Origin of the sequence: Leclercia sp. J807 (assembly GCF_009734465.1) — a bacterium.
Lineage (GTDB): Bacteria > Pseudomonadota > Gammaproteobacteria > Enterobacterales > Enterobacteriaceae > Enterobacter.
The window spans coordinates 2,512,325-2,569,995 of the sequence record NZ_CP046446.1; the positions used below are offsets into that span (position 1 = coordinate 2,512,325).

Annotated in this window: 48 protein-coding genes and 3 pseudogenes (2 of these 51 running past the window's edge); 24 read left to right on the top strand and 27 right to left on the bottom strand. The window is 59.6% G+C overall.

Annotated elements, in window-relative coordinates; translation table 11 throughout:
* Positions 1 to 533, bottom strand: the 5' portion of a protein-coding gene (locus GNG26_RS12100; protein ID WP_156238955.1) for a dihydrodipicolinate synthase family protein. Its footprint begins 352 nt before the window's first position; only the first 533 of its 885 coding nucleotides appear in the window; its start codon is at positions 531 to 533; its stop codon lies off the left edge, out of view.
* A gap of 18 nt (positions 534 to 551) precedes the next feature.
* Positions 552 to 786, bottom strand: a pseudogene (locus tag GNG26_RS22700) (EamA/RhaT family transporter); the annotation flags it as partial.
* A 311-nt stretch (positions 787 to 1,097) separates the two neighbouring features.
* Between GNG26_RS22700 and GNG26_RS12105 the strand changes: the two are divergent.
* Positions 1,098 to 1,280 (top strand): general stress protein, encoded by a 183-nt coding sequence (locus tag GNG26_RS12105; protein WP_103179772.1) that lies wholly within the window; start codon positions 1,098 to 1,100, stop codon positions 1,278 to 1,280.
* A gap of 121 nt (positions 1,281 to 1,401) precedes the next feature.
* A complete protein-coding gene (locus GNG26_RS12110; protein ID WP_103822130.1) occupies positions 1,402 to 1,620 on the top strand; it encodes a hypothetical protein in 219 nt (72 codons plus the stop codon).
* A gap of 36 nt (positions 1,621 to 1,656) precedes the next feature.
* On the opposite strand, the gene GNG26_RS12115 is transcribed toward GNG26_RS12110, so the two are convergent.
* Positions 1,657 to 2,967 carry an MFS transporter gene (locus GNG26_RS12115; RefSeq protein WP_231604107.1) on the bottom strand — a complete coding sequence of 437 codons (1,311 nt, stop codon included), beginning with the start codon at positions 2,965 to 2,967 and terminating at the stop codon, positions 1,657 to 1,659.
* Positions 2,968 to 2,976: 9 nt separating this feature from the next.
* Positions 2,977 to 3,504, bottom strand: a complete 528-nt coding sequence (cybB, locus tag GNG26_RS12120) for a cytochrome b561 (protein WP_156238957.1) — start codon at positions 3,502 to 3,504, stop codon at positions 2,977 to 2,979.
* Between the two features lie 184 nt (positions 3,505 to 3,688).
* Between cybB and gap the strand changes: the two genes are divergently transcribed.
* Both gap and GNG26_RS12130 read left to right on the top strand, forming a co-directional pair.
* Positions 3,689 to 4,690 (top strand): type I glyceraldehyde-3-phosphate dehydrogenase, encoded by a 1,002-nt coding sequence (gene gap, locus GNG26_RS12125; RefSeq protein ID WP_156238959.1) that lies wholly within the window; start codon positions 3,689 to 3,691, stop codon positions 4,688 to 4,690.
* Between the two features lie 103 nt (positions 4,691 to 4,793).
* A complete protein-coding gene (locus GNG26_RS12130) occupies positions 4,794 to 5,720 on the top strand; it encodes an alpha/beta hydrolase (RefSeq protein WP_156238961.1) in 927 nt (308 codons plus the stop codon).
* Positions 5,721 to 5,822: 102 nt separating this feature from the next.
* On the opposite strand, the gene aldA is transcribed toward GNG26_RS12130, so the two are convergent.
* Together aldA and GNG26_RS12140 are read right to left on the bottom strand one after the other, a co-directional pair.
* Positions 5,823 to 7,262, bottom strand: a complete 1,440-nt coding sequence (gene aldA / locus GNG26_RS12135; protein WP_156238963.1) for an aldehyde dehydrogenase — start codon at positions 7,260 to 7,262, stop codon at positions 5,823 to 5,825.
* A gap of 197 nt (positions 7,263 to 7,459) precedes the next feature.
* The gene (locus tag GNG26_RS12140; protein ID WP_156238964.1) at positions 7,460 to 8,263 is read right to left on the bottom strand and encodes a YdcF family protein; all 804 of its coding nucleotides are present in this window, start codon (positions 8,261 to 8,263) and stop codon (positions 7,460 to 7,462) included.
* 188 nt (positions 8,264 to 8,451) lie between these two features.
* Here GNG26_RS12140 and GNG26_RS12145 point away from each other — a divergent pair, with 188 nt between their 5' ends.
* The 4 genes from GNG26_RS12145 (at position 8,452) to GNG26_RS12160 (ending at position 13,358) form a co-directional block, all read left to right on the top strand.
* Positions 8,452 to 10,104: an MFS transporter gene (locus GNG26_RS12145; RefSeq protein ID WP_370463854.1), complete on the top strand. Its 1,653-nt coding sequence runs from the start codon at positions 8,452 to 8,454 to the stop codon at positions 10,102 to 10,104.
* A 43-nt stretch (positions 10,105 to 10,147) separates the two neighbouring features.
* The gene (locus tag GNG26_RS12150; protein WP_156238966.1) at positions 10,148 to 11,227 is read left to right on the top strand and encodes an HlyD family secretion protein; all 1,080 of its coding nucleotides are present in this window, start codon (positions 10,148 to 10,150) and stop codon (positions 11,225 to 11,227) included.
* Positions 11,224 to 12,603, top strand: coding sequence for an efflux transporter outer membrane subunit (locus GNG26_RS12155; RefSeq protein ID WP_156238968.1), 1,380 nt, complete (start codon positions 11,224 to 11,226; stop codon positions 12,601 to 12,603). Before GNG26_RS12150 ends, GNG26_RS12155 begins: the two co-directional genes overlap by 4 nt.
* A 95-nt stretch (positions 12,604 to 12,698) precedes the next feature.
* Complete coding sequence (locus tag GNG26_RS12160) at positions 12,699 to 13,358, top strand: O-methyltransferase (RefSeq protein WP_156238970.1); 660 nt, start codon at positions 12,699 to 12,701, stop codon at positions 13,356 to 13,358.
* A gap of 476 nt (positions 13,359 to 13,834) precedes the next feature.
* On the opposite strand, the gene hrpA is transcribed toward GNG26_RS12160, so the two are convergent.
* Complete coding sequence (hrpA, locus tag GNG26_RS12165; RefSeq protein ID WP_156238971.1) at positions 13,835 to 17,737, bottom strand: ATP-dependent RNA helicase HrpA; 3,903 nt, start codon at positions 17,735 to 17,737, stop codon at positions 13,835 to 13,837.
* Positions 17,738 to 17,939: 202 nt separating this feature from the next.
* Between hrpA and azoR the strand changes: the two genes are divergently transcribed.
* Entirely contained in the window at positions 17,940 to 18,545 is a 606-nt protein-coding gene (azoR, locus tag GNG26_RS12170; RefSeq protein WP_103179784.1) for an FMN-dependent NADH-azoreductase, read from the top strand.
* A gap of 56 nt (positions 18,546 to 18,601) precedes the next feature.
* Here the strand turns inward: azoR and GNG26_RS12175 are convergent, their stop codons facing one another.
* The gene (locus GNG26_RS12175; protein WP_156238972.1) at positions 18,602 to 19,855 is read right to left on the bottom strand and encodes an MFS transporter; all 1,254 of its coding nucleotides are present in this window, start codon (positions 19,853 to 19,855) and stop codon (positions 18,602 to 18,604) included.
* A gap of 240 nt (positions 19,856 to 20,095) precedes the next feature.
* Between GNG26_RS12175 and GNG26_RS12180 the strand changes: the two genes are divergently transcribed.
* Positions 20,096 to 20,659, top strand: coding sequence for a helix-turn-helix transcriptional regulator (locus GNG26_RS12180; protein ID WP_114386782.1), 564 nt, complete (start codon positions 20,096 to 20,098; stop codon positions 20,657 to 20,659).
* Positions 20,656 to 21,210 carry a GNAT family N-acetyltransferase gene (locus GNG26_RS12185; RefSeq protein ID WP_156238973.1) on the top strand — a complete coding sequence of 185 codons (555 nt, stop codon included), beginning with the start codon at positions 20,656 to 20,658 and terminating at the stop codon, positions 21,208 to 21,210. The genes GNG26_RS12180 and GNG26_RS12185 overlap by 4 nt, the downstream gene beginning before the upstream one ends.
* Positions 21,211 to 21,256: 46 nt before the next feature.
* On the opposite strand, the gene GNG26_RS12190 is transcribed toward GNG26_RS12185, so the two are convergent.
* From GNG26_RS12190 to opgC, 5 genes and pseudogenes are all read right to left on the bottom strand, one after another.
* On the bottom strand, positions 21,257 to 21,676 hold the full coding sequence (locus GNG26_RS12190) for an ATP-binding protein (RefSeq protein WP_156238974.1): 420 nt from the start codon (positions 21,674 to 21,676) through the stop codon (positions 21,257 to 21,259).
* A 1-nt stretch (position 21,677) separates the two neighbouring features.
* On the bottom strand, positions 21,678 to 22,016 hold the full coding sequence (locus tag GNG26_RS12195; protein WP_156238975.1) for an STAS domain-containing protein: 339 nt from the start codon (positions 22,014 to 22,016) through the stop codon (positions 21,678 to 21,680).
* Positions 22,013 to 23,158, bottom strand: coding sequence for a PP2C family protein-serine/threonine phosphatase (locus GNG26_RS12200; RefSeq protein WP_231604331.1), 1,146 nt, complete (start codon positions 23,156 to 23,158; stop codon positions 22,013 to 22,015). Before GNG26_RS12200 ends, GNG26_RS12195 begins: the two co-directional genes overlap by 4 nt.
* A 69-nt stretch (positions 23,159 to 23,227) precedes the next feature.
* Positions 23,228 to 24,127: a hypothetical protein gene (locus tag GNG26_RS12205; RefSeq protein ID WP_114314812.1), complete on the bottom strand. Its 900-nt coding sequence runs from the start codon at positions 24,125 to 24,127 to the stop codon at positions 23,228 to 23,230.
* A gap of 10 nt (positions 24,128 to 24,137) precedes the next feature.
* Positions 24,138 to 25,355 (bottom strand): annotated as a pseudogene (gene opgC / locus GNG26_RS12210) (OpgC domain-containing protein).
* A gap of 284 nt (positions 25,356 to 25,639) precedes the next feature.
* Here opgC and GNG26_RS12215 point away from each other — a divergent pair.
* The 9 genes and pseudogenes from GNG26_RS12215 to nadS all read left to right on the top strand — a co-directional run bounded on the left by GNG26_RS12215 (position 25,640) and on the right by nadS (position 37,858).
* Positions 25,640 to 27,454, top strand: a complete 1,815-nt coding sequence (locus GNG26_RS12215; protein WP_103822148.1) for a glycosyltransferase — start codon at positions 25,640 to 25,642, stop codon at positions 27,452 to 27,454.
* The gene (locus GNG26_RS12220) at positions 27,451 to 28,782 is read left to right on the top strand and encodes a DUF3131 domain-containing protein (RefSeq protein WP_103822149.1); all 1,332 of its coding nucleotides are present in this window, start codon (positions 27,451 to 27,453) and stop codon (positions 28,780 to 28,782) included. The genes GNG26_RS12215 and GNG26_RS12220 overlap by 4 nt, the downstream gene beginning before the upstream one ends.
* Positions 28,779 to 30,326, top strand: a complete 1,548-nt coding sequence (locus tag GNG26_RS12225; protein ID WP_103822150.1) for a DUF3131 domain-containing protein — start codon at positions 28,779 to 28,781, stop codon at positions 30,324 to 30,326. The genes GNG26_RS12220 and GNG26_RS12225 overlap by 4 nt, the downstream gene beginning before the upstream one ends.
* The gene (locus GNG26_RS12230) at positions 30,311 to 31,705 is read left to right on the top strand and encodes a DUF3131 domain-containing protein (protein ID WP_156238976.1); all 1,395 of its coding nucleotides are present in this window, start codon (positions 30,311 to 30,313) and stop codon (positions 31,703 to 31,705) included. The genes GNG26_RS12225 and GNG26_RS12230 overlap by 16 nt, the downstream gene beginning before the upstream one ends.
* Positions 31,702 to 32,136, top strand: a complete 435-nt coding sequence (locus GNG26_RS12235) for a globin (RefSeq protein WP_103179796.1) — start codon at positions 31,702 to 31,704, stop codon at positions 32,134 to 32,136. Before GNG26_RS12230 ends, GNG26_RS12235 begins: the two co-directional genes overlap by 4 nt.
* A 2-nt stretch (positions 32,137 to 32,138) precedes the next feature.
* Positions 32,139 to 34,811, top strand: a pseudogene (locus GNG26_RS12240) (response regulator).
* Entirely contained in the window at positions 34,801 to 36,999 is a 2,199-nt protein-coding gene (locus GNG26_RS12245) for a sugar-binding domain-containing protein (protein ID WP_156238977.1), read from the top strand. Before GNG26_RS12240 ends, GNG26_RS12245 begins: the two are co-directional and overlap by 11 nt.
* Positions 37,000 to 37,239: 240 nt before the next feature.
* The gene (locus GNG26_RS12250; RefSeq protein ID WP_156240182.1) at positions 37,240 to 37,572 is read left to right on the top strand and encodes a type II toxin-antitoxin system RelE/ParE family toxin; all 333 of its coding nucleotides are present in this window, start codon (positions 37,240 to 37,242) and stop codon (positions 37,570 to 37,572) included.
* Between the two features lies 1 nt (position 37,573).
* Positions 37,574 to 37,858 (top strand): NadS family protein, encoded by a 285-nt coding sequence (gene nadS, locus GNG26_RS12255; protein WP_103822155.1) that lies wholly within the window; start codon positions 37,574 to 37,576, stop codon positions 37,856 to 37,858.
* Between the two features lie 145 nt (positions 37,859 to 38,003).
* Here the strand turns inward: nadS and paaY are convergent, their stop codons facing one another.
* The 13 genes from paaY to paaA form a co-directional block, all read right to left on the bottom strand.
* Positions 38,004 to 38,600 carry a phenylacetic acid degradation protein PaaY gene (gene paaY, locus GNG26_RS12260; RefSeq protein ID WP_103822156.1) on the bottom strand — a complete coding sequence of 199 codons (597 nt, stop codon included), beginning with the start codon at positions 38,598 to 38,600 and terminating at the stop codon, positions 38,004 to 38,006.
* Between the two features lie 10 nt (positions 38,601 to 38,610).
* Positions 38,611 to 39,546 (bottom strand): phenylacetic acid degradation operon negative regulatory protein PaaX, encoded by a 936-nt coding sequence (paaX, locus tag GNG26_RS12265; RefSeq protein ID WP_103179802.1) that lies wholly within the window; start codon positions 39,544 to 39,546, stop codon positions 38,611 to 38,613.
* Between the two features lie 85 nt (positions 39,547 to 39,631).
* Positions 39,632 to 40,984: a phenylacetate--CoA ligase PaaK gene (gene paaK, locus GNG26_RS12270; RefSeq protein WP_156238978.1), complete on the bottom strand. Its 1,353-nt coding sequence runs from the start codon at positions 40,982 to 40,984 to the stop codon at positions 39,632 to 39,634.
* Positions 40,985 to 41,023: 39 nt separating this feature from the next.
* Positions 41,024 to 42,229: a 3-oxoadipyl-CoA thiolase gene (pcaF, locus tag GNG26_RS12275; protein WP_156240183.1), complete on the bottom strand. Its 1,206-nt coding sequence runs from the start codon at positions 42,227 to 42,229 to the stop codon at positions 41,024 to 41,026.
* Positions 42,229 to 42,651 carry a hydroxyphenylacetyl-CoA thioesterase PaaI gene (gene paaI / locus GNG26_RS12280; RefSeq protein WP_114314799.1) on the bottom strand — a complete coding sequence of 141 codons (423 nt, stop codon included), beginning with the start codon at positions 42,649 to 42,651 and terminating at the stop codon, positions 42,229 to 42,231. Before paaI ends, pcaF begins: the two co-directional genes overlap by 1 nt.
* Entirely contained in the window at positions 42,641 to 44,065 is a 1,425-nt protein-coding gene (gene paaH, locus GNG26_RS12285) for a 3-hydroxyacyl-CoA dehydrogenase PaaH (RefSeq protein WP_156238979.1), read from the bottom strand. The genes paaI and paaH overlap by 11 nt, the downstream gene beginning before the upstream one ends.
* Position 44,066: 1 nt before the next feature.
* Entirely contained in the window at positions 44,067 to 44,852 is a 786-nt protein-coding gene (gene paaG / locus GNG26_RS12290) for a 2-(1,2-epoxy-1,2-dihydrophenyl)acetyl-CoA isomerase PaaG (RefSeq protein WP_156238980.1), read from the bottom strand.
* A 2-nt stretch (positions 44,853 to 44,854) separates the two neighbouring features.
* Positions 44,855 to 45,622, bottom strand: coding sequence for a 2,3-dehydroadipyl-CoA hydratase PaaF (paaF, locus tag GNG26_RS12295; protein ID WP_156238981.1), 768 nt, complete (start codon positions 45,620 to 45,622; stop codon positions 44,855 to 44,857).
* Positions 45,619 to 46,689, bottom strand: coding sequence for a 1,2-phenylacetyl-CoA epoxidase subunit PaaE (gene paaE, locus GNG26_RS12300; RefSeq protein WP_156238982.1), 1,071 nt, complete (start codon positions 46,687 to 46,689; stop codon positions 45,619 to 45,621). The genes paaF and paaE overlap by 4 nt, the downstream gene beginning before the upstream one ends.
* 7 nt (positions 46,690 to 46,696) lie before the next feature.
* On the bottom strand, positions 46,697 to 47,194 hold the full coding sequence (paaD, locus tag GNG26_RS12305) for a 1,2-phenylacetyl-CoA epoxidase subunit PaaD (RefSeq protein ID WP_156238983.1): 498 nt from the start codon (positions 47,192 to 47,194) through the stop codon (positions 46,697 to 46,699).
* 14 nt (positions 47,195 to 47,208) lie between these two features.
* Positions 47,209 to 47,955, bottom strand: a complete 747-nt coding sequence (gene paaC, locus GNG26_RS12310) for a 1,2-phenylacetyl-CoA epoxidase subunit PaaC (RefSeq protein WP_156238984.1) — start codon at positions 47,953 to 47,955, stop codon at positions 47,209 to 47,211.
* Positions 47,956 to 47,963: 8 nt separating this feature from the next.
* Positions 47,964 to 48,251, bottom strand: coding sequence for a 1,2-phenylacetyl-CoA epoxidase subunit PaaB (gene paaB, locus GNG26_RS12315; RefSeq protein ID WP_103179812.1), 288 nt, complete (start codon positions 48,249 to 48,251; stop codon positions 47,964 to 47,966).
* Positions 48,252 to 48,262: 11 nt separating this feature from the next.
* Positions 48,263 to 49,192, bottom strand: coding sequence for a 1,2-phenylacetyl-CoA epoxidase subunit PaaA (paaA, locus tag GNG26_RS12320; RefSeq protein ID WP_103822166.1), 930 nt, complete (start codon positions 49,190 to 49,192; stop codon positions 48,263 to 48,265).
* Between the two features lie 282 nt (positions 49,193 to 49,474).
* Here paaA and paaZ point away from each other — a divergent pair, with 282 nt between their 5' ends.
* The 4 genes from paaZ to GNG26_RS12340 all read left to right on the top strand — a co-directional run bounded on the left by paaZ (position 49,475) and on the right by GNG26_RS12340 (position 57,346).
* Entirely contained in the window at positions 49,475 to 51,520 is a 2,046-nt protein-coding gene (gene paaZ, locus GNG26_RS12325; protein ID WP_156238985.1) for a phenylacetic acid degradation bifunctional protein PaaZ, read from the top strand.
* Between the two features lie 176 nt (positions 51,521 to 51,696).
* Positions 51,697 to 53,964, top strand: coding sequence for a primary-amine oxidase (gene tynA / locus GNG26_RS12330; RefSeq protein WP_156238986.1), 2,268 nt, complete (start codon positions 51,697 to 51,699; stop codon positions 53,962 to 53,964).
* 315 nt (positions 53,965 to 54,279) lie between these two features.
* The gene (locus GNG26_RS12335) at positions 54,280 to 56,256 is read left to right on the top strand and encodes an alkyl/aryl-sulfatase (protein WP_114386736.1); all 1,977 of its coding nucleotides are present in this window, start codon (positions 54,280 to 54,282) and stop codon (positions 56,254 to 56,256) included.
* A 40-nt stretch (positions 56,257 to 56,296) separates the two neighbouring features.
* On the top strand, positions 56,297 to 57,346 hold the full coding sequence (locus tag GNG26_RS12340) for a GGDEF domain-containing protein (RefSeq protein ID WP_156240184.1): 1,050 nt from the start codon (positions 56,297 to 56,299) through the stop codon (positions 57,344 to 57,346).
* 267 nt (positions 57,347 to 57,613) lie between these two features.
* Here GNG26_RS12340 and GNG26_RS12345 read toward each other — a convergent pair whose 3' ends face one another.
* On the bottom strand, positions 57,614 to 57,671 hold the final stretch of the coding sequence (locus GNG26_RS12345; protein WP_156238987.1) for an aldehyde dehydrogenase family protein. It continues 1,442 nt past the right edge of the window; the window shows 58 of its 1,500 coding nt (coding positions 1,443-1,500); its start codon lies off the right edge, out of view; the stop codon is at positions 57,614 to 57,616.

Sequence of the window (57,671 nt, forward strand, 5' to 3'; positions counted from 1 at the left end):
TTCAGCTTCGCCACACGGGCTGCCGCGCCAGCCAGATCGGCTGGCAGATCGCCGAGCTTGATGGACCCCATGTTGGGTAAAAACGACAGCGCCACCAGCAGTTCATCATTAAATTCAAAGCCGCTGGTCGCCGGATTGTCGTAGATACAGAGTGGAACGGAAATTTCACCGCAGACGCGCTCGTACAGGCGGAACACTTCCTCCGCCGTCAGTTTTTGGTAACAGAGCGGGGCCAGCAGCAGGCCGCTCACTCCGGCCTTTTGCGCATCCTCTGCCAGTCTCACGATCTCTTCCGCGTTGACGCTGCCGATACTGGTCATCACCGGCACGCCCGCGGCAGCGCTCACCGCCAGCCTTGTGGCGGCAAAACGCTGCTCCCGGGTTAAGTAGGCGTAACACCCCGTGGAGCCCAGCGCGCCGATGGAATTTACCCCCGCTGCCGCCAGCGCCTCAATCAGCGCAACAAAGGCGTTTTCATCAATCTCACCCTTCACCAACGGCGTGAGAGGAAATGCGCTCAGACCTGTAAACATCCTGAATCCCTTATAAAATTAGCGGCAAAATTTTCGTGATCCCACGACACAAAGAATCACGCCAAAGGTGATAAACACCATCAACGGGCTCACCCTCTCATGCAGCAGCGTGGCGGGAGCCCCAGCCCGAAAAGCCTGTCCCATGCAATGATGCAGGCATTGTCAGCAGAGCGGCAACCACCATGAAAGGTAGTGCGATAATCAGCGCCCAGCTGATCACCTGCCAGCCACCCGATTTACGGGTCAGCGCGGCCATTGAGCTTGAACAAAGCCGTTAAGACTTATCTCAAATTTCCTCAGAGAGGGAATTATTTTATGAATCTGTAAACACCTTTTATCACCTGAAAATTATTCGTCAGATATATAAGGGAGGCTAACTTATTTATTAGCGAGGATATATTTCCTGGAGCCGGTAAAAATTAAAATTTGTTAGCCATGAACAAGCAAAAAACGCATCGGGAGGCTTATTGACGTTTGTTCCGTTCTGTCTACATTTATTTGTGCACGCATTTGAGGAAGTTAGTTTTCCTTAAAGTATTCTCAACGAAAAACTGGAGACAAGTTATGGCTAATCATCGAGGCGGTTCCGGCAATTTCGCAGAAGACCGGGAGCGTGCATCCCAGGCGGGCCGTAAAGGCGGACAGAGTAGCGGCGGTAACTTCAAGAACGACCCGCAGCGGGCATCCGAAGCGGGGAAAAAAGGCGGACAAAATAGTCGTGGTGGCGGACGCAAACCCGCAGCGTAATCCGCTGCGATATATTTTCCGCTAACCGCGATATGTCAGACAATATATTCATGGACGTACCGAGCGGCAATTTTGCCACACTATGCAAACGCAGCCCGATAAATTATACGGAGGTTAGAGTATGCATTTAAGACGCAGAGTTCGTAACGCACGCAATAATCATCGCACCCGTGATGATGTCGGCTGGATAATTCCGGAGGATGCGGAGTGTACCCGTTCACCGGATAGCGGCGGCCCGGCGCTCAATATCATCAGGGGCCGTGACGCTGACAGTGAAGTGAGGCTCAGTCAGCGTCAGTCTTACCTGGTCAACGCTATGGCGCACCGCGATCTGAAGTAATCAGCTGTTAAGTGATGCAACATTTGTTGTGCTTTGTTATTTGCCCGGCCTTCCCCGCCGGGTTTTTTTATGCCGTACGTAGCGACGCAGCGGCAGTCCGGCGGTCTCTTTCGCCCGTAATACTGTCAGGAAGGTGATCAAGGCGGCCGCCATGACAAACAGCGCGGGTGAGAGTGGATTGCCGCTCTTTATAACCAGCCAGGTCGAAAACCACGGCGTGATGCCGCCAAAGAACGCCACCGCCAGGTTATAGGCGATGGCGATACTGCCAAAGCGAATGCGGGTGGGAAACAGCTCCGCGATAGCCGCGCAGCTGGCCCCGTCAAAGGCGGCAATGCAGATCCCCAGCAGCAGCATCGCCAGTAGCGCGTAGACGATATCGCCCTGCGCCATCAATCCCATGGCAGGCCAGCTCAGGAGGATAAACCCCACGCAGCCCGCCAGCATCAGCGGCCTGCGGCCAAACCTGTCCGACAGATATCCCATAAAGGGCACCATCACCGCGACAGCCAGGAGCCCGAACGTGGTAATAATGTACGCCTGCGTCGTCAGAAAGTGCAGCTCCGTCGTCAGGTAGGCGGGAATAAAAGCCTGTAACATCCAGTGTCCCACCGCCTTGATCACCACAAAACCGATGCAGAAGCCCAGCGCGCGTCGCTCGGTGGTGACCGCCGTGTACAGCGGGGCGGCCTCCGTATGATTGCTTCTCTTTAAGGCCAGAAACGCGGGGGAGTCTTCAAGATGGGTGCGCAGGTAGAGGCCAATCCAGCCCAGCGGCCCGGCGAGCAAAAACGGAATGCGCCAGCCCCACTCATTCATCGCCGCCTCTCCCAGCACCGTGGTGAGCAGCAACACCAGGCCAGAGGCGGCAACAAAGGCCAGAAAGCCGAAGTTATCGATCCAGCAGGTAAAGTAGCCCCGGCGGTGGGCGGGGGCATATTCGGCCAGAAAGGTGGTGGCCCCTGCGCTTTCGCCCCCGGCGGCAAATCCCTGAATCAGCCGCACCAGCACCAGCAGCACCGTGGCGAGAAGCCCCACCTGCGAATAAGTGGGCAGCAGTCCGATCAGAAAGGTGGCGCCCGAGGTCAAAATGATCACGGTCGTCAGTACCTTGCGGCGCCCGATGCGATCCCCGAGGGAGCCAAACCACAGCCCGCCCAGCGGACGCATCACAAATCCGGCGCCAAACACCGCGAAGGACGACAGTAGCGCCAACGCCGGATCTTCAGCCTGGAAAAAGTGCAGGCCAATAAACGCGGCCAGCGTGCCGTAAAGCCCGAAATCAAACCATTCGACAAAATGGCCGATGCCGGTAGCAAACAGCACTTTGCGCAGCTTACGGGACACACGATCCCCTTAGCGTTTTTTCGGCATCATGCGCAGGAGAGTGTTGTCTTTCCAGTAGTAGTGGTGAAGCAGCGCGGCAAAGGCGTGGATCCCGATAACGAAATAGCCCAGCTTCGCCAGGGTGACGTGCCAGGCTTTCAGCGTGTCCACGAGGTCAAAATTGGACTCGGCGGCGTGCGGCATCCCCAGCCCGAACGCAAACCAGGTATTACCCCGGTTATACATCATCACCAGCCCAATCAGCGGCAGGGCAATAAACAGCAGATAGATGGCGAGGTGCCCCAGATGGGATAAGCCGGTATACATCGGTTTTGGCTTAGGCACGATTGGCGGCGCGGGATACTTAAGACGCACCAGCAGACGCGCGACCATCAGCACCAGAACAGAGATCCCGCAGGAGACGTGGATCATGTTGATTAGCGGGCGGTCGCTGCGCGGGAACCAGCCGCGAAACTCCATGGCACAGTAGGCCACGATCACCAGCAGAAAAACCAGCCAGTGGATCGTAATTTGCAGGCCGGTGTATTTATTGCGCATAGTCTTTCCTGAACAGAAGGCTAAAAAACGTAAAATAACCCAGCTTCAGCTAAAAATTCATTAATTATTGTCCCCTATTTTTCAAAAACTTCCGTGCAGATGAGCCATCTTCAATTGCCTCGCTGGGCTTCATGGTCTAATCCTGGATGAGTTCATCGTCCCGTACATCACACAGGAGAAGATCATGAGTAAGATTGGCATTAACGGTTTTGGTCGTATTGGCCGACTGGTTCTCCGTCGGTTGCTGGAAACGCAGGACAGTAATAGCGTGGTGGCGATTAATGATTTGACGTCGCCGAAAGTGCTGGCCTACCTGTTAAAACATGACTCTAACTATGGCCCCTTCCCCTGGAGCGTCGACTTCACAGAAGACTCGCTGATCGTCGACGGCAAGTCCATTTCGGTGTCTGCCGAAAAAGAGGCGAAAAATATCCCGTGGCGATCCGCAGGCGTGGATCTGGTGGTGGAGTGCACCGGGTTCTACACCTCGCAGGAGAAATCCCAGGCCCATCTGGACGCGGGTGCCAAAAAAGTGCTGATCTCCGCCCCGGCCGGTGAGATGAAAACCATCGTCTTTAACGTTAACGACGACACGATCGAGGCCAGCGACACCATTATCTCTGTCGCCTCCTGCACCACCAACTGCCTGGCCCCGCTGGCAAAAGTACTGCAGGATTCCTTTGGCATCAAGGCAGGCACCATGACCACCATCCATGCCTATACTGGCACCCAGGCGCTGGTGGATGGCCCGCGCGGCAAGGATCTGCGCGCCTCCCGTGCCGCAGCAGAAAACATCATCCCGCACACCACCGGCGCGGCCAAGGCGATTGGGCTGGTGATCCCCGCCCTGAGCGGCAAGCTGAAAGGCCATGCCCAGCGCGTGCCGGTCAAAACCGGCTCCGTCACCGAGCTGGTCTCGATTCTGGAGAAAAAAGTGAGCGTGGATGAGATCCATCAGGCGCTGAAAAAGGCCACCGAAGGCAATGAATCCTTCGGCTATACCGACGAGGAGATTGTCTCATCCGATGTGATTGGCTCGCACTTTGGGTCGATATTCGATGCCACCCAGACCGAGGTCACCGAGGCGGGCGATGTCCAGCTGGTGAAAACCGTCGCCTGGTACGACAATGAATACGGCTTTGTCACCCAGCTGGTGCGGACCTTGGATAAGTTCGCTGCGCTGTAATTCCCCTGCGGACAGCAAAGCTGTCCGCAACCTGTGAAACTGTTCAGGTTTTCATTCCGTTAACCCTGCTATAACAAACGCTTTCCAGAGAGGGAGCGTTACCATGGAAGCACTCAGCCGCGAAACACTCGAACAGAATATGGCCCACGCCGTCAGCCGTTCGGCCACCTTTACCCTCTGGCCCGATAATGAAGCCCCGGGGGCACAGACCAGCGATGCCGTCTTTACCCCGGAACCCCACCACACCGGTACCTCCCACTTTGATCGCGCCGTCACCGGTATCCGCGCCCCGGAGATAACCGTCTATGCCCCAAACAAACCTAACGGGGTGGGCATCCTGGTAACGCCGGGCGGCTCATACCGCCGCGTGGTGCTGGATAAAGAGGGCAGCGCGCTGGCCTCCTTCTTTAATGCCCGCGGCTATACCCTGTTTGTGATGACCTACCGCATGCCGGGGGATGGTCATGAGGAGGGTGCCGACGCGCCGCTGGCCGACGTTCAGCGCGCCATGCGGGTGATCCGCGCCAGTGCCGGGGAGTGGAAGCTGGATCCGGCCCGTATTGGGGTACTGGGCTTCTCGGCGGGCGGGCACGTGGCGGCGAGCCTCGGTACCCGCCATGACGAAACGGTATACGCCCCGCTGGACGCCGTCGACGAGTACCCCGCCCGTCCGGCCTTTATGGCGCTGGTGTATCCGGTGATCACCATGCGTGACGAGCACCATCATTCAGGTTCGCGCCATGAGCTGATCGGGGACAACCCTGGCGAGGATTTGATCCATCGCTACTCGCTGGAAGAGCGCGTCACCCTCGACGCCCCGCCGACCTTCCTGCTGCATGCCGCCGACGACCCGGCGGTGAAGGTTGAGAACAGCCTGGCGATGTTCAGCGCCCTGCGCCGTGTTGGGGTGCCGGTTGAGATGCATCTGTTCGAGCGCGGGAAGCATGGATTTGGCATCCGCGATGCCCAGGGGCTGCCGGTGTCCGTCTGGCCGGAACTGATGATGAACTGGATTGCGACGAAGGTGTAAGCCTGGGGTGCCGGGTGGCGGCTTCGCCTTATCCGGCCTACGTGTATGATGCCGTTTGCCGTTTTGTAGGCCGGGTAAGCGCAGCGCCACCCGGCGTGTTTATCACGACTGCAAATAGACCACCTGGGTCTGCAAATACTCGTGCAGGCCGTGTTTACCATCCGCGCCGCCGATCCCGGACTTACGCCAGCCCGCATGGAAGCCCTGCATCGCTTCAAAGTTCTCGCGGTTGATGTAGGTTTCGCCGAACTTCAGCCCTTTAATGGCCTTCATCGCCACGTTCAGATCCCGGGTATAAATCGAGGATGTCAGGCCATAGTCGCTGTCGTTGGCCATCTTCAGCGCCTCCTCCAGGGAGTCAAATACCACCACCGGCAGCACCGGCCCGAAGGTCTCTTCGTGCATGATGCTCATCTCCTGACGCACGTCCAGCAGCAGCGTCGGCGGATAGAAGTAGCCCTTACCTTCCACCGCTTTGCCGCCCAGCACCACTTTCGCCCCCTGCTCTACCGCCAGCGCCACCTTCTGCTCAACACGCTCCAGCGCCGCGGCGTTGATCAGCGGCCCCATGGCGATGTCGTTACGCTCGGCCGGGTTGCCAAACTGCACCGCTTTCATCGCCTCGCCCAGACGGTTTGCAAAGCGGTCGTAGATGCCCTTCTGCACATAGACGCGCTCGGCGCAGTTACAGACCTGCCCGGTGTTGATCACTCGCGAGTCGACAATCGCCTTCACCGCCAGCTCAAGATCCGCATCGTCCATCACGATAGCCGGGGCTTTACCGCCCAGCTCCAGGCACACTTTGGTGATGTTCTTCGCGGCGGCGGCCATGATCTTCTCACCTGCGGCCACGCTGCCGGTCATGCTGACCATCGCCACTTTCGGGTTGCCCGCCAGCTCCTGGCCCACGGTTTCCCCGCGACCCAGTACCAGGTTAAAGACCCCTTTCGGCAGGCCGATCTCGTCGACGATTTTGGCGAAGGCGATGGCGTTATTTGGGGTGAACTCGCTCGGCTTAATCACGATGGTGTTGCCGGTCACCAGCGCAGGTGCCAGCTTGCGGGCAATCAGGAAGAACGGGAAGTTCCACGGCAGGATACCAGTGGTGACGCCCAGGGCGCGTTTGAACAGCAGAATGTTTTCGCCCGGACGATCGCTCTGGATAATTTCACCCTCGTAGCGGCGGGCCCACTCCGCCATGTAGTCGAGATAGTCGGCGGTGAAGGAGACCTCAACCTCCGCGAGCTGCTGGATCTTACCGCCTTCGGCCACAATCAGGGCGCTGATCTCGCTGGCGCGCTCGCGAATGCCTGCCGCGATTTTACGTAACCAGCCTGCGCGCTGGATGGCAGGCAGTGCCTCCCAGGCCTCCTGGGCGCGTTCGGCGGCGTCAATCGCCTTGCGGGCATCTTCGGCGCTGCCGTCGGGAATACGGGAAATGACCTCTTCGGTGGCTGGGTTGATGACATCAATCCAGGCATCACCCTGCCAGGCTACAAACTGTCCATCGATATACATAGGATGTTGTACGGGTACTGTCATGACTCGCTCCTGTAATTACACTGTTTTTAACAAGTAAAATTATTGTTAAAAACTACAGTTCCCGATCCGCAATCCCAGCCTATCGCGCTGTTTTTGTGAGATATCTCATAAAAGAAACGGGTCAGCAGGCGTAAATCATTTCATCCCGACAACATCAGGTTGCCCGTTTGCGATGAGTTTCACGCAAACGGGCAAGGTTACAGCAGGGAGCGGCTCGCCAGCGCCTCGGTGAGAACGGCGTCATGACGCAGGATCTGCCAGGCCGCCTCCACCTCGGACGGAATATCAACATGCACGATAAAATCGCGGCCAAGCGGACCGTAGCCATTGATGTCATCCCGCAGGCGCGGCAGCTCGCCCAGCACCAGCGACAGATAGCGCTCGACAGGCCACAGCCCCTCGCCGCCGCCGCGGAACACCAGGCCCTCATCACTGTTTTGCAGCTGCGGCACAATGCCGGGATGGCTGGTCCATTCCGGGGCATCTGATTTATCGCGCCAGACGCGGGCAAAGGTCGCCATGGTCCGCCGCTGCATGGTCGGGTCCTGGACCACTATCCCGCGCGTCACCCTTAGCTGATGATGGAGGATCGTCGCGGCGCTGAAGCGGGCATTTTCACCGCAGTTGGTGGATTGATCTTCCACCAGCAGACGCGCCGACGGAATATGCCAGAACTCCCGGGCGATCTCCGCCAGAATGGTGGCCTCGGCTTTGCCGGTGGTGCGCACCCTGTTATAGCGCGGATGCTGCGCGATGGCGGCGTATAAGAAGGTGGTGGAATGGCCTATCCCGCCGCTGATCAACAGCGGCACGGCAAGCTCCGACGCCAGGCGGCAGGCCGCGTCGATGGCAGGGATTACCGCATTACCGGCCAGCACAACCAGATCGGCCTGCAGCGCGGGTGGATTGTAAGGCAAATTATCTTCGGCCAGCCAGGCGCCGACGGTATTGACCGCAGACAGGGTTTTATCCGGTAGGGATGGGAAGCGTGTGAGAGTCATCGTTACCTCCTTCCAGCAATGACGTTCAGAATAACGCGCGAGCCGTCGCTTAACAGAGGATCTCTCTGAAATATTTTAGTTCACATTTGCTTAACTCCTCTTGATCATATTCACTTGAAACAGACTTTGCGTCAGACGTAGAATCATTAGCCCACTAACTATCATCAATGCTACAGGTAATAAACGCTATGCGACTGCCCCAACGCGACCCCTATGCTCCTCGCGAGTGGCAGCCTCACGAAAAGCCGATGCTGTTAGGCTCCCCTTCCACCCCGATCCACAGCACGCCCAAACGGGTAGCCTACGGTGTGGTGGGACTGCTGGTATGCCTTACCGGCGCGCTGGGCAATGCCATGGTTTCGGCCAACCTGCAAAATCTGCAGGGCACCTTTGCCGCCTGGTCCACCGAGATCGCCTGGCTGCCCGCAGTGTACGTAATGACCAACGTGTCGATTAACCTGCTGCTGGTGAAGTTTCGCCAGCAGTTTGGCCTGCGCGCCTTCACCGAAGGGTTCCTGGTGCTCTATGTGCTGGTGACCTTCTTTCATCTCTTCGTCAACGATCTCAGCTCGGCCCTGATGGTGCGCGCCGTCCACGGCATGGTGGCCGCGGCGCTCAGCTCGCTCGGGATCTACTATCAGATCCAGGCCTGGCCGGCGAAACACCGCCTGAAGGCCCTGACTATCGGCATCACCGGTTCGTCGCTGGCGATCCCCATTGCGCGGCTCTTCTCCACTGAACTGCTGCAGCTGGACGAGTGGCGCGGGCTCTATCTCTTTGAGCTGGGTCTGGCGCTGATCTCGCTGGGCTGCGTCATCGCCCTCAAGCTGCCCCCTGGCGACCGGCGTAAGGTGTTCGAGAAGAAAGATTTCATCACCTTTATCCTGCTGGCTCCGGGGATGGCGCTGCTCTGCGCGGTGCTCTCCCTTGGGCGGCTGGAGTGGTGGTTTGAAACGCCGTGGATCGGCTGGGCGCTGGCAGGTTCGCTGGTGCTGATTGTCTCAGCTATTGTCTTTGAGCATAACCGCAGCAACCCGCTGCTGAATACCCGCTGGCTCTCCAGCGGCAGCATCCTGCGCCTGGGGCTGATCATGCTGCTGATCCGCATCGTGCTGGCGGAGCAGAATACCGGGGTGATTGGCTGGTTGCAGTATGTCGGGTTGCAGAACGAGCAGATGACCCATCTGGCCTGGGCAATTTTTGTCGGGATCCTCTGCGGCATCGCCGCCAGCTGCCTGACCATCAAACCGACAAAGCTCGCCTGGCCGATTGTCACCTCGCTGGTGCTGATGATTATCGCCTCGCTGCTCGACAGCCAGTCCAGCAGCCTCACCCGCCCGGATCAGCTAATGCTGAGCCAGTTCCTGCTCGGGTTCGGCAGCGCCTTCTTCCTTGCCCCGGCGATGCTGGCCGGGATTGGCGGCGTCATTGCCGATCCGCGAAACCTGGTCAGTTTTTCGGTGCTGTTCGGCATGAGCCAGAATATCGGTGGCCTGTTGGGTTCCGCCATTCTCGGCACCTTCCAGACCTGGCGTGAGAAGTACCACTCCAGCCTGCTGGCGGAACAGCTCACCAGCCTTAATCCGCTGGTGAACGAGCGCCTGCAGATCTACAGCCAGATGTACCGGAGCCTGATTGGCGACAGCGCCCTGCTGAGCACCCAGTCGGCGTTGCAACTACAGAACGCCAGCACGCTGCAGGCAAATATTCTCGCTTACAACGATACTTATCTTCTGACGGCTGGCATTGCCACCGCCACGCTGGTCTGGATCTTATGGCGCTTGTTGCGCCTGCGTATCACTGCCCGTCTGGCGCTGAGAAAGGCCACCGGCAGTAAATAATGGTTTATACAATAATGATGATTGTGCGTTCCCAGGAGTGGTTATGAGTCAGCAGGATGCCGCTAAAGAGCAGGCCAGTACCCGTAATAATCTGCGCGTGGTGTCAGTGTTCGCCGCTGCCGCCATTGGCATCGTTGGCGTGTTGGTGATCCTCTACGCCTGGCAGTTACCGCCGTTTACCCGCCATACCCAGTTTACCGATAACGCCTACGTGCGCGGCCAGACCACCTTTATCAGCCCGCAGGTGAACGGCTACATCACCGAGGTCAGGGTGCAGGATTTTGAGCAGGTAAAGAAAGGCGACCTGCTGCTGCAGATTGACGATCGTATCTACCGCCAGCGGGTACACCAGGCTGAAGCCCAGCTGGCGATGAAAATAGCCGCGCTGAACAACAACCTGCAACAGCGCAAAAGCGCCGAGGCGGTGATCCAGCGTAACGAGGCGGCACTGAAAAACGCCCGCGCGCAGAGCCAGAAAACCCAGGCTGACCTCAAGCGCGTAAAAGATCTTACCGCCGATGGCTCGCTGTCGATCCGTGAGCGGGATGCGGCGCTGGCGAGTGCCGCCCAGGGCAGCGCCGATATCGACCAGGCGAAGGCCACGCTGGAGATGTCGCGCCAGGATCTGCAAACCGCCATCGTTAACCGCGCCGCGCTGGAGGCTGACGTCGAAAACGCGAAGGCGGCCCTTGAGCTGGCGCAGATCGACCTGCAAAACACCCGCATCGTGGCGCCGCGCGACGGCCAGCTCGGGCAGATTGCCGTCCGCCTGGGCGCCTATGTGACCGCCGGTACTCACCTCACCACCCTGGTGCCGCCGCAGCACTGGGTGATCGCCAATATCAAAGAGACCCAACTGGCGAACCTGCGCGTCGGCCAGCCGGTGAAATTCACCGTCGACGCCCTGAACGACAAAGCCTATGAGGGCCGGGTGCAGAGCATCTCCCCCGCCACCGGGGTGGAGTTCAGCGCCATTACGCCGGATAACGCCACCGGCAATTTCGTCAAGATCGCCCAGCGTATTCCGGTACGCATTGAGGTGCTGGGTAAGGCAGAAGACGCCGCGCGGCTGCGTCCGGGGATGTCGGTACAGGTAACTATTGATACCGGGGAGGCAGAATGATCCGCCGCCCGCTAACCGCCCTGCTGATTGCCGCAGCCCTGAGCGCCTGCCAGTCGGTGGATGTTGAGCCAGCGAAGCCGACGCTACAGATCCCCGCCCAGTGGCGCGCCGCTACCGGCCCCGCCAGCCCGGCTGAGCAGATGTGGTGGCGCAATTTTCACGACAGCCAGCTCAACGCTTACGTTGACCAGGCCCTGCGCAACAACAGCGACGTGCTGATTGCCCGGGAGCGTATCAACGAGTACCAGGCCCGGGTCTACGCCAGTGAAGGCAGTCTGTTTCCGACCCTGGATGCCGATCTGAATGCGGGTCGCGCCCGTTCCCAGTCGGCGGCGACCGGTTTGCCCACCTACGGGGCGCTCTACAAAGGCAGCCTGACCGCCAGCTATGACGTGGACATCTGGGGGGCGAACCGCCGCACCACCGACGCCGCCCGGGCGAGCCTCGAGGCGCAAAAAGCCGCCGCCGCCGCGGCAGATCTGACGGTGGCCTCCTCGGTGGCCTCGGGTTACGTCACCCTGCTGGCGCTGGATGAGCAGCTTAAGGTCACGCAGTCGACCCTGAAAGCGCGGGAAGAGGCCTTTAATCTGGCACAGCGGCAGTATCAGACCGGCTACAGTTCGCGCCTGGAGCTGATGCAGTCCGACTCCGAGCTGCGTTCGACGCGCGCCCAGATCCCGCAGGTGCAGAACCAGATTGCCCGTCAGGAGAATGCGCTCAGCCTGCTGCTGGGCAGCAACCCGGGGAGCATCGCCCGCAGCGCGGATTTCGATGCCCTGACGCCGCTGCGTATCCCGTCGCAGCTCCCTTCGTCGCTGCTTAATCGCCGCCCGGATATTGTGCAGGCGGAACGCCAGCTGATCGCGGCCGATGCCTCGCTTGCGGCCTCGCGCGCCAGCCTGCTGCCGTCGATCAACCTGACCGCGAGCGGATCGATCCAAGATCGTACCCTGCCCGGCCTGCTGGACAACCCGCTGGAGCTGTGGAGCATCGGCGGCAGTATTCTGGCCCCGCTGCTGAACCGTCAGGCGCTGAATGCCCAAGTGGATATCGGCCAGTCGCAGCGCAACCAAGCGCTCTACAGCTATGAAAAAACCGTGCGTAACGCCTTTAAAGAGGTGAACGACAGCCTGGATGCCATCGCCCGCTATGGCGAGCAGCTGACCGAGCTGGTGGCGCAGCAGGCGGTGGCCCAGGAGACGCTGCGCATCGCCCAGAACCGCTATCGCAACGGCTATTCATCCTATCTGGACGTGCTCGACGCCCAGCGCACGCTGTTCTCGGTGCAGACCAGCGTGGTGCAGGCGAAAAATAACCTGCTGCTGGCGCAGATCGATCTGTATAAGGCGCTGGGCGGCGGCTGGTCGGCACCGTAAACGCCGGGCGGCTCTACGCTTGCCCGGCCTGCAGGTTTCGTAGGCCCGTGCAAGCGTAGCGCCGCCGGGCAATATACGCACTAAGGAGTCAATCTATGCAACAGCTGTGGTCTGACGTAGATAATTACATGATTTCCGAGCTTATTCCTCAGGATGAGGTGCTGCAAAAGGTCCTTGATAATAACCAGCGCGCTGGGTTACCGGCGCACGACGTCGCCGCCAATCAGGGGCAGTTACTGGCGCTGTTTGTGCGCATGACCCAGGCAAGGCGGATCCTGGAGATTGGCACCCTGGGAGCCTACAGCAGCATCTGGATGGCGCGCGCCCTGCCCGCGGATGGCAAGCTGATCACGCTGGAGGCCGACCCGGTTCACGCTCAGGTCGCCCGGCAGAACATTCATCTGGCGGGACTGGAGCAGCGTATTGAGCTTATCGAAGGCCCGGCCCTGCTCTCCCTTGAGCGCTTCGATGCGATCCCGCCCTTCGATCTGATCTTTATCGATGCCGATAAACCGAATAACCCGGGCTATCTGGAGTGGGCGCTGCACTACTCCCGGCCGGGAACGTTGATTATCGGCGACAACGTGGTGCGGGACGGAGAAGTGGTTAACGGCCAGAGCGATGACGCCCGGGTGCATGGCGTGCGGCGGTTTATCGAGATGATCGGCGATAACCCGCGCCTGACCGCCACCGCGTTACAGACGGTGGGCGTGAAAGGATGGGATGGATTTACGCTGGCGATGGTGAACGGGTAAACACCGCTTACCGGCCCTGCGGGAGGGGTGCTGTTACATGCGGCACCGGTGGTGGTTCCGTTCACCTCACGTTCCTTGCTTCTCTGATACATCCGAACCGGTGAACGTGCCAGGGCGGCTCAATCGCCACCGCCCTGGCGACCCGGGCTCCCGGCAAGAAAATCGCCGCTTCGCGGATTGTTCGCCCCGTCCCTGGGGCTCACCCCTTCGGGGCCAGCGCAAGCGCTGTCCAAAATTGCTCCCGGCAATTTTGTCCTCAGCTTATTCCTTCAGGCTTTCGGGTCGGGCACCAGCCTGCATCCATGCAGGCTATGCCCTCTCGGCGCGTCCCTGCGCCTCGCCCCGGCCTTCCGGAAACGCTTCGGCGATTTTCAGCCGGACCAGGGAGCCGCTGTTAGCCTTTTATTAACCGAAACGACTCCATTGCTTCAATGCAATATTGTAGGCCGGGCAAGCGCATGCGCCGCCCGGCGATTTTAAGCCGAGATCTGCTCCATCGCCTGCAAAATCCGCTTATCAGAGATGGGATACGGTGTCCCCAGTTGCTGGGCAAAGAAGCTGACACGCAGCTCTTCGATCATCCAGCGGATCTCCTGTACATCTTCATCATCGCGGCGGGCCGGTGGCAGCTTGTTCAGCCACTGCTGCCAACGCTGCTGCACCGCTTCCACCTTCAGCATCTGCGCCCGGTCGCGGTGCGGGTCGATCGCCATCTTCTCCAGACGTTTTTCAATCGCCTGCAAATAGCGCAGCGTATCCCCCAAACGCTTGTAGCCGTTGCCGGTCACAAACCCGCGATAGACCAGCCCGGCCATCTGGGCCTTCACGTCCGACAGCCCCAGCGCCATGGTCATATCTACCCGCCCTTTCAGGCGCTTGTTGATATTGAACACCGCAGTCAGAATCTGCTCGACCTGCTTCGCAATGTTGACCACCGTCTCGTTGAGTTCAGCGCGCACTTTTTCATGCAGTTGCGCAAAGCCCTCTTCGGTCCAGACCGGGCCGCCCGCAGCGTTGATCAGCTGGTCCACGCCGCAGGAGATGCAGTCGTCGATCAGATCCAGCACCTTGCCGTACGGGTTAAAGTAGAGCCCCAGCTTGGCCTTGTTCGGCAGCTTCTCGTGCAGATATTTGATCGGCGACGGGATGTTCAACAGCAACAGACGGCGCAGCCCGCGCCACATCGCCTGCTGCTGCTCCTGCGGATTATCGAACAGCTTGATCGCCACGCTGTCGCGCTCGTCCACAAGCGCCGGCCAGGCTTTCACCTTGTAGTTGCCGCGCTTCTGCTCGTAGCTTTCCGGCAGCTGACCAAAGCTCCAGATATGCAGCCCGCTCTGCTCGATACCGTCGTCGGCCACGGCAGAGAGAGTCTCCTGCACCTTGCCTTTTAAGGCCTCTTTCAGCTCGGTCAGGGAGCGGCCTTCCTGCAGCTTTTTATTCTTATCATCCACTACCCGGAAGCTGATTTTCAGGTGATCGGGCACCTGATCCCAGTGCCAGTCTTCCCGGTCGATGGTAACGCCCGTCATGCGACGCAGCTCGCGCTCCAGCGAATCCAGTAGCGGCAGCTCCAGCGGCGTGGCGCGGCCTAAAAACGCCTCGGCGTAGTTCGGCGCAGGCACAAAGTTGCGGCGCACCGGCTTCGGCAGGGATTTGATGAGCGCAATAACCAGCTCACGGCGCAGGCCGGGGATCTGCCACTCAAACCCGCTCTCCTCCACCTGGTTGAGCAGCGGCAGCGGGATATGCACGGTCACGCCGTCCGCATCGGTGCCCGGTTCAAACTGGTAGCTCAGGCGCAGCTTGAGGTTGCCCTGGTGCCAGAAGTTCGGGTAGTCGAGCTTGCTGACCTGCTCCGCCCCCTCTTTGATCAACATGCTCTTTTCAAAGTTGAGCAGGTCCGGGGTCTCGCGGCTGACCTTTTTCCACCAGCTGTCAAAGTGGCGGGCAGAAATCACGTCGTGGCTGATGCGTTGGTCGTAAAACTCAAACAGCGTCTCGTCATCCACCAGGATGTCGCGGCGACGGGTTTTGTGCTCCAGCTCTTCCACTTCGCTGCGCAGTTTAAGGTTTTCCCGGAAGAAGGCGTGGCGCGTCTGCCAGTCGCCCTCCACCAGCGCGTGGCGGATAAACAGTTCACGGCTGAGCGCCGGGTCGATCTGGCTGTAGTTGACCTTCCGCGCGGCCACCACCGGCAGGCCGTAGACGGTGACCTTCTCGGTCGCCATCACCGCCCCCTGCGCCCGCTCCCAGTGCGGTTCACTGTATGAGCGCTTCAGCAAGTGCTGCGCCACCGGTTCGACCCACTCCGGATCGATACGCGCGGCAATGCGGCCCCACAGGCGGCTGGTCTCCACCAGCTCGGCCACCATCGTCCACTTCGGCGGCTTCTTGAACAGGCCAGAACCGGGGAAGATAGCGAAGCGGGCGTTACGCGCCCCGGTAAACTCCTGCTTATCGGCATCCTTCATGCCGATATGCGACAGCAGACCGGTCAGCAGCGCGATATGAATTTCGCGGTACTCCGCCGGCTCGCTGTTGACCGGAATGCCCAGCTCTTTCACCACCTGGCGCAGCTGGGTGTAGATATCCTGCCACTCGCGCACCCGCAGGTAGTTAAGGAAATCGACCCGGCACTGACGGCGGAACTGGTTTGAGGACAGCGCTTTCTGCTGCTCGCCGATGTAATTCCACAGGTTTACAAAGGCAAGGAAGTCGGACTCTTTATCGTGGAAGCGGCGGTGCTTCTCGTCGGAGGCCTGCTGTTTGTCCATCGGACGCTCGCGCGGATCCTGGATGGAGAGCGCCGAAGTGATGATCATCGCCTCGCGCACGCAGCCATGTTTTTGCGCCTCCAGCACCATCCGCGCCAGGCGCGGGTCAACCGGCAGCTGGCTGAGCTGGCGCCCCATGGGGGTCAGCTTGTAGACCGTGGCCTGCTCGTCGGTGGTGATCGCCCCCAGCTCCTCCAGCAGGCGCACGCCGTCCTGGATGTTGCGCTTGTCCGGCGCTTCCACAAACGGGAAGGCGGCGATATCGCCCAGCCCGAGGGCAGTCATCTGCAGAATAACCGACGCCAGGTTGGTACGCAGAATTTCCGGGTCGGTAAACTCCGGGCGTGAGAGGAAATCGTCTTCCGAATAGAGTCGGATACAGATCCCTTCCGATACACGTCCGCAGCGGCCTTTACGCTGGTTGGCGGAGGCCTGAGAAATCGGCTCGATCGGCAGTCGCTGCACCTTGGTGCGGTAGCTGTAGCGGCTGATACGCGCCGTGCCGGGGTCGATCACATATTTAATGCCCGGCACGGTAAGGGAGGTTTCCGCCACGTTGGTCGCCAGCACGATCCGGCGACCACTGTGGGCCTGGAAGACGCGGTTCTGCTCGCTGTTGGAGAGACGTGCATACAGCGGCAGGATCTCGGTATGGCGCAGATCGCGCTTGCTCAGCGCGTCGGCGGTGTCGCGGATTTCGCGCTCGCCGCTCATAAAGATCAGGATATCGCCCGGGCTTTCATTTCCCAGCTCATCCACCGCATCGAAAATGGCCTGGAGCTGATCGCGCTCGGTGTCGTCGGCGTCTTCCACCATCGGACGATAGCGGACCTCAACCGGATAGGTGCGCCCCGAGACTTCGATAATCGGCGCATTGTTGAAATGACGCGAAAAACGTTCCGGGTCGATGGTGGCCGAGGTGATGATCACTTTCAGATCCGGGCGACGCGGCAGCAGCTCCCGCAGGTAGCCCAGCAGGAAGTCGATGTTCAGGCTGCGCTCGTGCGCTTCATCGATGATGATGGTGTCGTACTGCATCAACAGCCGGTCCTGCTGGATCTCCGCCAGCAGGATCCCGTCGGTCATCAGCTTGACCATGGTGTTGTCGCTGACGTGATCGCTGAAACGCACCTTATAGCCGATACAGCCGCCCGGCTCGGTTTGCAGCTCTTCGGCAATACGGTTCGCCACCGTCCGCGCCGCCAGACGACGCGGCTGGGTATGACCAATCAGGCCTTTAAGCCCGCGCCCCAGCTCCATACAAATTTTTGGCAGCTGGGTGGTTTTACCCGAACCGGTCTCCCCCGCCACAATCACCACTTGGTGATCGCGCACGGCTTCGAGAATTTCCTGTTTCTTCTGGCTGACGGGCAGGTTTTCCGGGTAGGTGATCGCCGGACGCGCGGCTTCGCGCAGCACAACCTTACCCGCCGCCTGTTCAATCTCTTTCGCCATCTCCTGGTAGATGGCCTGTTGTGCATCAGGATTTTTAACCTTCTTCACCCCATGCAGGCGGCGGGCAAAGCGCTGTTTGTCACGCAACATCAGCGGATCCAGCTGTTGCATAAGCATCGGGAAGGTTAATTTCTGTTGTTCTGTCATAGCGTTAACGGGCAGTGCACTGCCGGATAAAATCTCTTTGTAATGATTGCTATAGAGTACCACATCGCGGGTTTTTGCGCCTTATTCAAAAAATTCGAACATAGACTTCGATATATTGCGCTATCCCTGCGACAGGATTGTGAATAGAGTGTCAGCAAGCAACGGGGCAACCCCCTCATCAAATACAACAAAGGAATCACCCATGAGCAAAGTATTAGTTCTTAAATCCAGTATTCTGGCAGGGTACTCTCAGTCTGGTCAGCTGTCTGATTATTTCGTTGAACAGTGGCGTGAACAGCACAGCGGTGACGAAATTACCGTCCGCGATCTGGCCGCTCAGCCTGTTCCGGTACTGGATGGTGAGCTGGTGGGTGCCCTGCGTCCGAGCGATGCGCCGCTGACGCCACGTCAGCAGGAAGCGCTGGCGCTCTCCGATGAGCTGATTGCCGAGCTGAAAGCCCACGACGTGATCGTGATTAACGCGCCGATGTATAACTTCAACATCCCGACCCAGCTGAAGAACTACTTCGACCTGGTAGCGCGTGCGGGCGTCACCTTCCGCTACACCGAGAAAGGACCAGAAGGTCTGGTCACCGGTAAACGTGCGATTGTGCTTTCAAGCCGTGGCGGTATTCACAAAGATACCCCAACTGACCTGGTAGCGCCGTACCTGACCCTGTTCCTAGGCTTCATCGGCATCACCGACGTGAACTTCGTCTTTGCTGAAGGTATCGCTTACGGTCCGGAAGTGGCGGCCAAAGCGCAGAACGATGCGAAAGCGGCTATCGACAGCCTGGTCGCGGCGTAAGATTCAACGCTGAAAATCTCGCCGGGGAGTGGTGCACGCATCACTCCCCGGTGCTTTTATGTCTCCTGCAAACGTGCCAGCATCCGTGCCCTGCTGAGATAAATAATCGCGCACAGCAGCAGGCTGAGCAAGGCAGTGCAGATAAATACCCCCGCCCCGGTCATGGCGAGCATCACCCCGCCGATTAACGGCCCGACCGCGACCCCCAGCGTCGATAACGTTGAAGCCCCCAGATAGGCACCCCGGTGCTCCGCCGGCGCAAGCTGATCGAGCAAAATATTCAGGTTCGGCATCAGAATCGCCTCCCCCATACTGAAGACGGCGGTAAAGGTCAGCCAGATCCACACCTCCGTTGAACGGGTGGCAAAAAAGCAGAGCTGCGATAAGGCGAAAATGGCGCCGCCCAGAAGTATCCGTTTCGGCAGGTTAATCTGCGCCATAAACCGCACAATCAGGCTCTGAAACACCAGCACGGTGCAGGCATTGGTGACCAGGATCAGGGTGATGAGCTTCATCGCCCAGTTGCCATCAAGTAGCATCAGATACTGCGGCAGGACGGCTTCATAATGGATAAAAACGATACTGCACAAGATGCTACACAGCAGCGCCGCAACATAGATTCGGTCTTTGGCGATAATCCCCATCATCTGATGCAGCCTGATGGCCGGCGCGCTGCCGGACTGTGGCTCACCCACCAGTTTCCCCGCCGGGATAAACAGCAGTACATAGACGAAAAATGGCAGATAGGTTAAGCCCGTGATCAGGAAAGTCCCCTTCTGGGATGTCAGGCCAAAGACCAGCCCCACCAGCGGGCCAAACACCGCCGCGACGTTGATCAGGTAGTAGCGCATTTGCAGGGCCAGCGCCCGGCGACGGCGATCGCCCAGCAGATCGCTCATCAGCGCGCGCACCGGGGGATCGACCCAGGCGAAACAGACCCCGATGATCATCAGGCCGGTGATAAACAGCCCCATCCCGCTCGCCTGTGCCAGCGTGATATAGCCCACGGCGGAAAACCCGCACCCCAACAGAAGGATCACCCGCCGCCCCATGCGGTCCGAAATCTGCCCGCCGTACATGCCGAGCACCACCGAGATCAGGGCGCTGCTGGTCATCGCCACGCCAATGGCGATGGGAGACATATGGTAATTCTGGGTCATGATCACGGCGATAAAGGGCCATGCCATAAAATAGCTAAACCGTATGACGAAGGTAAAAAAGAGCAGCGCGTGTACGGTTGCAGGAAATGTTTTTAACGTCTGAAAAAGCCCCGGTGCCGCGCAGATTTCAGCGGCGGGTTTGGTTGTCATAGGTTGTCCTGTTGGTTATTTTTAATTGTTCTGTTGGCCACGAAATATACCTGGCTAACTAGTAATAAATTTAATTACCCGCAGGTGCAATAAAAAATTTAACAAAAATTTAATAGGTTTTTTATCTTGAAATTGTGAATTTTCCTTTTGCAGGATTTTTTTTCAGCGGTGCTTGACTCACGTTCAGTGTGCAGTATTATCTCTCATTAGAGAATTTTATCTCACATACGGGAAGCGGGTATGAACAATCAGGACTACAGGGAAAAGCTGGCGGCACGTCTGGCCGCGCTACGCCTGCAGCATAACCGTTCGCTGGAGGATCTCTCCGCGGCGTCGGGAATAAGCAGAGCCTCACTGTCACGCATTGAACGGGGTGAAGTCAGCCCCACCGCGGAAGTGCTCAACCAGCTCTGCAGCGTATACGGCATGACCATGTCCCGGCTGATCAGCGAAGTTGAGCAGGTCGCTGATAACCTGTTCCGGGCCGGGGAGCAGAGCCTGTGGCATGATGAGCACAGCGGGTTTGAGCGGCGTCTGTTAATACCACCGTCTAACGCTTTCCGCTGCGAAATGATTGACGGGAAATTACGTCCGGGTGCTTTTATTGAATATCTTCAGCCACCGGTTCAGGGGCTGGAGCAATATATCTGGCTACATGCAGGGGAGTTGATTATTACCATGAATGCGGAAACCTGGCATCTGAAAAAAGGTGACAGTTTACGTTTTCATTTATCGGGAACCTCATCATTCAGGGCACATGAAAATCTTGGCGCCCACTATATTCTGGTGGTATGTAAATCATGATTGAATATAAATGTCTTACTGCTGAAGAGGCACGTCAACGCTTCTCTGAATTAGGTGATGTTTTGCAGGCGTGCGTAAAAGATGGCGCGAGTGTCGGTTTTATTGATCCCACCGACCGTCCTGCCATCGATCGTTTCTGGCAGGAAAAAATAGATAGCCTTGCGCGCCGCGATTGCGATCTTTTCATCGCCCTGGATAACGGCACGGCAGCCGGTACCGTCATGGTTAACTATTGCGCCACGCCTAATGGCCGCCACCGGGCAGAAATTACCAAGCTGCTGGTTCACCCTCAATCACGTCGCCAGGGTATTGCAAGCGCGCTGATGATGCAGGCAGAACAGTTGGCCTGGGAAAAGGGACTCGTTTTGCTGGTGCTGGATACACGCAGTGGCGACGTGGCCAGCGACCTCTACCGCTCGCTTGGCTGGCAGTCCGCGGGGTCGATTCCGTTTTATGCGCAGTCGGTTGAAAACACCCTGGATTCGACCACATATATGTACAAAGTTAACAAAAACGCCAAAGCCGCTATCGCCAGCCCGTTGACCGCGTAAGTTTGCCCCTCTCACCGCCCGGTGGGAGGTTTTTGCTTTTCAGCCCTCACCACCCTTTTTCCAGCACCGCAATATTCTTTCCGTCCCGGCGTTCCAGGTCAAAACTGTCCACCGACAGCAGGATCAGCCTGAGCCCCCGGCCACTTTCTGCGAGCAGCGTGTCGTCATCAAACGCCTCATTACGCGCCTCGGCCAGGCGTTCAGCGGGAAAAGGCGTCCCTGCATCGGTAAAGCGCAGGGTCACGCCTGCGTCCGCGGCGATAAAGGTCACGTTAAAAAGCTGGCATTGATCCTCGTGCAGCGCATAGCGGATGATATTGGTCGCCGTCTCGCAGGCGGCGAGATCCAGCGCAAAGCGCCAGGTTTCGTCCACGGGCAGCGAGGCCATCTGCTGCGCCAGCCACTCCGCCAGCGGCGAGAGCGAGCTTAACGCGGCCGGAAGCGCAATCTCGTGAGCCACGGCCATATTATTGATTCAGCTGCGCCAGCGCCGCGGCGCGGTCCGGGCAGATGCGGAAAATGCGATCCATCCGGGTCAGGGTAAACATGTTGCGGATGCCGGGGTTCAGCGCGCAGAGCACCATATCGCCTTTACCGTTCATCATTTTCAGCAGGGAAACTAGGGTTCCCAGACCGCTACTGTCAATAAAATCGATTTTGCTGAAGTCGACGATCAGGGCTTTGCGATCTTCACCGATCTCGCGGGTAATCGCCTCCTTAAACGCCGCCGCCACCGAGGCATCCAGCCGGCGCACCGCCGGGGTCATAATGTTCACATCGGGCTGCCGCTCTGTATCAATATTCATTGCTCTTCTCCTTTACGCTCAATCACTAAGAGTGAAACATCATCGGCCATCGATGATTGCTCCTGGTTTTCCCCGCTACGCCAGTGAATAAGGTGCCGGGCAAACTGCGCCAGGAGATCGTTCAGTCCGAGGGCGGCCCCTTGCCGCAGCGCCTCCTGCAGCCGCTGCGGGCCAAACTGTTCCCCGGCGAGGTTTTCACATTCGGTAATGCCGTCGCTGAACAGGCAGAGCCGCTCGCCTGCCGCCAGCGTGAAGTCGACATCCGTCCAGCTGAGATCCGGCATCAATCCTACCGGCGCTCCGCCGCTGCCGATGGCTCTGACCTCTCCGTCCGGGCTGACGATAAAGGGGGTCGGGTGACCGGCCTGGCACAGTTTCCCCTCGCCGGTGTCAAGATCGATGACGCCGTAAATCATGGTGAAATAGCTGACTATCTCTACCTCATCGCTGCAAAAACGGCCATTGAGGATGCGCACCACCTCGGCGGGCGACGCCACCTCGTCGTCGTCGGTAAAGAGAAAGCGCTCCACCGCCCTTCCGTGCAAAAACTGGCGGGCCACCGCAAGGGACATCATTGCCGCCCCCACGCCGTGGCCGGAGACGTCCACGCAGTAAAAGCCCAGATGGTTATCCAGCGGGAAGACGTTAAAGATATCCCCGGAAACCCAGGCCGAGGGCAGAAAGAGCCAGTCGGAAAAATAGTCCCGGTAGCATTGCTGGTGCGCGGGCAGCACCGACTGCTGGATACGCGCCGCCACCTCGAGATCTTGTTCAATCTGGCGCAGGGCCTCACTAAGGCGAGCGTTGCGGGCGGCGAGGGTCGCCTCCAGGGAGAGAATACGCGCCCCCGCATGCAGCCGCGCCCGAAGTTCGCTCTGCTCGACGGGCTTGCTGAGAAAGTCATCCGCGCCAGCGTCAAACCCCAGCGTCAGATCGTCTGGATTTTCACGGCCAGTAAGGAGAATGACATAGATATAGTGACCAATCTGGCGGCTGCGGATCTCCCGGCACAGCGTCAGGCCATCCATCTCCGGCATTTCCCAGTCGCTGATGACCAGACTGACCGGCTGGCTTTCAAGGATCTGCAGCGCGGCGAGGCCGTTTTCCGCCTCGCTGACCTTATAGCCCCACTGCGCCAGCATCCGGCTCAGCAGCCGACGATAGACCAGCGAATCTTCCACAATCAGTACATGCTGCGCCACTCTCGCCCCCTAAAGCGGTAAGAACCAGATAAGGCTAACCGTTCCTTCACGAAACTTACCGTTGCCGCTCTGGTGGCCGGGATAACGGGTGCCGGAATAGTTGGCATACTGAACGGAGAATGAGCCTGGCGTATAGCCTGCATAGCCGAAGCTGTAGCTGTAATCGCCGTTCCAGGGCTGTTGCTGGCTGCTGTCCGGGAACCAGAACGCCGTGGCGCGCACAAAGAAATGTTGTTTGAAGGTGTAACCGCATCCGCCCAGCATCACGTTTTTGTTTTTGCGGATGTCGTTGCTCTCCAGATCGTAGTAGCGCGGTACCCAGCTGTAGCCCACCTGGCAGATAATGGAGTCGCCTTTGTTGATCAACAGCGTATTCTCCACCGGTTTCGGCAGCGAGAATTTGTAGGCCAGGGTTACTGCCCCCTGCTCGAAGTAAGTGTGACGACCGCTGCCCGAGGTCCAGAAGCGGTTATCCCCGTAATTGCTGTACACCAGGCTAAGGGTATTGGCGTGCCAGTCGTCGTAGCCGAAGCTGTAGCGAAAGTCAGCGGTATAGCGGCTGGTGTCGGTGACCGGTAGACGCGACGTGACGTTGGCAAACCAGTAGCTGTAAGGGGAATATTGCAGGCTCAGGTTCAGCGTCTGGTTATATTTTCGCTTCTGCTCCGCGCTGTCTGAGCTGTTGGGGATAGTCATCCACTGCTCTTTCAGGCCCGAGCTAAAGCTCAGCGCGCCGGAAAAAACATCCTCATTGCCTGAGAAAAGCCGTCCCCAGCGGCTGGTAAATACTCCCGCCTGCACCGGCTCGCCGTTCTTGTCGCGCAGTGTCCCGGCATCCTCCTTCGGCGCCGCCTCTGCGCCGGTGGCAATGCACAAGAGTGCGCAGGCCAGCAAATATCTCTCCCGCATCTCCCCTTCCTTAGTTAGGTATCCAGCGTGCGGCGACGTTATATTTCGCCAGTAGCCACAGCACACCAAGCGCCGCTGCATGTACAACGGTGTTTACTATCCAGTCCTGACGCCACAGATCGAAGGTCACAAACTGGCTTACCGCGAGCACGACGTAGACGTGCAAAATAAAGGTATAAAGCGAGCGCTGGCCGAGCGGGATAAGAAACCAGCCTGCCAGCCGGTAAAGGGGTTGCCAGCACCAGGTCAGGAGGAGATAGACCGTCACCATCAGGCAGATATCGTTCAGCACCCTCACCGGGCCCAGCCCGTTTTTTGCCGCCCAGGTATGGTAAAACGCGTTGAAGTCCGCCGCAGGGATGGTATGCATCAGGAGCGCGGGCGGCATAAAGGGGTTGGTATGATTCTGGGCGACAAAGCCGAGGGCCAGTGCAATCACCACCAGCGCCGCGACCACCACTTTGCCAGCGGGAGTGCGAGCGAAAGAGAGCAGCTCCTCTTTATACCAGCCGCAAATCATTCCCAGCACAAAAATAAACTGCCACGCCAGCAGCGGAAAGGCGAACTCAAACTGCGACGGGGTTATCCGTACCGGCCAGCGCTGCCAGCAGCAGTAAACCAGCAGCGAAAGGCCCAGCAGCCAGTACACTTTATCCCTTTGCAACATGCCTAAAAACAAAGGGCTTAACAGCAGGAGAAAGATATAGAGCCCTAAAATTTGCGTCTGGTGAGGACCAATTTGCAGATAGAGAACAATGTTAAACCAGGTCTCTTTTATCTGGGGCGTCACCGGATAAAGGGACTAGGTGGTTCCCGAAAAACGGTCGGTAAAATGGGTCACTTCAAAAACGTTTATAAAAGGCAAATACCCCAGCAACAGAAAGGATAAAATGATAATAATATTTACCCGGTATATTTTCCACGCCCTGAGGTAAAGCCCCCAGGAAATAGTGAGTAAGACAACTTTTTGCAATCTGGCACGATTTAACATCCCCAACATAAACCCGGAAAGAATGACAAATCCTTCCGCACCGGTCGTCAGGCCAAAACGTTCCCAGGTAAATATATTAAATATCGACATCACTTCTGTATGCGCCACCACCATCATTACCAGCGCAATTCCGCGCATAAAATCAATACGCAGATCGCGATTCCCGGCAAGAGAATAGCGCCATGCCCTTGATTTTATGTTTTCTTCTTGCGGTATTGCAGGCGCAATCTGGCTCATAGGGAGTCCTGTTAATGATCCTGAAAAAGCCTCGTGCTAATAATTTAGATAGCGTAAATGCCTTCATCTGGCAATTATTGCGGTACGCAGGAAAAAACCTTATTAATAATTAACTTTTATTTAAGCGCCCCTAAACTGTTGCAATTTAACCTGCTGGATTATTTTTATCCGCGTTCTACACTTACCTTAAATTATGTTTTTGTGAGCGTTATTTCCATGGCGTTCTCCCTGTCGGTAACAGGCTATTAATTTATTGTCATCGTGGAATCAGGATATCCTTCGCTATGGATTTTTATTTTTCCCGTTTTGAACATCGTCGTCCGCCTGAACCGCTTAAAACGCCGCGCTGGGTCATGATGACCTGGCAGGTATTAGCGGTGGCCGCGCTTATTCTTGGTGCCAACTATATTTACTGGCGCTGGACGGCCTCTTTAAATACCGACGCGCTCTGGTACGCCATTCCGCTGGTGCTGGCGGAAACCCTGGCCTGGATCGGCACGGTGCTGTTCACCATTAACTTGTGGAAGGAAGAGGATCCGCCGCAAACGCCCCCGCCGTCTGAGATCAACGACTGCCTGCGGCCGGAAGATGCCGAGGAGTCCAGGCCGATAAAGGTCGATCTCTTTATCGCCACCTATTCCGAAGATGTGGAGCTGGTGCGGCTCTCCATCCGCGACGCCATGAAAATGGCCTACCCTGTCCCGCTGGATTACAAGGTCCATGTGCTGGATGATGGCCGACGTCCGGAGATGAAAGCCGTATGCGAAGAGGAAGGTGCCAACTACATTACCCGCCAGACCAATATCGGCTTTAAGGCGGGCAACCTGCGCAACGGACTTGAGCAGACCGACGGCGATTTCCTGATCATCTGCGACGCCGATACCCGCGTTTTCCCCACGCTGCTCAGCCATACGCTGGGCTATTTCCGCGATCCGGACGTCGCCTGGGTGCAAACACCCCAGTGGTTCTTCGACCTGCCGGAAGGGGAAAATCTGGCGCACTGGCTCGGGCGCAGGGCGGGTAAAGCGGGATACGGTCTCGGCTGGCTCGCCCAGAAATTTATCGGCCCGGTGACCCTTGGCCGGGATCCCTTTTTCAACGATCCGCGCATGTTCTACGACGTGATTTTACGCCGCCGCAACTGGGCTAATGCCGCCTTCTGCTGCGGCGCGGCCTCGGTGCATCGACGCGAGGCGGTGATGCAGGCGGCGCTGCGCAGCTACGTCTGGACCGTCGAAGAGGAGATCGACCGCCATACCCGGGACATACGCGATCCGGCGATGCGCGAAACCCTGCAGGAGGCAATGCGTCCCCACGTGGCCTTCGATACGGAGCTGACCCCATATAAATTCCACGTTTCCGAGGATATTTACACCTCTATCCTGCTGCACGGCGATGCCGCGCGCCGCTGGCGCTCGGTCATGCACCCGCGCATTGAATCCAAGATGCTCTCCCCGCAGGATATGCTGACCTGGATGATCCAGCGTTTTAAATATGCCGCCGGCTCGCTGGATATTCTGTTTCACGACAATATCTTCAGCCGCCGCCGCTTTAAGCTCTCTCTGCCGCAAACGCTGATGTATGCCACCACCTTCTGGTCCTACATGGCCTGCGTATGGAATACCATTTTCCTGGTCTCGCCGATTATCTATCTCTTTACCGGTATTCCCCCTGTGTCGGCCTGGTCTGAGCCCTTTTATCTCCACTTTTTGCCCTTTTTCATCGTCTCCGAACTGGCGTTTATGTTCGGCACCTGGGGAATATCAGCTTGGGATGGCAGGGCATCGTATCTCTCGTTTTTCTCCATGAATCTGCGGGCGCTCGATACGGTGCTGCGCGGCGAGCAGATAAAATTTCACGTCACCCCCAAAGAGCGGCAGACAGGGCGTTTTCTCTACCTGGTGAAGCCGCAGATCGCTATCGTCGTGCTCACCCTGGCGGGCCTCATCTGGGGCGGAATACAGGTAGCCCGCGGCCAGGTTGACGACCCTTCCGGCTACGTCATCAATATTTTCTGGGGTGCGGTGAATATTGCCGCCATGCTGCCGCTGATTCTGGCCGCCGTCTGGACCCCGGCCGAAGAGGAGGCAAGCCAATGAGAAAACGCGATGCGCTGCTGTCGGCCCGCAGCTACCTCACTATTCTGATCGGTTTCCTGCTGGGCTTCGCCATCGTCGTCTGGGTGGAGAAACAGATGCCTTCGCGCGTGGAGAGCAGCGCGGGCATGACCCTGAGTAAAGATTTCCCACCCCTGCCCGCCACGCGTGAACTCACCTTCGATGAGGCGATCTGGGCCCGGGTAGCCTGGCAATATTATGTCAACAATACCCAGCCGAACGGCCTGGCCAACGCCCACGATGGCGAGCCCTGGCTCAGCCTGTGGAGCACCGGCAGCTATCTCTTTGCGCTGGTGGCCGCCAAACAGCTCAATATCCTGACGACAGACGAATTTGATGAGCGCATCACCGCGGCGCTGTTTACGCTGGGGCAGCTCCCGCTAAATCCCGAAGGGCTACCCGCCGCTTATTATCATGCGGACACGCTGCAAATGCTGGGCAAGCCAGACTCCTCCGCTATTGGCATGGGCCGCCTGCTCAATGCCCTTCAAACCCTGCTGTGGCGCTATCCCCAGCATGCCGCCGCCGTGCGCGACCTCTTTAACCAGTGGAAGGTTGGGGCCCTGATCGCCAGTAATCCCGCGACCCAGGCCGCAGCGCCGCTCCACCACTGGGCACTGGCGGCGGACGAGCCCAGAAACAGCTTCGGTTATCGTCTGTATGCCAGCCATACGCTTCGGCTGATCGACAGCGCGGCGGGGCTGGCGGTGACCAACCCGCCGGAGGGGCAGCAGATGATCGATATCGACGGCATTATGGTGCCCGACGAGGGGCTACGTACCCCCTGGGGCCGACAGCCATCGCTTATCAGTCTCCCCTACCTGTTAACCGGCCTGGAGCTGGGCTTCGACGCCCAGAGCGCGGAGATCGCCTGGCGCATTATGCAGATCCAGCAGCGCCGTCACGGGCTGCGGGTGAGCAAGCCGCCCATCAGCACCGACTATGCCGAGCCCGCGCCGGATTACGTAAACGATCTGCCCGATCGCCAGCCGCTACAAACCAGCGCCCTGCGCGATGCCACCCCGGAACAGACTGCGATTACCTCCACCCGCTCCGCCTTCGCCTGGTACGCCCTGTTCCGCAACGGCTGGAGCGAAGCGCTGCGCCAGCAGGTTCAGACGCTGCAGGTGCCCGGCAAGGGGTGGCAGCGCGGACTTAACCTGAACAGCAGCGTGAATGATGTGATTGACGCTGATACCAATGCCATCGTGCTCGAAAGCCTGGCCTATATTGCCCACGGCCAGATGCTCTGTCTGGCCTGTCTGAGCCTGACGACTTCCCCTACTTCTTCAGCAGGAGCTACGCCATGAAGCTGAAATTTCTCCTCTTTTTTCCTCTTCTGGCCGGGCTTATGGCGTGCTGGCTCACGCTTTCCGCTGCACAGGCCGCCACCGGGCTGCCGGCCTCGGAGTACGAACCGCGCAACGGCGAGCTTACCCCCAGGGAGATGGCTATCGCCAAAAACGCCTGGCAATATTTTGTCGCCAACTTCCAACCCACCACCGGGCTGGTCAATGCGGTAAACAAATACCCCTCCACCACTATGTGGGACAGCGCCTCCTATATGGCCGCCATGACGGCGGCGCGGGAGCTGGGGATCATTGATAAAGCCGAGTTTGACCGCCGGATGCTGAAATTGCTCGCCACCCTGAACAAGCTGGATCTGTTCCGCAACGAGCTGCCTAACAAGGCCTACAACACCATTACCGGCCAGAAGGTGAACTACCAGAACAAACCGGGGGAGATTGGCTTCTCGGCGCTGGATATCGGCAGGATGCTGATCTGGTTAAAAGTGATCAAAGAGCGCTACCCGGAGTATGCCAACAGCATCGATAACGTGGTGCTGGGGTGGGACTTCAGCCACGTTATCGATCCCTGCGGCATGATGTACGGCGCCTACCTGGAGAACGGCCAGCCGAAATATGTGCAGGAAGGACGGCTGGGCTATGAAGAGTATGGCGCGGCAGGTTTCCAGCTCTGGGGATTTAGCACCTGTCAGGCCAGCCGCCCGCAGCCTTACGAGCTGGCAGAGATCTACTGCGTGCTGGTGCCTTACGACTCGCGCGATCCGCGTCAAACTAGCCAGCATAACTATGTAGTGACCGAATCCTACGTGCTGTACGGCATGGAGTTCGGGTATGACAATCCGCTTGACCGGAATAACAGCCCGCGCGACTACTCCCACCCGTGGATGAAAAACTTTGCCGACCGGGTCTATCAGGCTCAGGAGAACCGCTACGCCATTACCGGGATACTGTCCGCCCGCTCCGAGCACCAGCTGGATAAGTCGCCCTACTTTGTATATGACACCGTCTTTAGCGACGGCTTTAACTGGAACACCATCACCGACAAAGGCCAGTATGTCCCTAACACCGCCGCCGTATCCCTGAAGGCGGCACTGGGGATGTGGGTACTCTGGAACTCGCCTTACACCGACCGCCTGCTGGACACCATTGAAAACGCCAACGAAGAGGGCAAAGGCTACTACGAGGGGCTTTACGAAAACGGCGACGGCCCGATTAAAGAGTTCACCGCCAATAACAACGGCATCATGCTGGAGGCGTTGCTGTTCAAGAAAGAGGGCAAGCTGCTGCGGTTTAATACCGACAACCCGAAAAACCGCGATTTCGCCCCTTCGCTCTGGGACAAAAAGCTGGTGGATCTTTTCGAGCCCAATAACACCCCGCGCAACCGCCCCTTCCTGAGTAGCACCCCGGCGGTTAAGAGCTGGTGTGAACAGACCGGGACCACCCAGCGCACGAAACCCGCCTGCCAGGCATGCCAGTGCGCCGCCTGTAGTGCAGACGAGCCTGTTAAACTGCCGCCGGTGACCGCGCAATGCTTAAAACCGTAGCCCGCTGGCTGGCGGTCGCCCTCCTCCTGCTGCTTATTGCCCTCGCCCTCTTCAGCCGGGAGGGCGCAGGGTGGCGCTGGCTGACGAAGGGCGGCTGGCACACCACCGCGCGCATCGACAGCCTGACGCCGCAGGAGCAGGCGTGGGCCCGCATCGCCTGGCGCTATTTCGAAAATAACACCCAGCCGCAGACCGGGCTGGTGAACGGCAGCGACAAACAGCCGCGGGTAACCCTCTGGCAAATGGGCGACACCCTCATCGCCCTGCTCGCCGCCCGGGATCTGGGGCTGGTGCAGGAGCCTGAGTTTGACGCCCGCCTGACGCGCCTGCTCGGCACGCTTAACCGGCTGACCCTGACCGAAACCCGCACGCCGGGCAGGCTTTACTCCAGCCGGACGGCGACCCCCATCGACTTTACCGGTAAACCGGCAAAGAGCGGCTGGTCGGCAAAGGATATGGCCCGACTGATGCTGGCCCTGCGGCTTACTGCCGAACGCGCCCCCCAGTATCGCGAGTATCTGGATAAGATCATTCTGCGCTGGAACTTCTGCCGGGTGATAGATAACGAGGGGGAACTGTGGTCCGCCTCCGTTCAGAACGGCCAGCCGATGCTGCGCGAGGAGCTGCGTCTGGGTGAGAGTGAGTACGCCGCCAGCGCGTTTCGCCTGTGGGGATTCCCGGCAGGAAAGGCGTTCACTCCCCCTTCGCGTAATGTGATCCTCTATCAGCGCAGCCTCGCCGTAGATGCCCGGGATCCGCGCACCACCTGGCAACCCTCGCTACTGACCACCCTCCCCGCGATGCTGCCGGGAGTGGAGTTCGGCTGGCAGCCGCCCGGCGTACCGTCCGATGTGCAAAAAGCGCTGCGCGCCCGGGCAGAAGGGATATGGCTCACTCAGAAATCGCGCTGGGAGCAGGACAAAGTGCTCACCGCGCGGGCCGATTTTTATCTCTCCCAGGCGCCCTGGCACGTTGAGGACACCGTCTGGGGAAACGGCTATGCCTGGAACACCCTGGGGGACGACGGCAAATACTACCCCCGGCTGGCGCAGGTTTCTACCAAAGCGGTCTTCCTGCTCTGGGCGCTGTGGGAAACCGACTATACCGATGCTCTGATGGCGGTCACCCGCCATCTTAACAACCCGCAGCAGGGCTGGTTTGAGGGACGCGTTGAGGCGACCGGCGATATCAACCCGACCCTGACCCTCTCCACCAACGCCATGGTGCTGGAAGCCCTCTATTACAAACACAACGCCGGGCCGCTGTTTGAAAACGGCCTTGCGGATGAGAACAGCTATTTCTCCCGCCGCACGACGGATGAATTTAACCCGCCCGGCCTCTGTCTGCCCGGCGAACGGGCCACGAGGGGTGCACCATGAAGTTTTATCGCGATCTCTTTGAGGCAAGCCTGAACCGCGTCTTGCCGGAGAACGACAAAAAGCGCTTTTTTGAGGCCTTCCGGGAGACATTTATCCATATGTCTCCTGAAACGGAGCAGCACTTCGCCCGGCATCCGGAGGCGGAGGGCCAGCAGATGCTCTTTAAGAGCTTTTTCGCCATGCTGGCCGTCGATGGTGCGCTCTTCGTGCCGGACTTTCTGGAGCGGCTGGCGCGGGAGCAGAGCCATGAAGGGCTGCGCCTGCCGCCGCGGTTTTTCGCCCTCTGGCGGGAAGCGATGCTCAGAACCGTTCGCGCCTGCGATCCCCTCTGCGACGAGGAGATCCTCACCGCCTGGGCAATGGCGATCGCGCCCGGGCTGGAGTACCTGCGCCGCCAGGCGGAGCTGCACTATCAGGCGGGAGGCGAATAACCATGCAAGAGCGATCCTGTTTCGATCTTAACGCGCTGCCCATGGGGGTAATGATCTACGATCCGGCGGAGCGCCTGCTGGCCTGGAACGACCAGGTGACGCGCTTTTACCCGGTCATCACCCCCTGGCTGGCCGTCGGCGCCACCCTGGAGAGCCTGGCGGAAAAATTTATCGATGCGGGCTATAACATCGATCCTGGCCGCCGCCAGACCCTGCGCGAAGCGATTATCCGCAACTGCCGTCAGCCGAGCCATCGCGAAGTGCGGCAGTCGGGTCAGCGGCGGCTCTACGTCCAGCATCAGCGGCTGGCGGACGGCGGCATTATCAGCCTGCATACGGACATCACCGAGCTGGACGAGGCCCAGCGCTCGCGCCACCAGCTGCACGACGATTTTTTACTCACCGCGGAGTCGATCCAGATCGGCATCTGGGACTGGCAGGTCTCCCACGACAGCCTGCAGGTGAACGATACTCTGCTGGCGATGGTGGGCGAGTCGCGCACGCAGTTGCTCTATCCGCTGCGCTTTTTGCTTAACCTGGTGCACGAGGAGGATCGCGCCACCCTGCGCTAGGCGATGATCGCCTCGCGCCAGGCGCATATGCCGGTATTCGAATGCGAAATTCGCGTCCAGCACGCCGCCCGGGGCTGGCGCTGGATGTTGATTTCGGGCCAGGTGGTGACTCTCAACATGCAGCAGCAGGCCGAACGGGTGATCGGCACCCTACAGGATATTACCCGTCGCAAAGAGGCGGAACTTCTGGCCATAGAGGCGGCGAAGGTGGCCCGGGAGGCCAACGAGGCGAAGAGCGCCTTCCTCGCCAACATGAGCCACGAAATTCGCACCCCGATGAACGGCATTCTGGGCATGACCCAGCTCTGTCTGGACACCCCTCTTAACCCGGAGCAGCGGGAGTATCTTTCGCTGGTCATGAGTTCGGCCCAGTCGCTACTGCATATTATCAATGACATTCTCGACTTCTCCCGCATCGAGTCGGGCAAGATGTCGGTGGATGTGGAGCCGCTGGAGATCCGCCCCTTTATTCAGTCGCTGATCCGCCCCCACATGCCCGCCGCCAGCGAAAAAGGCATTGAGCTGCTGGTGGATATTGCCCCCGAGCTGCCGGAGGTGCTGGTAGCGGACGGTCCCCGGCTGCGCCAGATCCTTACTAACCTGCTGGGTAACGCCCTGAAGTTTACCCACCAGGGCGAAGTGCTGCTGGCGATAGCGCCCGCTGACGATGAAGGTCGGTGGCGTTTTCGCATCCGCGACAGCGGCATCGGCATTCCGGCGGATAAGCAAAAAGCGATCTTCGAGGCCTTCAGCCAGGCCGACAGCTCCACCACCCGCCGTTACGGCGGCACCGGACTGGGGCTGACCATCTCGGCCCGGCTGGTGAGCCTGATGGGTGGCGAGCTGACGGTTGAGAGCCACCCCGGCGTGGGGAGCGAATTTGCTTTCACCCTGCCGCTGGAGAGCCAGCAGGCCGCCGCGCCTGTGGGGCGCTTCAATGGCGAACAGGTGCTGGTGGTGGATGACAACAGCACCAACCTGCGCCTGCTTGATACCATGCTTCACCAGATGGGGCTGGCGCCAACCTGCGTTAACAACGCCGCCGAGGCGCTGCGACGCGCCGCCGAAGAGAGGCGCTGGGCGCTGATCCTGCTGGACGCGCAAATGCCGGATATGGACGGCGTTTCGCTGGCGCTCGAACTCTCCGTGCTGCCCCAGACCGAACAAAGCCATATCATTATGCTCAGCTCCATGAGCCGCCATTTTGACGCCAACATGCTTAAGCGCATCGGCATCGCCCACTATCTGCATAAACCCATTGCCCAGCGCGAGCTGCATCAGGTGATTGCCAGCGTGCTTGAACCCACCCCAGTCCTGACCCCGGCCCCCGCGACGGCGCCCGCCGTGCCGCAATCCGGGCTACGCATTCTGCTGGCCGAGGATAATCTGGTGAACCAGAAAGTCGCCCGCCGCCTGCTGGAGCGGCTCGGCCACCGGTGCGAAGTGGTCAATAACGGGCGCGAGGCGCTGGAGCGCTGGCGGGAACACGCCTGGGACATTCTGCTGATCGACCTGCAAATGCCGGAGATGGACGGCGAAACCGCTATCCGCCAGCTGCGGGAAGAGACGCAGGCCAAGGGGGGCACCCACCAGCCCGCCATCGCCATGACCGCCCACGCCATGCAGGGAGATAAAGAACGCTGCCTGGCGATGGGGTTCGACGGCTATATTGCCAAGCCGGTGAGCCAGGAGGCGTTGCAACAAGAGATTGCGCGCGTCGGCCCGGAGAGTCATAACCCGCAGAGTGATAAAGGGCTGCCGGACGAAGCCCGGCTATTAAAACAGTGCGCGGACGATCCCGCTCTGGTACAGGAGCTGCTGGATCTGTTCGGCGAGGGGCTCGACGAGGCGGTAGCAACAATCGCCCGGGCGATCGACCGCGACGACCGCGAGGCTCTGGGCCGGGCGGCGCACCGGCTTCGCGGCGAAGCCGCCACCCTCGGCTTTACCGGACTGGCAGAGCGGCTCCAGCAGTTAGAGAGCCAGGCGGCAACGCTGGACCCGGCCGGGCTTAAGGCGCTGCGCGGCGAGCTCTTCAACGAGGCCGGACGTGGTGCTGCCTGGCTGCACCACCGGGCGCAGGAGATGAATCATGATCCCTAAACTTATTCTGCCGCTGGTCGTCTGGCTTCCGCTGGCGCAAGCGGCGCCTGTGCCGGTCACCTGGTCGCTGGCCGGGCAGTGGCGCGTACATGATGCCAACGATAACACTTTTAACGGGGCCAGCGCCCCTGACAGCGGCTGGCGCACGCTCCGGGTGCCCGCCAACTGGTACAGCGCCGGATACGATCATCAGGGCGCGCTCTGGTACCGTCACGAATTTACCCTACCGGAGCGCGCGCCGGATACCATGGCCACCCTGGTGTTTGACGGCGTGGATTATTTCGCCGACGTGACGCTCAACGGCAAGGCGCTTGCCCGCCACGAGGGCTATTTCCAGCGCTTCCCGGTGGACGTAAGCGACGCCCTGCGCCGCCATAACCGGCTCGCCGTTCGGGTGGAGAGCCCGTACGAAGATCCGAAAACCATCTGGCCGCTGCACAAAACCCTGGTCAAAGGGGTGCTTAACCAGCACGACACCCGCCCCGGTGGCGCCTGGTCCGAGCATGGCCAGGATGCCAACTCCGGTGGCATCTGGGCGCCGGTGAAGCTGCACATGAGCCGCGGCGTGACGATTGACGAGGTGATCCTGCGCCCGGACTGGCGCGAGGGGCTGGAAAACCCCATCTTGCGCGCCGAGATTCGCTACCGGGCGCTGGCGGATGGGCCCGCCACCCTGCGCCTCTCCGCCGCGCCGGACAACTTCAGCGGCCCGGACTTTCAGCAGGACTTCCCGGTCACGCTCAAGAGCACCGCCGGCACCCTGAACGTCTCGCTGCCAATGCGCTCCGCCAGGCTCTGGTGGCCGGTGGGCGTCGGCAAGCCGAACCTTTACCGGGTGCGGGCCTCGCTGCGGGATGAGCAGGGGCTGATGGACACCACCCTCACCCGAACCGGGTTACGCAAGCTGGAGGAGCAGCCGGACAATAAAGGCTGGCTCATCAACGACCGTCGGCTGTTCATCAAGGGCAGTAACTATATTGGCTCCCCCTGGCTCGGTACCATGACGCGGGCAAAATACCGCCGGGATTTCGAACTGGTGGAGGCGATGAACGCCAACGCCATTCGCGTCCACGGGCATGTGGCAGGCCGCGCGCTCTATGATGTAGCGGACGAGATGGGGCTGATGATCTGGCAGGATGTGCCCCTGCAGTGGGGCTATGATGACAGCGTCGCCTTTGCCGATAACGCGGTTCGCCAGACCCGCCAGATGGTTGAGCAGTTCGGTAACTCGCCGGCCATCATCGTCTGGGGCGGGCACAACGAGCCGCCCTGGAACTCACCGTGGATGGAAAAACGCTTCCCGGACTGGAACAAAAGCTTAAACCAGTCCCTGACGAAACGGGTGGGCGACACGCTCGCGGAAGATAGCTCCCGCATCGTGCACCGTTTTTCCGCCGTGGAGGAACACTATTGGGCGGGGTGGTACTTCGGCACGATACGCGATCTGCTGGCGCCCGCCAAAACCGGGATTATCACCGAGTTTGGCGCCCAGGCGCTGCCGCGGCTCTCCACCCTGAAAACCTTCATCCCTGAGAGCCTGATGTGGCCGAAGAGCACGGCGGCGGACGATCCCGGCTGGACGCACTGGAAGTACCATAACTTCCAGCCCTTCCAGACCTTTAAGTTCGCCAACATTCCCCGGGGCAATACTATCCAGGAGATGATTGCCAATACCCAGGCGTATCAGGCGCAGCTGGTGGCGACGGCGGCGGAGAGCTATCGCCGACAGCGCTATCAGCCGGTGACGGCCCTCTTCCACTTTATGTTTGTCGAAACCTGGCCCTCGATTAACTGGGGGGTGGTGGATTACCTGCGCAAACCGAAGGCGGGTTACTACGCCCTGAAGCGCGCCTACCAGCCGATCCTCCCCTCCATCGAACCCGTTACCGATATCTGGCGTCAGGGAAGCGAGGCGACGGTGCGCCTGTGGGCGATTAACGACACCTGGTCAGCCTGCGAAGATTGCCGCCTGACGTGGCAGGTGAAGCAGAGCGGAAAACGGCTGGCTGAAGGCGAGACGATCAAGACCCTGCCGCCCGACTCGGGTACCAGGGTAAAGGAGATTACCGTCACGCCGACCAGCGTTGAACGAGTGACCATTGAGTATCGCATTGAGAATAAGGCGCGAGAAACGGTGGGCAAAAACCGGCGTGAAGAGTCTGTCGAGGCGTCGTCCGCCGGGAAGTAAAGCATAAATTTCCTGATAACCCTCTCCTCTGAGAGGGTTTACCTTCTGATATACCCTGCAATTTTACGAGACGCCTCGTAGCGTCAGCACGTGTTTCAGCACACTCTCGCCATGCTCCTTACAATGCCGACCAGTGCCAGCGCGCGTTTCAGTTCACGCGTTCTCTGGCAGCAAAATAATTCTGGATCTGTACCATGTACACCTGAAGGTGTACATGGTACCTTACATGGAGAGAGAATCGTGTGCCATGCGATAGAATTTATCGAGACGTCACTGTTTACGCGGCAAATCAAACAGATCGCGACTGATGATGAACTCCTGACGTTACAAAGAGAGCTCATTGCCTTTCCGGACAAAGGTGATGTTATTCAGAATACCGGCGGGCTGCGAAAAGTCCGGATGGCAACGGGGACTCAGGGTAAAAGCGGTAGCGCCAGGGTGATTTACCTTCTGGCAACACGGGAGATTATCTGGCTGGTGCTCGCTTATCCGAAAAGTGCCAAAGAGAATCTCACTGATGCGGAAAAGGCTGAACTAAAAAAACTGACAACCTTACTGAAGAACGAGGTGTGAAATGCATTTTTTTGACGAACTCAAAACGTCCCTGGAAGAGGCGGTCGACATCAAAAACGGGACCAAAGCCCCTTCCCGCGTTACCCGCTATGAGATTGCCGATGTCAAAGCGATCAGAGAGCAGCTCAACGTCTCCCAGGCAGAAATGGCAAAAGCGCTGGGCACCAGCGTGGATACCATCAAAAGCTGGGAATCCAGAAGACGTAACCCTACCGGCCTGGCAGCCAAAGTGCTGGCCACGATCCAGGCGAATCCGGCATTCTTTTACGAACTGGCTGCGCATTAACGGGTTGTATTAGGGATGCCAACAGCAACAGGTAAAATAGCCCCAGCGACAGCGTGCCGGGGCTTTTAGGGTGCCACTAAATTAATCCTTAACATCCTTCAATCTACACAAAGATGGCCTCACGCAGGATTAAGGGGTTTGCCGCTCAGCGGGCCGACTTCGGCCGCAGATTCTCGTCAAACACCAGCCGCTTACGATCCGGTTCCACCTCGTGCAATGGCTCCACCTGATGCATCGTCTGTTTGCAGCGCTCCACCAGCGTTTGGTACTCGCGGGTGCCCTGCTTTTTCCACGCCATCTCCTGCTCGCTCAACACGCGGATCGCTTTGGCCGGGCTGCCGATAATCAGATGGTCGGCTGGCATTTCCGCTTTCGCTTTCACAAATGCCGCCGCGCCGACGATGCTGTTCTCGCCAATCACAGCGCCATCCATGATCACCGCATTCATCCCCACCAGCGCATTGCGGCGGATCACGCAGCCGTGCAGAATGGCGCCGTGCCCGATATGTCCCTCTTCTTCCACCACCGTGTCTTGCTCGGGGAAGCCGTGCATGATGCAGTTATCCTGAATATTGGCCCCGTCTTTCACCACGATACGGCCAAAATCTCCGCGCAGGCTGGCGTTGGGGCCCACGTAGACGCCCTTACCGAGGATCACGTCGCCAATCAGGACCGCTGTCGGGTGGACATAACTCTCCTGTGGAACAACCGGTGTCAGACCATCAATTTGATATACAGGCACATAACCTCCGTTACGCGGGCGTCAGGCCGCCGAAGCGCTGCCAGTAGGAGGAGCCGGGCGACGGCAGTTCGCCGACCGAGGTCTCCCCTTTCTCACTGACAAACGCCAGCGCACCCGGCGCGACGCGCTGATAAATGTTAATGCACAGCTGGCGGGCCGTCTGGCCTGCCCAGTGCGACGGGAGTAACTCTTCCGGCAGGAGCGGATCCTTAAGCACCACCCGGCGATAAAAATGGATCAGCAAGAGTTGGATATGGAAACAGCGCGCCGGCGTCAGCTCCTCCGGCGTGGCCTCCCGCAACAGGGGCAGCAATGGCCGGAACGAGTCGATAAAGGTTTCATACATCAGGTTCTGCTCGCTGAGCTGCCAGCACTCCTCCACCCGGGCGCGCAGCGCGGCGCGGGAGAGCGCCAGCGGCGAATGCGCCTCAAAGCAGATGACGTTTTCCGCCACGCCCGCTTCATGCAACAGGGTCTGTACGTCTGCCAGCTGTTGCGACGGCGAGGCCATCAGGCTCGGCGCCAGGGTGCCGAAGCCTTGCCAGATCAGCTGCTTTTTCACATCCGCCAGCGTGGTTTTGTCCATCCCTTCAGAGAGCAGCAGCAGCCATTTGCCGTCCCAGGCCGGTAGCTCTGCGCGATAAATCTTGGTTTCGGCCCGGCGGGTTAAACGCAATCCTTTGTCGCTCAGGCGGTAGAAGCTGCGCCTGCCGATGCGAACCACATCCAGCCAGCCCTCTTTATTAAGACGGAACAGCGCGGTGCGCACGAAGCGCTCGCCAAATCCCATCCCCTCCAGCAGGGCCGCCAGGCTTCCCAGCCAGACTTCACCACCGCGATGGGACAGGGCATCACCGTACAGGGAGGAGATCAGCGAGGTACCGCTGACGGGAACGGAGCTGACAGCGTGCTGGATAAAGGCGTCGAGTTTACTCATGTGATTCATTCTGTTGTGATTATTTTCGCGGATGAATCATAGCATAGCGCTAAAAGCGCGACCCTCCCTAATACGCAGAGGGTCGCGGACGGCCTTAGCTGTTGGCTGCGGCCTTACGCAGATCGAAGACGCGACAGGCTTTGCCTTCGGAACGCGGAATGCTGCCGCAGTTGACGATCGTCACGTCGGTAGAGATCCCCACCATCGACTTAATGCGGTGGCGCAGCTGGTGGCAGACGTTGCAGCGCTGCTCGTGGGTCAGCGACAGGCTGCTCTCTTTCAGCTCCACCTTCACCGAAAGTGAATCAAGATGACCACGGCGGTTCACCTCCAGCTGATAGTGCGGCGACAGGTGCTCAAACTTGACGATCTCCTCTTCCAGCTGGGACGGGAAGACGTTGACGCCGCGGATAATCAGCATATCGTCGCTGCGGCCGCTGATCCTGTCCATGCGGCGCATGGTACGGGCGGTGCCCGGCAGCAGGCGGGTCAGGTCGCGGGTGCGGTAGCGGATCACCGGCAGCGCCTCTTTGGTCAGGGTGGTGAAGAGCAGTTCCCCCTGCTCGCCGTCGGCCAGCGGCGTGCCGTCGTTCGGGTTGACGATCTCCGGGTAGAAGTGATCTTCCCAGATGGTCGGGCCGTCGGCAGTTTCGATACACTCCATCGCCACCCCCGGCCCCATCACTTCGGAGAGCCCATAGATATCCAGAGCGGTAATACCGAGGCGTTTTTCAATTTCCCGGCGCATCGCCAGGGTCCACGGCTCGGCGCCAAAAACGCCCACGCGCAGGGAGCACTGGCTGGCATCGCCGCCCATCTGGCGCTCAAGCTCTTCGATCAGGTTGAGGCAGTAAGAGGGGGTCACCATGATCATATCTGGCTGGAAATCGCGGATCAGCTGGGCCTGTTTTTCGGTCTGGCCGCCGGACATCGGGATCACCGTGGCGCCTAAACGCTCGGCACCGTAGTGGGCGCCCAGCCCGCCGGTAAACAGGCCATAGCCGTAGGCGACATGAATTTTGTCCCTGGCACTGCCCCCCGCGGCGCGCAGGGAGCGGGCCACAATGTTGGCCCAGTTATCAATGTCGTTTTGCGTGTAGCCGACCACGGTGGGTTTACCGGTGGTACCAGAGGAGGCATGAATACGCACCACCTGCTCCATCGGCACCGCAAAGGTATCAAACGGATAGTTATCGCGCAGATCCTGCTTGGTGGTGCAGGGGAACTTGCGAATATCCGCTAACTCTTTGAAATCGTCAGGATGCACGCCCGCCGCATCAAACTTGCGTTTGTACATCGGCACATTTTCATAGGCGTGTTTTAAGGTCCACTTCATGCGCTCGGTTTGCAGGGCCTGCAGCTCATCAAGGGAGGCGGTTTCGATGGGGTCAAGATGCGTTGCCGTCGAGGTTGCAGTTGACGTTGCGGTTGTCGCTGTATTTGTCATTGTCGTTGTCATCGTAGGGTACTCGCTTTTTATAATTGTTCAGACACGCTCAAGGATCATGGCAATGCCCTGACCGACACCAATGCACATCGTACAAAGCGCATAGCGCCCTTTACGACGATGCAGCTCATTGCTGGCGGCCAGCGCCAGGCGGGCCCCGCTCATACCCAGCGGATGGCCTAAGGCAATTGCCCCGCCGTTGGGGTTAACGTGCGGCGCATCGTCCGGCAACCCCAGCTCTCGCAGCACGCCCAGCGCCTGCGAAGCAAAGGCTTCATTCAGTTCGATCACGTCCATGTCGTTGATGCTCAGCCCGGCGCGCTCCAGCACACAACGGGTGGCAGGCACCGGGCCCAGCCCCATCAGACGCGGCTCAACGCCGGCGGTGGCCATCGCCACGATGCGGGTACGCGGGGTCAGGCCCTGGGCCGCCGCCATCTTCTCGCTGGCGACAATCAGCGCCGCAGCGCCATCGTTGACGCCGGAAGCGTTGCCTGCGGTGACCACGCCGCCCGCCCGGAAGGGGGCTTTCAGCCCGGCCAGCATTTCGAGGGTGGTGTCCGGGCGCAGATGCTCGTCATGCACCACTTCGGTGACCGCCCCTTTTTTGCCTTTAATGACGACCGGCACGATCTCCTGGGCCAGAATGCCGCTGGCCTGGGCCTGAGCGGTGCGCTGCTGGCTGCGCAGGGCGAAGGCATCCTGATCCTCACGGGAAATCTTTAACAATTCCGCTACATTCTCTGCCGTTTCCGGCATGCTGTCAGAACCAAATTGCTGCGCCATGAGCGGGTTCACAAAACGCCAGCCGATGGTGGTATCGAAAATTTCATTCTGGCGCTGGAAGGCGCTGGTCGCTTTGCCCATCACGAAAGGCGCACGGGACATCGACTCCACACCACCGGCGATCATCAGGTCGCCATCACCAGCGCGGATGGCGCGGGCGGCAAAGCCCAGCGCATCCAGACCGGAACCACAAAGGCGGTTCAGGGTGGTGCCGGAGACGGTCTGCGGCAGCCCGGCCAGCAGCAGGGACATGCGCGCCACGTTACGGTTGTCTTCCCCCGCCTGGTTCGCGCAGCCAAAGATCACATCGTCGATGCGCTCCGCATCCAGACCCGGGTTACGCGCCAGCAGTTCACGCAAGGGGATGGCGCCCAGGTCGTCCGCGCGCACACCGGACAGCGCACCGGCATAGCGACCGATTGGGGTTCTGATCCCGTCACAGATAAAGGCGTCACGCATCATGCTTCTCCTGTCACAGTGCCGCCGATGCGGTGGGATTTCCCACGGAACAGGGCAACCGTTTTCTGTTGTTGATTAACGATTTCAATGTCATATACGCCGGTCTGTTTCCCCTGATGACGCACCTGCGCCGTGGCGGTGAGCTTATCGTGGGCAAAGGCCGGACGGACAAAATCGATGGTGCAGCCCGAGGCCACCGCCGCCAGCCCCTGGCTGTTGCAGGCGTAGGCGAAAGCGGTGTCGGCGAGGGTGAATAGCTGTCCGCCATGGCAGCTCTTGTGGCCGTTGAGCATCTGCGGCGTGACGGTCATGGTCAACACGGCGACGCCGTCATCCATCTCAATAATGTCGATGCCATAGGCCTGGGCGCAGGCATCGTTTTCATACATGGCGCGGGCGTTGCGCCAGGCGTTATGACTCATAGCTACTCTCCAGAAGCGCGCGCTGGCGCAGCAGGGATGAAGGACGGTAACGCTCTTCGCCGTAATGGCGTTGCAGGTTTTCCAGCAGGCACAGCAGACGCTGCCAGCCAAGCTGTTCTCCCCAGGCCAGCGGGCCGCGCGGGTAGTTCACCCCGAGGCGCATGGCGGTATCGATATCCTGTTCGCTGGCGACCCCTTTTTGCAGGGCGTCGAGGGCTTCGTTGATAATCATCGCCACCGTGCGCCAGATCAGCAGGCCGGGATAATCCACCACCTGCAACACGCGCTTGCCCTGCTGCTGGAAGTGGCGCACCGCTTTCAGTGTCGCGGCTGTCGGGTTGCTGGCCGCGGCGGCAATCACCGCCACGTCGCTCTCCTGTCTGTCGAACACCACCACTGGCTGGCCGTAACGGTTCGCCAGCGCCTGGGCGGTCTCGCCCTGGGTTTCAATCAGCAGTACGCCGTCGATTTCAGTGACACCGTCACTTTTTTTCTGCTGATGCATGACACTGTAACTATCTTCCACCTCTGCAAGCCAGTTAACGGCAGGCTTTTCGTTACGCCAGTTGTAGACCCCCTGCCCGCTCTTCTTGCCGAGACGCCCACCTAGCACCAGCTCCTGCTGCACCAGCGACGGCAGGAAACGGCGCTCCTGCCAGAAGGCGTTGAATACCGAGCAGGTCACGGCAAAGTTGACGTCCTGGCCGATCATATCGGTCAGCTCCAGCGGCCCCATCGGGAACCCGGCCCCCTCACGCAGCGCCGCGTCGATGACCTCCGGGGCGGCAACCTGCTCTTCAAGCGCCCGCCAGGCTTCGGCATAGTACGGACGCGCCACGCGGTTAACGATAAAGCCCGGCGTGGACTGGCAGCGCACCGGCTGTTTGCCCCAGCGCGTCGCCAGCTCGCTCAGTTGTTCGACCACTTCCCCGGAAGTCGCCAGGCCGCTTACCACTTCCACCAGCTTCATCACCGGGGCGGGGTTAAAGAAGTGCAGCCCCGCCACGCGCTCAGGATGGTGCAGGTCGGCGGCAATCGCCGTAATGGAAATGGACGAGGTGTTGCTGGTCAACAGCGTGTTAGCCGGGCAGATCTCCGCCAGCTCGGCAAAGAGCGCCTTTTTAACGGCCATTTGCTCAGAGGCGGCTTCAATCACCAGGTCGGCCTTCGCCAGCGCGTGGATGTCGGTAACGGGCACCAAGCGCTGGAGCGTCTGTTCGGCGTCATGGACGGCGAGCTTGCCGCGCGCCACGCGGGATTCGAGACGGCTGCGAATGGCGTCAATGGCGCGGGAGATGGCCTCAGCATTGATGTCATACACCAGCACCGGGTGGCCGTGGCTCGCCGCCACTTCGGCGATCCCGGCTCCCATGATGCCGCTGCCAATCACCGCCACGGTATGAATTGTCGTCATCTTATTTCCCCGTAAACTGCGGCGCGCGTTTGTTGAGGAAGGCGCTGACCCCTTCCCGGTAGTCGGCGCTGCGCCCGGCCAGGCGCTGATAGTCGCGCTCCAGATCCAGCTGCGCGTCCAGGGTGTTGGTTTCGGCGGCATTGATCGCCTGCTTGATCAGCCCCAGGCCAAAGGTCGGCTGGGAGGCCAGATGCACCGCCAGCTGGCGGGCGGTGTCGGTCAGTTCGGCATCATCCACGACCTGCCAGATCATGCCCCAGGCGTGTGCCTGTTCAGCGCTGATCTTCTCCCCCAGCAGGGCCAGGCCCATCGCCCGGGCGCGGCCGGTCAGACGCGGCAGCAGCCAGGTGCCGCCGGAATCCGGCACCAGACCGAGCTTGCTGAAGGCCATCACAAAGTTCACCGAACGGGCGGCGATAACGATGTCGCAGCCCAGCGCCAGGGTCGCCCCCGCTCCGGCGGCCACGCCGTTCACCGCGCAGATCACCGGCTTGGGCAGTTTTGCCAGACGGCGTACCAGCGGGTTGTAAAATTTCTCCACCGACATGCCGAGATCCGGCGCCGGGCTGTTCGGGTCAACGTTACGGTCGTTGAGATCCTGCCCGGCACAAAAACCGCGTCCGGCCCCGGTGACCAGCAGACAACGCACGCTGTCGTCGCGCTCGGCCTGGGTCAGACATGCTGCCAGCTGCTGATGCATCTCCTCATTGAAGCTGTTGAGCCGCTCCGGGCGGTTCAGGGTAAGGGTCATGACCCCCTGCTCAACGTGACTCAGAATAAAATCCATGGTTAGCGTCCTTTAAATTCAGGGGTGCGTTTTTGCAGAAAGGCGTCGATCCCTTCCCGGCGATCCTCGGTGGCCGCCAGCAGGGTAAAGAGCTGACGCTCCTGGGCCAGCCCGGCGGTGAGGGCCACCTCCTGAGACTGGCGTAACGCCTGCTTCGCCGCCTGCAACGCCAGCGGGGAGTGACGCGCCATCAGTGCCGCCTTTTTGAGAGCATATTCCAGGGTCAGGGCTTCGGGATGTACATCGCTCACCAGCCCGGCTGCCAGCGCCTGACGGGCGGTAATGCTTTCCCCGGTCAGCACCATTTTGCTGGCAAGGGATTTGCCGACGCTGCGGATCAGCCGTTGTGTGCCACCCGCGCCCGGCATAATGCCTAAGGTGATTTCCGGCAGGCCGAAGCGGGCATTTTCCCCGGCGATCGCCACATCGCACAGCAGTGCCAGCTCGCAGCCCGCGCCCAGGGCGTAGCCATTGACGGCGGCGATAAGCGGCTTATTAAAAGCGTTGATGCGCGCCCACAGCTGCGGGCGTATGTCGTTAAGGGTGGCGGCCAGATCTTTTTCCGCCATCTCGTTCAGATCGGCTCCGGCGGCAAAGAAACGTTCGTTGCCGGTAATCACGCACACCGAAATCTCGCTGTCTACGGCGGCAGCTTCCAGGGTGGACGCCAGTTCGCTCAGCAGGCCATTGTTCAGGGCGTTGCGGGCCGCGGGGCGATTGAGGGTCAGGAGCAATACCCGACCGTGACGGGTGACAATCAGGTCGCTCATGCCATCCCCTTCGCATCAAAGTCCACCACCACGTCGCTGGTCAGCGGCAGGGCCTGGCAGCTCAGCACGTAGCCTGCTGCCAGTTCATCCGGCTCCAGGCTGTAGTTGGTCACCATATCCACCTTGCCGCGCACCACCTTGCATTTGCAGGTGGCACAGACCCCGCCTTTGCAGGCGTACGGCAGGTCCGCCCCCTGGCGCAGAGCGGCATCCAGAATGCTTTCGTCTTCGGCGGTGAGGGTGATCTCGCGGTCGCGCCCGTCCTGGCGCACCGTCACTTTTTGCCCCCCGGTCTGTACCGTATGGGTGCGTTTGACGATTGTGCCCGGGGTGTTGAAGCGCTCAAGATGCAGCGATTTCTCCGGCATCCCCAGCGCCTTAAGCGTCTGTTCCGCTTCGTCCATCATCGCCGCCGGGCCGCAGATAAAGGCTTCATCAAACTGGCTGAAGTCGATGAGGTGCTTCGCCAGCGCCTGCAGTTTTTCGCCGTCAATGCGCCCGTGCAGCAGCTCGCTGTCCAGCGTCTCCTGGCTGAAGATGTTGACCACCTGCAGGCGGGTCGGATAGCTGTCCTTCAGGTCGGCCAGCGCCTGGCGGAACATCATGCTCTGGCTGCTGCGGTTACCATAAATCAGGGTGAACTGGCTGTTCGGTTCGGTCTTCAGGGTGCTGGAGATGATCGCCAGCATCGGGGTGATGCCGGATCCGGCGGCAATCGCCAGGTAGCAGCCTTCACGCTCTGCCAGCGGCTGATAGCCAAAATGACCCTGCGGCACCATCACCTCCAGCGCCATCCCCTGCTTGATTTCATCCCGGGCATAGCGCGAGAAGCGCCCGCCGTCGATGGCTTTTACCGCCACGCTGATTTCGCCCGGCTGAACGCTGCGGCAGATGGAGTAGCAGCGGCGCAGTTCTTCGCCCGCGAGGTGGGCTTTCAGGGTCAGATGCTGGCCCGGACGGAAGCGATAGGCCTCCTGCAAAGGCTGGGGAACCGCGAAGGTGATGGTCACCGCATCGCGGGTTTCGGGTTCCACCTTTGCCACCGTTAAGGAATGAAACGTTGTCATGGCGACCTCAGATACATTTGAAATAATCGAAGGGTTCACGGCAGCTGTCGCAGCGCCAGAGCGCTTTGCAGGCCGTGGAACCAAATTCACTGATCAGCGTGGTGCGGGTGCTGGCGCAGCGCGGACAGGTCACTTCAGCCGGCAGATGCGCATGGCAGCTGTGCCCGGCCGGTGGGCTAATGCCGTACTGGCGCAGACGCTCCCGGGCGTCCGGGGTCATCCAGTCGGTGGTCCATGCCGGGTCGAGCTGGATGGTGATCTGCACCGGCCCATAGCCGTGGGCGGTCAGGGTGTCGCGGATCGCCCCCATCAGATGGTCGGTAGCCGGACAGCCGGAATAGGTCGGCGTAAAACCGATGGCCCAGCCCTCATCCTGCGGCGTCACGCTGCGCACCATCCCTAAGTCGGTGATGGTCAGCACCGGGATCTCCGGGTCCGGGATCTGGCTTAACAGAGACCAGATCTGCGGGACGGCGGCGGGGGTGAGTTGGACGGCATGTTGCATGGCGCTCTCCTGGATTACCACTGCTGGCCGGGATAGACGCGCTGCAGATATTGCATCTCTGCCAGCATCGGCCCCAGATGTTCGGTGTGCAGCCCTTTACGGCCACCGGTGCGGTAGGCTGCTTCCTGCGGAATGCTCAGCGTCGCCTCGTTCAGCCCGGCGAAGACTTCCGCTTCCCATTCATTGCGCAGGCTGCGCGGATCGACGGCGATACCTTCGGCGGCCAACGTCAGGTCAATCTCGTCCGCCTCGAACAGCTCGGCGGTGAAACGCCACAGGTCATTGACCGCCTGCTGCATTTTTTGCCCGGAGATCTCCGTGCCGTTGCCCAGGCGTTCCAGCCAGCCGCGGCTGAAGCGCAGGTGGTAGCGGGCTTCTTTGATGGATTTGGCGGCGATGGCGGCAAGCTGCCCGTCGCGGCTCTGGGTCAGACGGGTATAGAGCGCCACGTGCCAGGCGTCGATAAAGTACTGACGGGCGATGGTGTCGGCGAAGTTGCCGTTGGGCTGCTCCACCAGCAGCAGGTTGCTGAACTGGCGCTCGTCGCGCTGGAAGGCCAGCGTGTCTTCGTCGCCCTCGCCTTCCAGCTCGGCGGCGTAGGTTAAGAAATTGCGCGCCTGGCCCAGCAGGTCGAGGCCGATATTGGCCAGCGCGAGGTCAATCTCCAGCTCCGGGGCGTGACCACACCACGCTCCCAGACGCTGGGAGAGCACCAGCCCGTTATCACCCAGGCGCAGAACATATTGCGTTAACGTTTTCATCCGTGGCCTCACATGTGCTCGATGCCATCAGGGATGGTGTAGAAGGTCGGATGGCGGTAGACCTTGCTCTCCGCCGGGTCGAAAAACTCACCGCGCTCTTCTGGCTGGGAGGCGACGATTTCGCTCGCCTTCACCACCCAGATGGAACAGCCTTCATTACGGCGGGTGTAGGCGTCGCGCGCGTTTTCCAGCGCCATACGGTCATCGGCGGCATGCAGGCTGCCCACGTGACGGTGGGACAGACCCTGCTTGCTGCGGACAAAGACTTCGTACAACGGCCAGTATGTTTTGCTCATCTTGATTCCCCTTATGCGACCTTGCGGGCGTGTTGTTTTTCAGCGTGCGCCAGTGCGGCTTCGCGCACCCACGTCCCCTCTTCCCAGGCTTTACGCTTGGCGGCCAGACGTTCGTGATTGCAGACACCGCGCCCGTTAATCACCTCGTCAAACTCCTGCCAGTCGATCTCGCCAAAACGGTAGTGACCGGTTTCGGCATCGAACTGCAGATCCGCATCCGGGACGGTCATGCCCAGCATTTCCACCTGCGGCACGGTGTTGTCGACAAAGCGCTGGCGCAGCTCGTCATTGCCAAAACGTTTGATCTTCCAGGCCAGGCTGCGGGCGCTGTTCGGCGAGTTGTCGTCGTTCGGGCCAAACATCATTAGCGCTGGCCACCAGAAGCGGTTGATGGCGTCTTGCAACATCTGGCGCTGGGCTTCGCTGCCCTGGGCCAGGGCCATGCAGGCCTCAAAGCCCTGACGCTGGTGGAAGCTCTCTTCTTTACAGATTTTCACCATCGCCCGGGCATAGGGGCCGTAGGAGGTCCGGCACAGCGCCACCTGGTTAACGATGGCCGCGCCATCCACCAGCCAGCCGATCACGCCGATATCCGCCCAGCTCAGGGTCGGGTAGTTGAAGATGGAGGAGTATTTCATCTTGCCGTCGAGCATCTTCTGGTAGATGTCTTCCCGGGCGCAGCCCAACGTTTCCGCCGCGCTATAGAGGTAGAGCCCGTGCCCGGCTTCGTCCTGCACTTTCGCCAGCAGGATGGCCTTACGGCGCAGCGTCGGGGCGCGGGTGATCCAGTTCCCTTCCGGCAGCATGCCGACAATTTCGGAGTGCGCATGCTGACCAATCTGGCGGATCAGCGTTTTACGGTACGCGTCAGGCATCCAGTCCTGCGGCTCGATGGCCGTCTCTTGCGCGATGCGCTGCTCAAAGCGTTGTTCTTCCGTCACGTCATCACCCTTTTGATTCGTTTAACTGCTAAATATCATTCAATAATGAATCACTTTGTTTTATAAAAGTTACACAAAGGTTAATGAATAACCCAAGAAGCGTTTATTCGTTTTGTGATGAGGCTCGCAAGAGATTTCCACACCCCAGATACGACGCGGCCTGCGGGAGTTAAGAAGATTAAGCGAGATCACAATGTTAATAAAACATTAACAAGTCGCTTGCTTTTTATGATTCACAAACGAACTATTTATAGTGAAATTACGAACCATCTGGAGAGAAAGATGCAGCAGTTAGCCAGCTTCTTGTCCGGTACCTGGCAGTCTGGCCGGGGCCGTGAGCGCACCATTCAACACGCCATCAGCGGTGAATCCCTCTGGTCCGTTACCAGCGAAGGGCTGGATATGGCCGCCGCACGTCGCTACGCCATTGAGAAAGGCGGCGAAGCGCTTCATGCCATGACCTTTATCGAACGCGCCGCCATGCTGAAAGCGGTGGCAAAACATCTGCTGAGCCAGAAAGAGACCTTTTATGCGCTGTCGGCGCAAACCGGGGCGACCCGCGCCGATAGCTGGGTGGATATCGAGGGCGGGATCGGCACGCTGTTCACCTTCGCCAGCCTCGGCAGCCGCGAGCTGCCGGACGATACCCTGTGGCCGGAAGATGAGCTGATCCCACTGTCGAAAGAAGGCGGTTTCGCCGCGCGTCACGTCCTGACTTCGAAATCCGGCGTGGCCGTCCACATTAACGCCTTTAACTTCCCCTGCTGGGGGATGCTGGAAAAGCTGGCCCCCACCTGGCTGGCGGGGATGCCAGCAATCATTAAACCAGCCACCGCCACCGCTCAGGTGACTCAGGCGATGGTGAAAGCGATCGTCGACAGCGGCCTGGTGCCGGACGGCGCCATCAGCCTGATCTGCGGCGGCGCGGGGGATCTGCTCGACCAGCTCGACTGCCAGGACGTGGTGACCTTTACCGGCTCCGCCGTGACCGGCCAGAAGCTGCGTGTCCACCCCAACATCATGGCAAAATCGATTCCCTTCACCATGGAAGCAGACTCCCTGAACTGCTGCGTGCTGGGCGATGACGTCACCCCGGAGCAGCCTGAATTTGTCCTTTTCATTCGCGAAGTGGTGCGGGAGATGACGGCGAAAGCCGGGCAGAAATGTACCGCTATCCGCCGCATCATCGTCCCGCAGGCGCAGGTAGAAGCCGTCAGCCAGGCGCTGATTGCCCGACTGGAAAAAGTGGCTGTCGGCGACCCGGCTCAGGAAGGAGTCAAAATGGGCTCGCTGGTCAACGCCGAGCAGCGCGCTGACGTGCAGGAGAAAGTGGATGCTTTAGTCACGGCGGGCTGCCAGATTCGTCTGGGCGGGAAAGCCGACCTGAACGCAGCCGGGGCCTTCTTCCCGCCGACGCTACTGTTCTGTCCGCAGCCGGACGAAACCCCCGCCGTACATGCCACCGAAGCCTTTGGCCCGGTCGCCACACTGATGCCGTATCAGGATCGCGAGCACGCCATGACCCTCGCCCGCGCCGGGGAAGGTAGCCTTGCCGGGACGCTGGTCACCGCCGATTTGCACCTGGCGCGTCAGTTTATCGCCGGCGCCGCCCGCGCCCACGGACGTATCCAGATCCTCAACGAAGAGTCGGCCAAAGAGTCCACCGGCCACGGCTCCCCGCTGCCGCAGCTGGTGCACGGCGGCCCGGGCCGCGCCGGGGGTGGTGAGGAGCTGGGCGGCCTGCGGGCGGTGAAACACTACCTGCAACGCACCGCCATCCAGGGCAGCCCGAGCATGCTGGCCGCCATCAGCCAACAGTGGGTACGCGGCGCGCAGGTGCAGGAGGATCGCGTCCATCCGTTCCGCAAATACTTCGAGGAGTTACAGCCGGGCGACAGCCTGCTGACCCCACGCCGCACCCTGACCGAGACCGACATCGTTAACTTTGCCTGCCTGAGCGGGGATCATTTCTACGCCCATATGGACAAGATCGGTGCGGCGGAGTCGATTTTCGGCGAACGGGTGGTGCACGGTTACTTCCTGATCTCCGCGGCGGCGGGTCTGTTCGTCGATGCGGGCGTCGGGCCGGTGATTGCCAACTACGGCATGGAAAACCTGCGCTTTATTGAGCCGGTGAAGCCGGGCGACACCATCCAGGTGCGTCTGACCTGTAAGCGCAAGACGCTGAAGAAACAGCGCACGGCGGAAGAGAAACCGACCGGCGTGGTGGAATGGGCGGTTGAGATTTTCAACCAGCACCAGCAGCCGGTGGCGCTCTACTCGATCCTGACCCTCGTCTCCCGTCAGCGCGGAGATTTTGACGCCTGATCCCCCTCCATCCGGGTAACGTTGCGCACGTTACCCGGCTTCTGGCACATCTGACAAAACATCTGGCAAATGCAGGCAAACGGTACTTAACGCGTTATTGCTATGTTGGCAATGAATAAACCGCGCGCAGAACAGCGGTCCCGAGTGGATAACAACACATACAACAGAGGTTAATCATGGGAAGCTCCTCCATTTTTTCTCCACGTAAAACGGCGCTGGCGTTGGCCGTTGCCTGTCTCTTTTCCGGCCAGGTGCTGGCGCACGGTGGTGCAGCACATATGGTCGAAATGGATAAAACCCTGACCGAGTTTGGCTCTGATGTGAAATGGGACGACTACGCCCAGATGTTCACCATCAGCAAAGACGGGGCCTTCATCAAAGTGAAGCCGGGCGCCACGACCGCTATGGTCAACGGCAAACCGCTGACCCTACAGGCGCCGGTGGTGATGAAAGACAATAAGGCCTGGATCGCCGATACCTTTGTTAACGATGTGTTCCAGTCCGGCCTTGACCAGACCTTCCAGGTGGAGAAAACCCCGCACCCGCTGAACGCCCTCTCCGCGGATGAGATCAAAGAGGCCGTCGGGATTGTGAAAGCCTCGCCGGACTTTAAACCGAATACCCGCTTCACGCAGATCGCGCTGGCCGAGCCGGACAAAGCCAAAGTGTGGGATTTCGTGCTGAACGGCACGGCGGTGGATGCGCCGCGTCAGGCTAATATCACCCTGCTGGACGGCAAATTTATCGTTGAAGCGCTGGTGGATCTGCAGGACAAGAAAATCCTGCACTGGGAGCCGATCAAAGACGCCCACGGCATGGTGCTGCTGGATGACTTTATGTCGGTGCAGAAGATCGTCACCGGCAGCCCGGAGTATGCCGAGGCGCTGAAAAAACGCGGCATCAACGACCCGGCAAAGGTGATGACCACCCCGCTGACGGTCGGCTACTTTGACGGTAAGGATGGTCTGAAGCAGGAAGATCGCCTGCTGAAAGTGGTGAGCTACCTGGATACCGGCGACGGCAACTACTGGGCGCACCCGATTGAGAACCTGGTGGCGGTGGTCGACCTGATCGAGAAGAAGATCGTCAAAATTGAAGAAGGCGCTGTCGTGCCAGTACCGATGCAGTCCCGCCCCTATGATGGCCGCGACCGCGAACCGGTAGTGCACAAACCGCTGGAGATTGTGGAGCCGGAAGGCAAGAACTACACCATTACCGGCAATATGATCCACTGGCAGAACTGGGATTTCCACCTGAGCCTCGACTCCCGCGTCGGGCCTATCATCTCCACCGTCACCTTTAACGACAACGGCAAAAAACGCCAGGTGATGTACGAGGGATCGCTGGGCGGGATGATCGTTCCTTACGGCGACCCGGACGTGGGCTGGTACTTCAAAGCCTATCTGGATTCCGGCGACTACGGCATGGGCACCCTCACCTCACCGCTGGTGCGCGGCAAAGATGTGCCCTCCAACGCCGTGCTGCTGAATCAGACCATCCCGGACTACACCGGTGCACCAATGGAGATCCCGCGGGCGATGGCGATTTTTGAACGCTACGCCGGGCCGGAATATAAGCATCAGGAGATGAATCAGCCGAACGTCAGCACCGAACGCCGCGAGCTGGTGGTGCGCTGGATCAGCACTGTGGGCAACTATGACTACATCTTCGACTGGATCTTCCACGAAAACGGCACCATCGGCATTGATGCCGGGGCGACCGGTATCGAAGCGGTAAAAGGGGTGATGGCGAAAACCATGCATGACCCGAGCGCGAAAGAGGATACGAAGTACGGCACCCTGATCGACCACAACATTGTCGGCACGACCCACCAGCACATCTATAACTTCCGTCTGGATCTGGACGTGGATGGCACCAACAACAGCCTGGTGGCGATGGATCCGGAGGTGAAACCGAACACCGCAGGCGGCCCGCGCACCAGTACCATGCAGGTTAATCAATACAACATCGACAGCGAGCAGCAGGCGGCGCAGAAATTTGACCCGGGCACCATTCGTCTGCTGAGCAACACCAGCAAAGAGAACCGCATGGGCAACCCGATCTCTTACCAGATCATCCCTTATGCGGGCGGCACGCACCCGGTGGCGACCGGCGCGAAATTCGCCCCGGATGAGTGGATCTATCATCGCCTCAGCTTTATGGATAAACAGCTGTGGGTGACCCGCTACCATCCAAATGAGATGTACCCGGAGGGCAAATTCCCGAATCGCTCCTCCCATGACCAGGGGCTGGGCCAGTTCAGCAAGGATAACGAGTCGCTGAATAACCAGGATAACGTGGTGTGGATCACCACCGGTACCACCCACGTGGCCCGCGCCGAAGAGTGGCCGATTATGCCAACCGAGTGGGTGCATGCTCTGCTCAAACCGTGGAACTTCTTCGACGAGACGCCGTCGCTCGGCAAGAAGAAAGAGGGGCAGTGATAAACAGCCGGGCATATTGCCCGGCTTTTTATTGTCTGTGCGGTTTGTTGTCGGGTGGCGGCTGCGCCTTACCCGACCTACGGGACCGTAGGCCCGTGCAAGCGCAGCGCCGCCGGGCATTGTCGGGTGGCGCTGCGCTTACCTGACCTAAACAGCCATTCAATTTAGTTTAAGTAGGTTATTTTATGAACAGCTTTCCTTGCTTATAGTTAATCATACCCATGCCGTCCGGGTTGCCTTTCTTAAAACGTTTTTTATGGACATCACACGAAGTTCTCCCTTACGTCGTTGTATGAACATTGAGAGGTTTTTAGGATGAGATTCAACTTGATAGCAAGAAGTCTTGCGCTTGCAGGCGTTTTTATTTCTGCTGGCACCCCTGCATTTGCCGCAGAGGCGCCAAAAGAGGCCGCCGCCGCCACTCAGCAAGCCAATAATGCCCTCTTCAGCCAGCTGCCCTTCTCCGACAATGCCGATTTCACCGATGCCCATAGAGGCTTTATCGCCGCGCTTCCCACCGAGGTGATCAGAGGCGAACAGGGCAATGTGGTCTGGGATCCGCAGCAGTACGCCTTTATTAAAGAGGGCGATAAAGCGCCGGATACCGTCAACCCCAGCCTGTGGCGTCAGGCGCAGCTGATTAATATTAGCGGCCTGTTTGAAGTCACGGATGGGGTCTATCAAATCCGTAACCTCGATCTGTCGAACATGACCATTATCGAAGGAGCGACCGGTATCACCGTAGTCGACCCGCTGGTCTCTGCTGAAACGGCAAAAGTCGGGATGGATCTCTATTACAAAAACCGCGGGCAGAAACCGGTGGTGGCGGTGATCTACACCCACAGCCACGTTGACCACTACGGCGGCGTGCGCGGCGTGGTGGATGAGGCTGATGTCAAAGCCGGGAAAGTCAAAATCTACGCCCCAGCCGGCTTTATGGAAGCCGCAGTGGCAGAAAACATTATGGCCGGGAACGTCATGAGCCGCCGCGCCAGCTATATGTACGGCAACCTGCTGAAGCCGGATCCTAAAGGACAGGTGGGCGCCGGGCTCGGCACTACGACCTCCGCCGGGACCGTAACCCTGCTTGCGCCGACCAATATCATCGAAAAAGATGGACAGAAAGAGACCATCGACGGCCTGACCTATGACTTTATGCTGGCGCCGGGCTCAGAAGCGCCGTCAGAAATGCTCTGGTACATCGAAGAGAAAAAACTGATCGAATCCGCCGAGGATGTCACCCACACCCTGCATAACACCTACTCCCTGCGCGGGGCGAAGATCCGCGAGCCGCTGCCGTGGTCAAAATATATCAACGAAGCCATTGTGCGCTGGGGTGATAAAGCCGAAGTGCTGATGGCTCAGCACCACTGGCCGACCTGGGGTAATGAAAACGTCAATAAACTGCTGAAAAGCCAGCGAGACCTGTATCGCTACATCAATGACCAGACCCTGCGCATGGCGAACCAGGGCATGACCCGGGATGAAATTGCGGCGAACTTCAAGCTGCCGGATTCGCTGGCGCACACCTGGGCCAACCGGGGCTACTACGGGTCGGTAAGTCACGACGTGAAGGCCACCTACGTGCTCTATCTCGGCTGGTTCGACGGCAACCCGGCGACCCTGGATGAGCTGCCGCCGGAAGAGGCTGCGAAGAAATATGTAGACTACATGGGCGGCGCCGACGCCATTCTACAGAAGGCCAAAACTGACTTCGACCAGGGTAACTATCGCTGGGTGGCGCAGGTGGTGAGCAAGGTGGTGTTTGCCGATCCGAACAACCAGGCGGCCCGTAATCTGGAAGCGGATGCGCTTGAGCAGTTAGGCTATCAGGCGGAGTCGGGCCCATGGCGTAACTTCTATCTTACCGGTGCGCAGGAGCTGCGTAACGGCGTAGTGAAAGGGCCGACCCCGAACACCGCCAGTCCGGATACGGTGCGGGCGATGACCCCGGAAATGTTCTTCGACTATCTGGCGGTGCACATTAACGGTGAAAAAGCCGGGACCGCGAAATCGGTGTTCAACATCGACCTCGGCAGCGACGGCGGCAAGTACAAGCTCGAGCTGGAAAACGGGGTGCTGAACCACACCGCTAATGCCGAAGCGACCGACGCCGACGCCACTATCACCCTGAGCCGCGACACGCTGAATAAAATCATCCTCAAGGAGACCACCCTGAAACAGGCTGAGGAGAGCGGCGCGGTGAAGGTTACCGGTGACGGAGCAAAACTTGATACCATGCTGAGCTATATGGATAAATTTGAGTTCTGGTTCAACATTGTTACACCGTAAACCCACCAGCCTGCGGGCGGAGCCTTTCGCCCGCAGGGATATGGTCACCCGCGGGCTGACTCTCAGCATGCCGTGGCTGGCGCTCGTCAACATCGGCTTTGCGCTAATGGTGTTATTGCGTAACGGGCTGTTCGACGGCATTGACGCGCTGTATCAGGTGAACGCCTTCAGCGCCCGGATGATCGATTGGCTGATGCTGGCGGTCATCGTTCTGTTCAGCCTCTCCCTGCTGCTGGTCTGGCAAAAAAAACGCGGCCTGAGCCTGCTGTTGCTGCTGGCAGGCCTGATCTGGTCCTGCTGTGCCGTCGGGTTTATCGCCCACCTGAAACTGCCCTTCGCCTGGCCGCTCTGCACCACCCTGCTCCTGACGGCGCTGGCAGGACTCTATTTTTTCCCGGTTGGGTTGATGAGCTATGCGCTGCCGCTGTGGGCGGCGATGCCGGTTGCAAGCCTGGTGCTGAACCAGGGCGTCAGCCTGCGTTTCGTCGTGGTGTGGCTTATCTTTACGGTGGTGCTGGTTTACGGGCGGTTTATTTTAGTGCGCTGGTTTGATGAGGCCTGGCTGCGCCATCAACAGAACCAGGCGCTGATTGCCCGGCTGGATGCCCTTGCGCACAAGGATCCGCTCACCGACACCGCTAATCGCCGGGCGATGGAGACAGTGCTGGAAAACGCGGTCAATCAGGGGAACGATTTTGCGCTGATTATGCTCGATGTCGATGAGTTTAAGCGCTACAACGATCGTTACGGGCATCAGGCCGGGGATGAGTGTCTGACGGCAGTGGCGCAGGCGCTGAAACAGGTGGTGCGCAGCCCGGACGATGTGGTGTCGCGCTACGGTGGCGAGGAGTTTCTGCTGATCCTGTTTGATGCGACGGAAAAAGTGGCGGAACAGGTGGCGGCGCGCATTCAGGAGCGTCTGCGCGCTGCGGCCATTCCGCATGCGGCCTCAACGGTCAGCGACAGCGTCACGGTGAGCATGGGGATCGCCTTGATGACCGCCGGTCAAACGGCCAGCGAGGTTATTGCCCAGGCCGACGCCGCGCTCTACCGGGCGAAAAATGCAGGACGAAATCGCTGGTCCTGCTAAGGGTGCGGTTTTGTTGGCACGGTGCGGTCTGATGTCGGGTGGCGGCTGCGCCTTACCCGACCTACGGTACGGTGCGGCCTGTGTCGGGTGGCGGCTCTGCCTTACCCGACCTACGGTGCGGTGCGGCCTGTGTCGGGTGGCGGCTGCGCCTTACCCGACCTACGGTGCGGTGCGGCCTGTGTCGGGTGGCGGCTCTTGCCTTACCCGACCTACGGTGCGGTAAACCGACCAGACCGTAGGCCCGTGCAAGCGCAGCGCCGCCGGGCGTCAGTAGCGCACGCACACCGATTTGGTTTCACACCAGCCATCCAGCCAGTCCGGGCCG

Excerpts from the sequence above, each read along its gene's own strand:
- GNG26_RS12220 (WP_103822149.1), top strand. The coding sequence starts at position 27,451 with ATGAGAAAACGCGATGCGCTGCTGTCGGCCCGCAGCTACCTCACTATT.
- paaC (WP_156238984.1), bottom strand. The coding sequence starts at position 47,955 with ATGAAAACGTTAACGCAATATGTTCTGCGCCTGGGTGATAACGGGCTG.
- GNG26_RS12180 (WP_114386782.1), top strand. The coding sequence starts at position 20,096 with ATGAACAATCAGGACTACAGGGAAAAGCTGGCGGCACGTCTGGCCGCG.
- paaK (WP_156238978.1), bottom strand. The coding sequence starts at position 40,984 with ATGACAAATACAGCGACAACCGCAACGTCAACTGCAACCTCGACGGCA.
- paaD (WP_156238983.1), bottom strand. The coding sequence starts at position 47,194 with ATGCAACATGCCGTCCAACTCACCCCCGCCGCCGTCCCGCAGATCTGG.
- paaH (WP_156238979.1), bottom strand. The coding sequence starts at position 44,065 with ATGACGACAATTCATACCGTGGCGGTGATTGGCAGCGGCATCATGGGA.
- paaZ (WP_156238985.1), top strand. The coding sequence starts at position 49,475 with ATGCAGCAGTTAGCCAGCTTCTTGTCCGGTACCTGGCAGTCTGGCCGG.
- GNG26_RS12160 (WP_156238970.1), top strand. The coding sequence starts at position 12,699 with ATGCAACAGCTGTGGTCTGACGTAGATAATTACATGATTTCCGAGCTT.
- GNG26_RS12145 (WP_370463854.1), top strand. The coding sequence starts at position 8,452 with ATGCGACTGCCCCAACGCGACCCCTATGCTCCTCGCGAGTGGCAGCCT.
- GNG26_RS12215 (WP_103822148.1), top strand. The coding sequence starts at position 25,640 with ATGGATTTTTATTTTTCCCGTTTTGAACATCGTCGTCCGCCTGAACCG.
- cybB (WP_156238957.1), bottom strand. The coding sequence starts at position 3,504 with ATGCGCAATAAATACACCGGCCTGCAAATTACGATCCACTGGCTGGTT.
- gap (WP_156238959.1), top strand. The coding sequence starts at position 3,689 with ATGAGTAAGATTGGCATTAACGGTTTTGGTCGTATTGGCCGACTGGTT.
- paaG (WP_156238980.1), bottom strand. The coding sequence starts at position 44,852 with ATGGATTTTATTCTGAGTCACGTTGAGCAGGGGGTCATGACCCTTACC.
- tynA (WP_156238986.1), top strand. The coding sequence starts at position 51,697 with ATGGGAAGCTCCTCCATTTTTTCTCCACGTAAAACGGCGCTGGCGTTG.
- GNG26_RS12190 (WP_156238974.1), bottom strand. The coding sequence starts at position 21,676 with ATGGCCGTGGCTCACGAGATTGCGCTTCCGGCCGCGTTAAGCTCGCTC.
- paaI (WP_114314799.1), bottom strand. The coding sequence starts at position 42,651 with ATGAGTCATAACGCCTGGCGCAACGCCCGCGCCATGTATGAAAACGAT.
- paaE (WP_156238982.1), bottom strand. The coding sequence starts at position 46,689 with ATGACAACGTTTCATTCCTTAACGGTGGCAAAGGTGGAACCCGAAACC.
- GNG26_RS12155 (WP_156238968.1), top strand. The coding sequence starts at position 11,224 with ATGATCCGCCGCCCGCTAACCGCCCTGCTGATTGCCGCAGCCCTGAGC.
- GNG26_RS12200 (WP_231604331.1), bottom strand. The coding sequence starts at position 23,158 with ATGCTGGCGCAGTGGGGCTATAAGGTCAGCGAGGCGGAAAACGGCCTC.
- GNG26_RS12110 (WP_103822130.1), top strand. The coding sequence starts at position 1,402 with ATGCATTTAAGACGCAGAGTTCGTAACGCACGCAATAATCATCGCACC.
- paaB (WP_103179812.1), bottom strand. The coding sequence starts at position 48,251 with ATGAGCAAAACATACTGGCCGTTGTACGAAGTCTTTGTCCGCAGCAAG.
- GNG26_RS12335 (WP_114386736.1), top strand. The coding sequence starts at position 54,280 with ATGAGATTCAACTTGATAGCAAGAAGTCTTGCGCTTGCAGGCGTTTTT.
- GNG26_RS12195 (WP_156238975.1), bottom strand. The coding sequence starts at position 22,016 with ATGAATATTGATACAGAGCGGCAGCCCGATGTGAACATTATGACCCCG.
- GNG26_RS12205 (WP_114314812.1), bottom strand. The coding sequence starts at position 24,127 with ATGCGGGAGAGATATTTGCTGGCCTGCGCACTCTTGTGCATTGCCACC.
- GNG26_RS12130 (WP_156238961.1), top strand. The coding sequence starts at position 4,794 with ATGGAAGCACTCAGCCGCGAAACACTCGAACAGAATATGGCCCACGCC.
- GNG26_RS12185 (WP_156238973.1), top strand. The coding sequence starts at position 20,656 with ATGATTGAATATAAATGTCTTACTGCTGAAGAGGCACGTCAACGCTTC.
- nadS (WP_103822155.1), top strand. The coding sequence starts at position 37,574 with ATGCATTTTTTTGACGAACTCAAAACGTCCCTGGAAGAGGCGGTCGAC.
- GNG26_RS12340 (WP_156240184.1), top strand. The coding sequence starts at position 56,297 with ATGGTCACCCGCGGGCTGACTCTCAGCATGCCGTGGCTGGCGCTCGTC.
- GNG26_RS12175 (WP_156238972.1), bottom strand. The coding sequence starts at position 19,855 with ATGACAACCAAACCCGCCGCTGAAATCTGCGCGGCACCGGGGCTTTTT.
- GNG26_RS12235 (WP_103179796.1), top strand. The coding sequence starts at position 31,702 with ATGAAGTTTTATCGCGATCTCTTTGAGGCAAGCCTGAACCGCGTCTTG.
- aldA (WP_156238963.1), bottom strand. The coding sequence starts at position 7,262 with ATGACAGTACCCGTACAACATCCTATGTATATCGATGGACAGTTTGTA.
- GNG26_RS12150 (WP_156238966.1), top strand. The coding sequence starts at position 10,148 with ATGAGTCAGCAGGATGCCGCTAAAGAGCAGGCCAGTACCCGTAATAAT.
- GNG26_RS12225 (WP_103822150.1), top strand. The coding sequence starts at position 28,779 with ATGAAGCTGAAATTTCTCCTCTTTTTTCCTCTTCTGGCCGGGCTTATG.
- GNG26_RS12105 (WP_103179772.1), top strand. The coding sequence starts at position 1,098 with ATGGCTAATCATCGAGGCGGTTCCGGCAATTTCGCAGAAGACCGGGAG.
- pcaF (WP_156240183.1), bottom strand. The coding sequence starts at position 42,229 with ATGCGTGACGCCTTTATCTGTGACGGGATCAGAACCCCAATCGGTCGC.
- paaX (WP_103179802.1), bottom strand. The coding sequence starts at position 39,546 with ATGAATCACATGAGTAAACTCGACGCCTTTATCCAGCACGCTGTCAGC.
- hrpA (WP_156238971.1), bottom strand. The coding sequence starts at position 17,737 with ATGACAGAACAACAGAAATTAACCTTCCCGATGCTTATGCAACAGCTG.
- paaF (WP_156238981.1), bottom strand. The coding sequence starts at position 45,622 with ATGAGCGACCTGATTGTCACCCGTCACGGTCGGGTATTGCTCCTGACC.
- GNG26_RS12245 (WP_156238977.1), top strand. The coding sequence starts at position 34,801 with ATGATCCCTAAACTTATTCTGCCGCTGGTCGTCTGGCTTCCGCTGGCG.
- GNG26_RS12140 (WP_156238964.1), bottom strand. The coding sequence starts at position 8,263 with ATGACTCTCACACGCTTCCCATCCCTACCGGATAAAACCCTGTCTGCG.
- GNG26_RS12230 (WP_156238976.1), top strand. The coding sequence starts at position 30,311 with ATGCTTAAAACCGTAGCCCGCTGGCTGGCGGTCGCCCTCCTCCTGCTG.
- azoR (WP_103179784.1), top strand. The coding sequence starts at position 17,940 with ATGAGCAAAGTATTAGTTCTTAAATCCAGTATTCTGGCAGGGTACTCT.